The following is a 57,260-nucleotide window of genomic DNA, read 5'->3' as shown; positions in this document are numbered from 1 at the left end:
ACGGTCTCTATATGCATCCATTTGCGAGTAATGCGCTCCCTGTCCGCCTCACCCATGCGAGAAAATCCCTGTTCCAGCTCCTGCAACAGGGTCTGATTGCCCTTGGCGACGGCAAAACGCACCTCATCGCTGTAGAGATGGCGCACCGGAATGAAGCGGGTGGGATCTTTGGAGGTGTAGATATAAAAATTGGCCATCTGCAGATCGGCGATGAAGGCATCCAGCTTTCCGCTCAAGGCGGCACTCAGCATGGCATCGTTATCGTCAAAGGTTTGCAGACGCGTGGTGGGAAAGTGTTTGCGGGCGTAATACTCCTCGTAACCGCCCGCTACCACCCCCACACTCTCGTGCAACAGGTAGTAATTCACATCTGTGCCGCGCAGGGAGTTGGCAAAAAACAGCTGGGCGTCCAGCCGGGAGAGCGCCCGACCATAGTCATAGAGCGGATTGCGCTCCTGTGACCAGAGCAGGCCGCCATGGACATCGGCCTTGCCAGTGCGCACCAGCTCCAGCGAGGTCTGCCAGTCCACCAGCTTGAACTGGACCGGCCGCCCAGTGACCCGCTCGAACTCCCGCCAGTAGTCGATCAACAGGCCATCCGGCTGCCCCTTGTCATTGATGTAGGAGAAGGGCTGCCAGGCCTTGGAGTTGGCCACTATCAGGGGTTTGACCGCGGGGGTAGCCCAGACGGGCAGCAAGAGTGCAAGGAGCAGCAAACCTGCGCCCCAGCTGACCCACCAACCTGCCCCAGAAGAGACCGCCATTCCTGAACCCACCTTGTTATTGGACATCTATGCGGCCATTTATTATCACTAGCTTCATCATAGAAGAGCAAGCATGACCCAGTATGAAATTGGCGTTATTTCAGTCTGATAGCAGCAAAATAAACCAAGGAGGGCGCCACCTTGGCGCCCTCCTCATACAGCCTCGACAACAGTTAAAGGGGCAGGCTGATCCTGGCTTCCAGCCCTCCCTGCTCCCGGTTGTGCAGGGTGAGTTCGCCCCCATGCTGGTGTACCAGGGTGCGAGCGATGGAGAGCCCCAACCCAACGCTACCGGATTCGATATTGCGCGCCTCATCGAGCCGTACGAACGGCTTGAACACATCTTCCAGCCGTTCAGGATCTATGCCAGGCCCCTGATCGCAGACCCGGATCAACAGCTCACTCTCGGTGCGCTCCAGCGATACCTCGGCACTGCCGGCGTACTTGATGGCATTGCCGATGAGGTTTTGCAGCACCCGCCGTAAGGTATTGGCGCGGCAGGCATAGACCTGCTTTCCCTCCACGAGGCAAGTCACCGGCTGACCGGTATCGGCATAATCGTCACACAGACTCTCCAGCAGACTGACCAGATCCAGCTCCCTGGTCGCCTCCTGCTGCCCCTCTTCCCGGGCAAAGCTCAAGGTGGCCGCCAGCATCTGCTCCATCTGTTGCAGGGTCTGCTGAATGCGTTCCTTGTCCTCTCCCTCGGCCAGAAACTCGCTTCTTAGCCGCAAACTGGTGATGGGGGTACGCAAGTCATGGGAGATGGCCGCCAGCATCCGGGTTCTGTCCTGCACGAAGCGGTCGAGCCGGGTATGCATGCGGTTGAACGCCTGGATGGATTCACGGATCTCGGTCGGCCCCTCTTCGTGGAGCGGCTCTATATCCTCGCCACGCCCCAGCCGGTCGGCGTTGGCGGCCAACTGTTTGAGCGGCCGGGTCGCCCGGCGAAACAGCCAGATCATCAGGCCTATCACCATGCTAGCTACCAGCATCAGGTTGAAGGTGGTCTGCCAGGACCAGCTCGACGACTCCTTGTCCACCAGAGAGCTGAACTGCAGCCAGCCCCCGCGTGGCAACTGGATGGAGCCATACAGCCGCATGTCCTGCGGTGGCGGCATCCCCTTGCGGTCCTTGATCATGCGGGAGTGATGCTTCCAGGCGCGGCTGCGCTGGGCATCCTGCTTCAGCTCGGCGCTGATCTCCACCATCAGTGACGGCGGATAGCCCAGCCGTGAACGCACCTGCTGCTCGAAGCGGGGGCTGCGATTCTCCGGTTGCAGCGGCTCGTCAGAGAGGCGCAGCAGCAGGGTATCACTGCGGCTCGCCTTGAGAATTTCGTCGTAGAGCGAGGGGGGGGACAGGGCCAGCAGACGCGCCACAGAGACGATGCGCTGCATGGCATTACGACTGTTGATGTAGCCGAGCGCCTCCTCCCGATCCGAGCGGTAGATCTGGATGCTGAGCAGCTGGATCAACACCAACCCGGCCAGTGCCACCAGTATGATCTGGCCGGTGAGCCCCTTGGGCCAGAGGCGGGAGCACAATCGCTTGATCATGGCCACGAGGTCACACCTGGGTCACATCGGCGGCGAACAGGTAACCGCCACCCCAGATGGTCTTGATAAGTTCGGGGTTCTTGGGATCCCGCTCCAGCTTGCGGCGCAGCCGGCTCACCAGGGTATCGATGGCCCGGTCGAAGGCGACAGCCTCCCGGCCACGGGCCAGATCCAGCAGTTGATCCCGACTCAGCACCCGCTGGGGACGTTCCAGAAACACCCGTAACAGGTCGAATTCGGCGGTAGAGAGGCTTAGCCCCACGCCCTCTTCATCCACCAGCTCCCGCCGGTTGATGTCGAGCAGCCAGCGATCGAAGCGCAGATCCCGGGTCAGGGTCTCGGGGGCGGGCTGCGGCTCGACGTTGGTGCGGCGCATCACCGCCTTGATGCGAGCCAGCAACTCTCGCGGGTTGAACGGTTTGGCGAGATAGTCATCGGCTCCCATCTCCAGCCCTATGATGCGGTCCGTCTCCTCCCCCATGGCGGTGAGCATTATGATGGGCATGCAGGATTTCGCCCTCAGCTCCCGGCACAGGGTCAGGCCATCCTCCCCCGGCATCATCAGGTCCAGCACCAGCAGATCGAACTCCCGCTCTTCCAGCAACCGCTTCATCTCCTTGCCATCCCGGGCACAGCTGACCCGCAGGCCATGCTGCTCCAGGAAGCGTTTCAGCAGATCGCGGATCTCGCTGTGATCGTCGACGACCAGAATGTGGGTGCTGCTTTGGTTCATGAGAGCCTCTCCTGTTAGAGCTGGCACGAGTATACGAAAATCTGTCGGGCGGTTTGTGTCAAAGTGTGCCAGATCAGCAAGATGCCACACTCTGCTACAAAAAAGCGGTCACTCGGCAAAGTTGAGACACAAGGCGAAGGTTTACTGGGGGCACACCAACTCGTCCATATTCGCTCATTGCAGGAGACAGGCCATGCTCGCCCTCACCACGCCCTTCATGCTGGCTTATGCCGCCAGTGAGGCCCTTGCCAGAGCGGCGGCCAAATCGCACCAAGCTGCAAAGACAGACCGCCTGACCCGGGATCCCCCTTCGGATGGCGATGGCATCACGGCGGCCAGCCTCCCTGCGCCCGACGAGACACACTTCCCTTCCCCATGATGCAGACTGCGCCCGGTTCGGGCGGCGCCTGACACCATGACACACAACGCCGGCATCCTTCGGCGAGCCACACCAAGGAGACAATGATGATTAAAAAGACCCTGACCCTGTTTGCACTGGCCGGACTGGCCCACATCGGCATGGCACAAGCGGCCATTCCGGCCGACGTCAGCGCAGCCCCCGGCCTGCTGTTCGTCAACTGGCACGATAACGCCAGCAGCAGCAGCGCCAACCCGACCCTGATGATCCGCAACGCCTCGGGTGATCTGCTCAAGCAGGTGCCCGCCGAGCTGAAAGGGATGCAGCAGGTCCGTCTGCCGATGAGAGACCAGGGCAATCTCACCCTTAGCCTGGACGGTGAGAGCGACAGCTATCGCATGCCTTACAGCGTTGGCAGCGGCCGCCAGCGCTGAACCAACCTATTCACCCTGTGGTTTTCTCACGATAATGATGTTGCCTGACTGGTGACATAGAAATACCCCGCCAGAGACTGCATCCGGTGGGGTATTTTTATTGGTTCATACCGGCACTGAATATATTTCGGCCCGCCACTATCACTTATTCCCTTGATCCGATGAGCAGACAAATTTAACCGGGAGGCAGCCACTCTTCTATGGATGGCCCCCTGTTTTCGCTACCGTCTTCAGCAAGGCTGAAATACAAGATCCCGATGTCACACTCTGCTACAAAATACGCTTCAACTGGCAAAGTTCAGACACCGGTCTGGTGTTTACTTGAGGTCAAGGCGAGCAAGCCGAATCCGAACTCAATCCGCAAGGAGATATACCATGAAGACTCTGACCAAAACTCTGCTGACCGCCACCCTGATCCTTGGCCTGCCGCTCGGCGCCTATGCCGCCAGCGAAGCCGTTGCCACTACCCAGGCCGGCGCCATGACCAATTGCCCCATGGATGGCAGCGGCATGAAAGGTGGCAAGCACCACGGTGGCCGCCACGACAAGATGGCCCGCATGCAGAACATGACCCCGGAGCAGATCCAGGCCAACCTGCAACAGCGTTATGACAGGATCGAAGACCCGGCCAAGAAAGCCGAATTCGTGAAGAACCTGAACCTGCGCGCCGACGGCATGACCAAGCACGCCGACGCGATGAAACAGTTTGCCGAAGCACACCAGTAAGCGCATCGCAATCAGCACAAGGGTGGCCTCGGCCACCCTTTCTTTTTTCCACTTTCCCGCGCACTGGCTCATGGCAGGGGGATCACCCCGTCGAGCCGTCATTTCCCTTATCTTCTGCTCCGGGTTCTGTGAGCGATAACAAACGTTTTATGTTCGAAATGGCTAATAATGGCGACTCAAACAACAAGGTCACGCAAGACAGTGCCAACAACAGACAGGAGTCGTTATGGGGTGGAGTCTGGGAACAATCAAGGGACGATATACAGCCGTCTTCGTGGGATTCATGGTGCTGGTGTGCGCCCTGACGGTCATCGGCATCCAGATCTGGATCAAGCCGGCGCTGCAGAAGGCCGGTGAACAGAATGTGACGCTGCTGGTCAGCGAGATCGCCACCGACATCCTCGATGAGCTCAACGGCGTACAGAGCCAGTCCCGCAGCATCACCCAGCTGGTCGCCCAGCTGCCAAGCGAGCAAATTGATGCCCTGCTGCCTGCGCTGATCGATCAATATGGCAATGCCATGGTGTTTGGCGGCGGTATCTGGCCGCTGCCGGATCAACGGGAAGCGGGCCGCGCCAAGTTCAGCACCTTCTTTCACAGGGATGCGGCCAACAAGCTGATCCCCAACACCTACTGGAACTCGGCCGAGGCCCCCAACTACTTCGAACAGCCCTGGCACAAGGCGGGGCAACAGGCTCCCCAGGGCATGTGCGTCTGGGCGGCGGCCTACAAGGACGGTGCCAGCCAGCAGCCGAGAACCAACTGCGCCATGGGGATCTATCGCAACGGCACCCTGTTCGGGGTATCGACCATAGATGTGACCCTGGGTTTCTTCAACGATCTGGTGGCCAGGAAAGAGCAGGAGATCGGGGGCCAGGTGATGATCATCGAGGCTGACGGCAAGATCCTGAGCAAGAATGCCCGTCTGAACGGGGATGTTGTGCTGGGCAACCTCTCGGCTCACGCCGATTACCCCTTCGCTGGTGCCATCGCCAGCCTGCTCGGCCAGAGCCGTGGTACAGGGCTGTTGCGCACCACTTTCCAGGATCAGGGGCAGGAACAGACATTGCTGCTGCAGGCCATAGAGGGGACCCCCTGGTTGCTGGCCACCGCCCTGCCAACCAGCACCCTGACCCAGGACAGCCAGGACGTGCTCACCACGCTGGCCGCCATCCAGCTGCCCCTGGTCGGACTGCTGTTCGTGCTGATGCTGCTGGCCATCACTCAGCTCGGTAGCCGCTTGCAGACCCTCAAACAGAATATCGACGCCCTCTCTGCCGGCGATGCCGACCTGACCGCCCGCATCCAGGTGAAGGGGAATGACGAGTTGGATCACATCGCCCTGTCGGTGAACCGCTTCATCGCCTATTTGCAGCAGATGATGGTGCAGGTGACTGACGCCACCGACCTCATCACCCGCGAACTGGCACAGCTCGATCAGCAGACGGGTCAGGCAAGACGGATCCTGGGTGAACATGCCGCCGAGACGGATCAGGTGGTCACCGCTCTCACCGAGCTCAGCTCCACCGCCGACAGCGTGGCACAACACGCCAGCGACTCGGCCAGCTTCACCGAAGCCGCCAACGGCCAGGCCGCCAATTCACGCAAGGTAGTGGGATCGGCTTCCGCCAGCGTAGTGGCCCTGATCGACGAAGTGGATCTCGCCGCCGCCAAGGTGCTGGAGATGCAGGAAGATGCCAAGCAGATTGGCAGCGTACTCGGAGTGATAGGTGGCATCGCCGCCCAGACCAACCTGCTGGCGCTCAATGCCGCCATCGAAGCGGCCCGGGCCGGTGAACAGGGCCGCGGTTTCGCTGTGGTGGCTGACGAAGTGCGTGCCCTGGCGGCCCGTACCCAGAACAGCACCGCCGAGGTGGGCAGCATGCTGTCGCGCCTCACTCAGGGGGTGGCCGACGCCGTCGTCGCCATGGAGCAGACCAAACGCAGCTGTCAGGCCGCGGCAGATACCACTGGGCAGGTGACTGGGGGGCTCGACAGCATGGCCGACTCAGTGGTGCAGATCCACGATCTCAGCAGCCAGATCGCCACCGCTGCCGAGGAGCAGAGCCGGGTGACAGAGGAGATCAACCGCAACATGGTCAGCATCCGCGACATGCTCAACCTGCTGGTAGAAAATGGCCGCAACACTGAGCAGAGCGCCGAGTCGCTGCTCAGCTCCAACCGCCAGTTGCTGGCCCTGGTGCGTCGCTTCAAGGTGTGATCATGAACGTCAGCCAGCAAAAAGGGGCCATCAGGCCCCTTTTTCATGCACGTCACTCAGACTCAAGCCTTGGCTTTGTCGGCCAGGTTCAGGGTCTTGACGGTTTCGCCTTCGAACTTGATGACCACGTTCTTCTGGGCCACTTCGGACTCTTTCAGCAGAGTCTTGGTGGTTTCAGCCAGCAGCGGGGAGGCCTTGTTCAGGGCGCTCAGGTCATAAGTCCACACTTCCAGACCGGCTTCGGTCTTGGTGGTGATGGGCGCGCCCAGCTTGTCCTTGATGGCTTGCTTGTTGGAGCCGCCTTCCTTGATGTCCAGCGCTCTCTTGATCGCTTCGTTGGAAGCGCTGTCCATGGCGGTACCAGCCATCTCTTTGGCACTGCTGGTGACACTGCTGGTCACTGTATCGGTCAGGGAGTCCATCAGACCGGCGTGGGCAAACAGGGGCAGTGCAGTCAGGGCAACCAGGATGCTCTTTTTCATCGATTCATGTCTCATGGGGGATTAAAGAGCGCGCATCAAACCAGCGCCCTCAACAGGAGTCAAGGCAATCGCGCGGTCAATACGCATTCGGGGGGTAAATGAGAGAAATCCGACAACCGGTCGCGACCGGGCAACCGGTGAAAACAGGCCCTTGTCATCTATTCACCGATCTGGTTCTTGCCCGCCAGCTTGGCCTGATAAAGCGCCCGATCCACCCGTACCATCAGCTGGCTCAGGGGCTCATTCAGCCGGTATTCCGCCAGCCCGAAACTCAGGGTGATATCGCGCTGCTCGCAGACCCGTGACTGGGCGATCAGCGCCCTCAGCTTGTCGGCCACCCGCCTGGCATCAGCAAGAGCGGTATTGGGCAGCACCACCATGAACTCGTCCCCACCCCAGCGGGCCAGCAGGTCAATCTCGCGAATATGGCTTTGCACCCGCGCCACTACGTTGATCAGGGTTTGATCCCCGGCGGCGTGGCCATGGCTGTCATTGATCTGCTTGAAGTCATCCACGTCAATGGCGATCACCGAGAACGGCTGATGAAAGCGCTTGGCCCGTTCGCACTCCATCTGGATATCCCGCTCGAGCCGATAACGGCTGGCGGCGCCGGTCAGGGCATCGGTTTCTGCCAGCTGGCGGTTCTCTTCCGCTTTTTGCTGCAAGATCCCATTGAGCTGAACCAGCTCGGCCGTACGTTTGGCGATCAGCTGCTCCAGTGAATGGTTGCGTGACTCAAGCTGTTCATAGAGCAGCTTGCGCGCATGAATATTGCGGTGGGCACCTATCATACGCGCCACTGAACCATCCGGATTGCGCGCTATGATATGGCCGCAATCCTCGATCCAGATGTAGCTGCCATCCTGACAGCGGCAGCGGTACTCGACCCGATAGTCGGGTGCAGAACCCGTCAGATAGGCATCGAAGCAGGCCATCACCCGCGCAATGTCGTCGGGGTGGATCACCCCCTCCCAGGTGAAGACGTTGTTGCCCAGCGAATGGGGCTCATAGCCCAGCATCTGATACCAGCCCGGGTTGCGATAGACAAAACCGGTATTGACGTTCCAGTCCCAGATCCCGTCACTGACCACCTCCAGAATGCCGTGCACTACGGCCTCACTAAGGTCCGAGATCCTGATCGTGTCACTCTCTTGCAGCATAAAGACCATCCTTGTTCTTCTGCCCCGCACAGTGGCGGGGATGCTCAAGCCCGATTGTTGAATAAACAGCGGGGGGACTATCACCCGGCAGCTTGCCCGCCGCTCTTTGCCCGCCCAGACCTGCCCTGCTATTGGCCATATTATCGGCAGAAATCAGGTTCGTATGAACAACGGCTGCAACCAGTGTGGTTCAGGTTATTGCGTCTGTCCGGTTATAAATCCTGAATGACGCAGGCAAACCCATGAGCCGGGCACGCCCAGTCGACAAGGGATTCATCCAGCCGAGCCAGGGACGCCCCCCTGCGGCTGCGTGTCAGTAGATGGCGATAATTGCACCAATGAGGGGCACCGCTTTGGCGCGGCCCTGTCCAGATTGGGTAAACATCACACTACATAGGCCAGAGATAAACTTAACGCATTGAAAATAAACACTAATACTTTTGGCCCACTAATTGCTTTGATCAGGGTCAACCACCAAAGGATTGGGGAAGCTGCATGAAACTGATCACCGCCATTATCAAGCCATTCAAACTGGATGACGTTCGCGAAGCCATCGCCAGTCTCGGCGTCGAGGGGCTGACCGTCTCCGAGGTCAAGGGCTTCGGTCGCCAGAAGGGGCACACCGAACTCTATCGCGGAGCCGAATACCAGGTCGATTTCCTGCCCAAGGTAAAGCTGGAGATCGCCACCCTGGCCGACAACGTCGAGCACATTGTCGAAGCCATCTGCAAGGCCGCCTACACCGGCAAGATCGGTGACGGCAAAATTTTCGTCTATGACCTGCAGGCTGCCGTGCGGATCCGCACCGGCGAGACTGACGCAGAAGCCCTTTGATACAACAGGAACCGAGGAACACAACATGGAAGAGTTGATCAAGTCCGTTTCAGAGCTGCGCTATGCGCTCGATACCTTCTATCTGCTGATATCCGGCGTGCTGGTCATGTGGATGGCCGCCGGCTTCTCCATGCTCGAAGCCGGGCTGGTACGCGCCAAGAACACCACTGAGATCCTGACCAAGAATATCCTGCTCTACTCCATTGCCTGCATCATGTTTCTGCTGGTTGGCTACAACATCATGTACGTGGACAATGCCGCCGGTGGCTGGTTGCCCAGCTTCGGCAGCCTGATCGGCACCCAGGCTGACGATGCCGGTCACTCACTGCACTCCGACTTCTTCTTCCAGGTGGTGTTCGTGGCGACCGCTACCTCCATCGTATCGGGGGCCGTGGCCGAGCGGATGAAGCTCTGGTCCTTCCTGCTGTTCTGCGTGGTGATGACGGGCGTCATCTACCCGATGGAAGGGTACTGGACCTGGGGCGGCGGCTTCCTCAAAGAGGCCGGTTTCTCCGACTTCGCAGGCTCCGGCATAGTGCATATGGCCGGTGCCGCCGCCGCCCTCGCCGCCGTGCTGCTGCTCGGCGCCCGCCGCGGTAAATATGGCAAGCAGGGTGAGATCTACCCCATTCCGGGTTCCAACCTGCCGCTGGCAACCCTGGGTACCCTGATCCTCTGGATGGGCTGGTTCGGCTTCAACGGTGGCTCGCAACTGGTGCTCTCCACCGCTGCCGACGCCACCGCCATCGGTACTGTGTTCGTCAACACCAATGCCGCAGCGGCAGCCGGTGTGGTCGGCGCCCTGCTGGTCAGCAAGCTCACCTGGGGCAAGGCGGATCTCACCATGATCCTCAACGGCGCGCTCGGCGGCCTAGTTGCCATCACGGCCGATCCCGCCTCCCCCAGCCCGCTGTTCGCCAGCCTGATCGGTGCCCTGGCCGGCGCCCTGGTGGTCTACGCCATCGTCGCCTTCGATCGCCTGAAGATTGATGATCCGGTCGGCGCCATCTCGGTACACGGTGTCTGCGGTCTGTTCGGCCTGATGGTAGTGCCCCTCTCCAACGAGAGCGCCACCTTCTCGGCCCAGCTGCTGGGTGCGGCCGTCATCTTCGGCTGGGTGTTTGGTGCCTCCCTCATCGTCTGGGGCCTGCTCAAAGCCACCATGGGGCTGCGAGTCAGCGAAGAGGAAGAGATGATGGGAGTCGACGTGCACGAATGCGGCATCGATGCCTACCCCGAGTTCGTCACCGTCAAATCCAGCATCTGACCGACTGAACAAGCACAATGCAACAGGGCCGGAGGCAAAGCTCCAGCCCTGTTTTTTATCGCCAAAAACGGGTGCTGTGTGAATATCCTGGGTGCGCAGTGCCATGCACCCTCGTCATGCCCCAGTGAGGCCAATGGCAAAAATGTGTTCAACACAGGGCAACGGTGCGCTGTTTATCGGGCCTGATGCACTCTGTGGGATTGAACGAATAACCGCCATCATGCCCATGATGACCTCTGTTTACATTCGCACAATAAACAAACCAACGATCAAAGTGTCATTACCGACAGATGAAGAAAATATTCAATAAAATCAGATTTGTGCCATTCAAATTCGCCACTGCCATTATATTTTGCCAGCCCGCCTTGTTTTTATTTATATAAATAAAGCTAAAACTCTAAACGAGTCATTTATTGAGCATGATGCCCAGCCATTATTTTCCATAATATAAAAACCCATGACGACAATGGGTTGTTATTGCTGAATGCACTGACTATAATCCGCGGCCCTCCAGCAATGGCGGACAAAAGGAATATAAATAAACTTCATGGATAGAGGTATTTCAACCACGCAGAGTTCACGCATACAGGAATAATTTATCCATGAATACCTTCAATAAAGCGCTCGTTTTCTCCCTGCTCGGTCTGGGTATCAGCACTGCCGCCTGTGCAGAAGGCTGGTATGCAGGGCTGGATCTGATCACCTCCAAGGCAGATCTGGATGGCATGGCGCAGCAAGCGTATGACGCCAAATTGATGGACGATCGTCTCGATGGCGGTAGCCTGATCGTGGGTTACAGCTTCAACCCCTGGCTGGCCATCGAAGGCGGTCTGCATGCCCAGCAGATGAGCCAGCTGATGTGGATCACCAGTTCAGTGGCCACCGGCTTTGTTGACACCACCATAGACACCCGCAGCATCAGCCTGGCCGCCAAGTTCAGTCAGCCGCTGGCATATGGCTTCTCTGCCTACGCCAAACCCGGCCTCGCCTATACCCGCACCGAAGTCGAAGTGATTGGCAACGGCAGCATACCTGCGCTGGGAGTGAACGAGCAGGGTCGCATCGACGAAGCGAAAGGCCGGGTTCATCCCAACCTGGAAGTCGGTTTTGACTATGCCTTCAACAGCAGCATCTCTGCCGGTATCGGTTATGAGCGTCAATTCAGCGCCCTGACACTGGGTGACGACCACCACTCAATGGATACGTTCAAGCTGGGTCTTCGTTACCACTTCTAAGTTATCTTGTTCCTCAGGGGGAGATCTCCCCCTGCTTTTCCCGCCAATGGATCTTCTCTCCCTGTTTCCATCCGCCAGAATATAAGTTAAATCCGCCATTCAGGTTATTTGACGATCTATATCCCGAATCCGGCAATGGCTTTGTTACCTGATCCGAACAGATATTCGCCCTGCTTATTCCCCCCATGCTTCACCCATGTTTTGGCATCCCATTGGGGCGGGGCAATATAGCTCAGTTGCTGCGCCAAATGGTGCCAGGCAACGCCTGTTTCGCTATTTTTCGATCAGGTCTGTGCACCGCTTATTCTATCGACTCAGTGTCACCTCTCCGTGCAGATCCAGCTTTAAATGCGGGATGGTGCAGATTTCGATAATGGCTGGGGGCCAGACCTTGCTGGCGCTTGAAGGCGGTGGAAAAGTGATACTCGTTCTTGAAGCCGCACAACTGGGCCACCTGTTTCACCGAGTCGCCGCCGCTGGCCAGCAAGAGAGCGGCTCGTTGCAAGCGCAGCCGTTGCAGCCAGGCCATGGGGGCCAATGCAAAGTGCTGCTGACAGAGACGATAGAGCTGGCGCTCGGAGAGGTGCAGGGCGTCGGCCATCCGCCCTATGTCCCAGCACTCGGTCAGGGATTCTTTGAGCATCAACTCGAGACGCAGGGCCTGCCGCTCGCCGCGGCTCTGCCCCTCTCCCTTTTGCAGCAGGCGGCGCAGATAAAAACCGAGCTGTTCTACCAGCAGCGCGCTGAGCAACGGGTCCTGATGGCGCTCCTGCTCCGCATAGAGGTTCTCTATGGTGCGAAGCAGGGTCCCCTGCTGGGAGGTACACCCCAGCCTGGAGTGGCTGGCGAAGGCATCCCAGGGGGAATCCTTGTGCAGCAGCAGCCACACCAGATCCCAGTCGCCACTCGCCGCCGGTTGTGGCTCCGGCGCTGGCGACTCTGGCAACTGTCTTTCCGGTAATAGCTTCTCTGGTAGCTGATAGCAGAGCGGTTGGCCCGCCGGGATCAGGGCCCACTCCCCGACTTGCAGCCGCTCAAGACGATCGCCAATCAACACCTCCCCCTCTCCCCCCAGAGTGAGCAGAAAACAGTGCACATCCTCAAAGCAACGCTCGATCCTGTAGTGGGTGCGCAGGCGAGAATAGCCCGCCAGCCACACCTGCTCTTGTGCAAGGGCGGGCAACAGACTGTCACAGCAGATCTGCTCGCGGCAGTCGGGGGAGACGTCAATGACTTCAGGATTGGCAGTTTCAGACATCATCAGGACGGGCTCAGCCATGTCGAACATTCAAGGCCCAGCATAGCATGGAGGGCATTAACTCAAAGGAGACAGGCCATGTACATACATCACGTCGCCATCTGGGCACAGGATCTGGAAGCGCTCAAGGCATTCTACTGCACCCTGTTTGGCGGTCAGGCCAATGAGCGATACCACAATCCGGTCAAACAGTTTTCGTCCTACTTCGTGCGCTTCGAGGGGGGCGCCAGTCTGGAGCTGATGCACAGCCCCATCCTCTTTCCGGCAGATCTCAGCCTGCCGCACCCGCTGCAGGGGCTGGCCCATATCGCCTTCTCCCTCGGCAGTGTGGAGGAGGTGGACAAGATGACAGCCCGCCTCAAGCTGCTCAAGGGCGCCGAGGTCAAACACCTGGACGGCCCCCGCTGGACCGGTGACGGCTATTACGAAAGCACCTTCCTCGATCCCGAAGGAAACCGGCTGGAGCTGACTGTTTAGCCCCTTGATTGGCTCCTCACCCAGATCCTCTCCCTAGGTTCGATTAGCAAAGCGTAATCGGACGGCGGTAACGACATTGCTCCCTTCTCCCGCTTGTATCAAAAGGAGGAGAAGGGCTGGGGATGAAGGGCCGCGATATCATTGCCGTAATGGGCGGGCATCAAATCGCTGTGCAATACGCTTCGCTTATTGCCCACCACCACAGGGTGTACCCAATTCAAGTCGATAAAAATCCGTCTCTTGATGTTTTGGATTGTGGCGAATGAACTGCCAGCCAAAGCGCCGGTAATGGTTCAAGGCCCGCACATTGGTGCGGCTCACGGAGAGGATCGCCCATTTACAACCAGCCCCCAGCAACTGCTGGCGAATATAGGCCTGCAACTGCGCGGCCAGACCGCGGCCACGATAGTCGGGGAACAGATAAATCAGCTGCACATAGCCGGTCTCGGGTTCATCGGAAAAGCTGCGAAATTCCAGCTGGCCCACCAGTTGTTCACCTACCCAGACATGGAGGTAATGCCATTGCGCTTGCCCCAGCCTTTCGCGGATCCGCTCCCGATAACCACCGATAAAGTCGGCAAAACCGTCATGGGTATGAAAGCTGCAAAAATAGGCATCCCTGCGCGCCTGCACACAGAGCTCGTAATCGCGCTCCAGATCGATGGTGTTAAATTCAAGTCTCAAGCAATGACATCCTGTCGTGCGTGGGTTGGATGTAGGGTGTAATAAGCGCAGCGCATTACACCTTGTGGCAGATAAATAGCAGCGGTGCAATTCACTTCGTTCATTGCACCCTACCCGATTTTACCAAGTGGGCGAAGTGGACATTGTGCCAACTCGCTCCCCTCACCCTAGCCCTCTCCCAAAGGGAGAGGGGATAAAGCAGCATCGGGGATATGGCGTTGGCAATCGGGGGAACTTCGGGAGTAGCGGATTTAACGATATTTCTATGATGCGATATTGGATTGTCTGATTTTCGATTACCCGATTGACCAATTACGCGATCGTCCGATTACGCTTCGCTAATCGAACCTACAAATGCCGGATAATCCCGTGGTGCGAACCAGACCAAAGGGAGCTCAATCTCCCTTCTCCCGTTTATTAAAAAAGGAGGAGAAGGGCTGGGAATGAGGGGAAGGAAAAAGAGAGCACACGGTAAACGTTGGGCTTCGCTGCGCTCAGCCACAACCTATACAATCGGTAGGTTGGTGCTGAGCCTGCGAAGCCCAACATACGAGATAAAAATATGGAAAAGACTAATCATATTCATTGAGATATTTTATTAAACAGTTCCATTAGATTTTGGTTTTCAATATTTTTTACCGTTCCACCTTGAGCCTTGTTAAATGATGCCCTTTCTAATTCAGACAATTTGAAATACTCCCTAGTAAAAAAGCCTTTCTCGCTATTATTATTAACGAGATACTTCACAATTATATTGCGACCGCTTTGTCTCGCTTCTCTAACTAGATGACTAGTATAATTATCAAGATTTGGATGAATGATTTTATAGTACTTAGATCTAAATATCCTTTTAGGCAGAGATTCCAATGGGGAGGTGAGAAAACTCACGTCATCCTTTTTAATTTTCATATTACATCGCTTACACGCGACACTGAGATTTTTAGTTGTAAATAAATGCTTTTTTAATTTTGACTTAGGGATGATATGTTCAATATCCAAAGATAAATTGTACTCATTGTATATATTTTCTTGGCAATAACAACAAAAGTAGCCCTGCCTCCTTGCTTTCTCTGATTTTATTTTCCACTTTATTGTGGCGACTCTAATATTTGACCATTCTGCATGACCATGATTATAAACCCTAATCATTTCACTGATCTCATCTGCAGTAAAGTTTATTTTTGCCATTTTATATTCCTGCTGCGACAGCTAATATCTCAGAAACTTTTTCCAAGAAACTCTTTTGCTTGCTATCATAAGCGCCTAATTTATATTCCCGCAATATACTTACTGCTGCAGTATAACTGACACTCCCACGCTCAACATCATTAATGAGATCTATACATGTTTGAGAGAGCGCATTATTTTCTGGTGTTACAATGCCGAATTGTTCCATATATGCCTTTTCAACATTATTTATCTCTGCCTCCACAGGAATAAAGCCTTGACCATTGGACCTAAGAACCGTTACACCGACCTCACCAATCGAACCAGATATAATAAGAGGGGAATGAGTAGCAATAAACAAATCTATGTTAGAGTGTGGAAATATATTCAATAAATTTTTAATGTGCTGTTGTTGCCAGGTCGGGTGCAAACTGTTTTCAGGCTCATCGATAAATATAGTGGTCCCAGATTTTTTAATATTAGCTGCAATAAATAACGTTGTCGCAATGAGAGATAGCTCTCCCGTACTAGCATTTTGCAGTTTAAAGCTGCTATCTTTCTTGGATAGAAGAATCTCTAATTTAGTGATGAAACCAAAACTTCTTAACTTCTTCTCATTCAGTAGAATTTTAGAAATGATTTCTCCTGACAGGCCCTCACCATATCTAGTATTAGCATTAGCCCATAACATGTGACCTTGATCTTGTAGATGATGTCTTATCAAATACAACAGCGACATGAACTCTTCATCATAATAGTTGTCTTTTTCGTCAGCGTAATAATATTTATAGTCTTCAACATTCATGTTGAATGAAGACATATCAAATCCTATGAAAGGATCAAAACCTGCATACTCCAATATATTGGACAAAGTATAAGAAAAGAGATCAGCTTCTTTGGCTGCCGAGATAAAAGCCTGTTTAACCGCCTTTACATAAATATTCCCATTTAACTTTCGCCCCATATAACAATAGCTCCCTTGAGAATACCTACTTGGAAATCTATCAGTCAGTGACGTGGAAATTGCAATCACATGTTGTCTATTTTTTACCGCCCCTCTTGCCAACACTGATAGCTCTCTACTTTTTCCTGAACCATTATTTCCTGTATATATAGTAATCATGAAATCCTCTTAATTTATTCCATGTATATCAGACTTTATTCCCCAACCGCTCCGCCAACCCCGAATAACGCTCGGTCTTTTTCCGTACCGCCTGTGCCAGCAGGGCGCGATCGCCGTAGAGATCGAGGCGGGCCTTGGCGCGGGTGATGCCGGTATAGACCAGCTCGCGAGTCAGCAGCGGGCTGGGGCTGTCGGGCAGCACCAGCACTGTATGGGCAAACTCGGAGCCCTGGGATTTGTGGATGGTCATGGCGTAGACCGTCTCGTGGGGCGGCAGCCGGCTTGGCAGCAGGGCGCGCAGGGTGCCATTCGGCTGCTCAAACCATACCTTCAACCGCCCGGTTTCATCGGGCAGACAGAGCCCCATATCGCCGTTGTAGAGGCCAACGCCGTGGTCGTTGCGCACCACCATCACAGGGCGACCGGCATACCAGTCGCCATCGCGGGCGATGAGGCCAGCCCGTGACAGGGCCAGTTCGAGCCGCTCGTTAAGCCCCAGCACCCCGAACGGGCCATCGCGCAGGGCGCAGAGGATCTGGAAGCTGTTGAATGCCTTGAACACGGCGGCGGGCTCTTCCCCCGCACGGGCCGCCTTGAGATAAGCGCCGTAACCGGCCACCCCCTGGGCAATCAGGGCGTCGTAGGCTTCACCCGCCCAGGGGTGCAGGCTGATATCGGCGAATCCTGCGCCCCAGACAGCCTCCACCGCAGTGGCATCGCCGCTGTTGCAGGCGCGCGCCAGCTGACCGATGCCGGAGTGCTGATCGAAGCGCCAGCTCTTGGCCAGCAAACAGAGGCTGTCGCGCACCGGTGCTCCTGCGGGCGTGCCCTGCAAGCGGTAGCCGGTCTGGCGGGAGAGCCAATCCGCCTGCGCCGGGCTGATGCCCTGTTCGATAAAGCTGCAGATATCGCCGAGCACGGCCCCCGCCTCCACAGAGGCGAGCTGATCCTTGTCGCCGAGCAGGATAAGACGGGCGTGGCTTGGCAGCGCATCGAGCAGGCGCGCCATCATCGGCAAGTCGACCATGGAGGCCTCATCCACCACCAGCAGATCCAGGTGCAGCGGGTTGCCCGCGTGGTGGCGGAACTGGCTGCGCCCCGGGATCACACCGAGCAGCCGGTGCAGGGTGCCAGCTTCGGTGGGGATCGCCTCGACCCATTCGGGGGGCAGATCGAGAGCCTGCAGGGCAGAACCGATACTCTCGGTGAGACGCGCCGCCGCCTTGCCGGTGGGCGCCACCAGCCGGATCGCCGGCGCCTTGCCTGCTTGCAGGCCGGTTTCCACCAGAATGGCTAGGAGCTTGGCAACCGTAGTGGTCTTGCCGGTGCCGGGGCCGCCGGATATCACCGCAAAGGGGCGCGCCGCCGCCGTGGCCGCCGCCAGCTTCTGGCCGTTGCAGCAGAGCGCCTCGGGCACCAGCGCATCCAGCTTGCTCAAGTCGCTGGCAGCCTGAGCACTGGCCAGCAGCGCCTCGATGGCGGGCCAATCCACCTCGCTCGGGAACACCAGATCGAGATACTTCTCGATAAAGTGGCGGGTCGAGAAGTCGGGGGCGAGGCGTGCTTTCAGCAGCGCCGCGAACACCAACCCGTAGTCGCGGGCAAACAGCCGCGACAGAGCCGGGGCTATCTCCGGCCACTCGGCGCGCTCGCTCAGGGCGCGTAGATGACGGGCCACGCCCTGCTCGTGGTCGTGATAGCGGGTGAGGTAGAGGCGCCCGTGCCAGAGCCGCAACGGCCAGCGCGGGGCGACCTCGTCATCCTGTTCTGTGCCAACGAGCGGGCTGGCCGCAAACAGGGCGGGCCAGCGGGCCGGATCCGCCAGATCCACCAGCAGATCCCGGCTCTGCTGGGGATCCAGCCCGAACGGCCGCAGCGATCCAGCAGATAACATTTCAAGCGGCAGGCAGACATGGCCGCGCCCCAGCTCGAAGCAGGTGAGCGCAGCCCCCAGCACCAGCTCGGGGCTGCCGCCAAGATCGGCCACCAGCTTGGCAAATTGCAGATCCAGCTGGCGAATGCGCCCCGTCAGCGCCAGTGCTTTCAACCGTTCGATCATGATGATGCTGGTCGCCGTGCTGATCATGGTGTCGCTCATGCCTCTACCTCGTTCAATGAGTGGGATCCCGCTGCTGGCGGCTCACTGCCTTCGCTAAACAACCGATCCAGCCCCAGCACCAGTTCATGGCTCGGGCGGGTATGGAAAATGCCCCCTTGCGGCATACCGCGCAGGAACAGATAGAAGACACCGCCAAAATGCTGCTCGAAGTCGTAGCCCGGCAGGCGCAGGGTGAGCAGCCGGTGCAGCGCCAGCGAGTAGAGCTGGTATTGCAGGTCGTAGCGATGCTCGGCCATGGCCCGCTCCAGCGCCGGTCGGCTGTAATCGGCCGGGCTCATGCCGAGGTGGTTTGATTTGTAGTCGAGCAGATACCAGCGCCCCTGCCACTCGAACACCAGATCGATAAAGCCCTTGAGCATCCCCTGCACTGTGGCAAAGCTCAGCGGCTTGTTGCCCCGCGACAGCGGGTCATGCTGCTGGCAGAGCGCAGTCAGCGCCGGTGCCGTCACCCGCCCCATGGGCAGGAAGAACTCCAGCTCCACCTGTTTGCGCTCGGGCGCCAGATCCCGCAGTCGCACCGGCTCGCCAAAGCCGGTATCCAGCGGGGTATCGAGCACCGCCTCCACCTGCTGTTGCAGCACCGGGGCCCAGCTTTCATCGAAGCCATCCTGCGCCAGCAGGCTGGCGATATGGTGCGCCAGCGAGTCGCCACCGGCGCTCTGAAAATCGATGGTTTCGAACAAGCTGTGGAGCAGGGTGCCGGGGCGCGCCCCTTTCGGGAAGGTGAAGATGGAGGGCTCAGGCGCGGCCACCTCCCCCGACTCGGCCAGCAAGGCAGCCGCGCTCGCCGACTCTGTGGCTACCTCGTCATCGAAGCCGGGATTGGCGAGCACGCCCTTGCTGTGACCATTTCCTTGCGCCGCCAGACCCGAGTAGGAGCTGATCCACCAGTCCCGCTCAAGGGAGCCGGTAAAGTGGCGTACCTGCGGCTCGCCAAGCTGCTCCTGCTCCACTGGCAGCGGGGCGGGACGGGTGAGCGAGGGCTCACCGACAGCCACACCGGGCAGCGCCTGCGACAGTTCGGTCAAGGCGGTCGCCAGGGTTTCGGCATCTCCCTCTTCGCCCTTTTGCAGCAGGTAGCCGATGGCGGTGTGGTGCAGGTCTGTCTTCTCCGACTTGCCGTTACCGGCCCGCACCGGTGCCAGCCCCAGCCAGGTGGCGTAGACGCCCCGGGTCAGCGCCACGTAGAGCAGTCGCAAGTCTTCGGCGAGGCGCTCTTTGTCCGCTTCCGCCAAGGAACGCTCGGCGCCGGTCAGATCGAGAATGGTGCGATTGCCCACCTCGTCCGCCTCGTGATAGAGCGGGGTCTCGGCGGTTCTGTGGCTGCAGATAAAGGGCAGGAACACCAGCGGGTACTCCAGCCCCTTGGATTTGTGGATGGTGACTATCTGCACCAGTTTACGCTCGGATTCGAGCCGCAGTACCTGTTCCGCATCCTGGCCGCTCGGGCGGCTCACCGCCTCCCCCAGCCAGCGCAGCAGGGCATATTCCCCATCCAGCTCGCTGCTCACCTGTTGCAGCAGCTCAGCCAGATGGAGGAAGTTGGTCAACCGCCGCTCCCCATAGGGGCTCGCCAGCAGGGAGGAGGCGAGATTGCGCCGGTGCAGCAGGGCCCGCAACATGGCCAGCACGCCACGGCGGTGCCAGATCTTGCGGTACTCCATAAACTCCTGCACTGCGCTCTCCCACGCCCGTTCGTCCGAGGCCAGCGCATCGAGCGCCCTAGCATCCAGATCAAACAGGCCGGTGGCGAGCGCCGCCCGCAGGCTACGCTCTTCGCTCGGGTTCTGGCAGGCGTGCAAAATCAGCAGTATCTCCCGCGCCTCCACCTGCTCCAGCACGCTCTCGCGGTTCGACAGATAGACGGAGGCGATGGCGAGCCGCGCCAGCTCCTGCTGCACCAGCTTGCCCTCCGCGCCGGTACGCACCAGCACGGCGATATCTCCGGCCTTCACCGCCTGATCGCCTATCAATGCCTTGCCCTCGCGGGCCAGGGTCAGCAGGCGGTGGATCTCGGCGGCTGTGGCGCGAGCCATCTTGCTCTGGTAATCCCCCCGATTGAAGGTGGGCTGACCCGCCAGCTGCCAGCAGTGGAGCACGGGCGCGGTGGCGCCATCGAGAACAAGCGCCTTGCTCTTGCCCTGCGCCTCCACCGGCAGGAAGGGGATATCCGCTTCGTAGATAAAGGGATCCCTGGCCCGCTCGAACAGGCCGTTGACCGCCCCCACTAGCGCACTGCTGGAGCGCCAGTTGCGCCCCAGGGTGTAGTGGGCGCTCACATTTCGCCGCGCCTGAATGTAGGTAAAGATGTCGGCGCCGCGGAAACCGTAGATGGCCTGCTTGGGGTCACCGATCATCAAGAGCGCAGTGTCTTGGTGGCCGCCACTCTCTTGTGAACCATAGAGACGATGGAAGATGCGGTACTGCTGGGGGTCGGTATCCTGAAATTCATCGATCATCGCCACCCGATAGGTGGCGCGAATGCGCTCACACAGCCGTTCGCCCAGGCTGGAGCCGAGCGCCCCGTCGAGATCCTTGAGCAGGTCATCGAACGAGAGCTGATGGGCCTGCCGCTTGCTCGCCTGCATCCGGCTGCGCACCACCCTGGCCGCCCGTTGCAGGATAAGGTCACGAATACCGGGGCGGCTCGCCAGCAGCTCGTCGATCTCGCTGAACAGCGGCAGGGTTGGTAACGCCTTCCCCTTGCTCAGCTTGGCCTCCAATGTTTCCTGGCCGAAGCGCTCGAGATCCTTGGGCAGGGTATAACCGCTGGTCGGATCCTGTGCCCAGTCCCCGATCTTGGCGAGCCAGCCTTCGTAGTTCTTGCCGGTATAGAGCTTGATTTGCCCCTCTGTCTGGCGGCGGATCTCGTCCCCTTGTGCCAGCCAGCCATTTTTCACCGCCTCGATACGGGCCATGGCCGCCTGATGACGAGCGGCAAGGGTCTCATCCCCCAGCGCAGGCAGTATCTCCAGCTCGCTGTTGTCGAGCCAGCTGCTCATCTCCCGCAGCAGGGCGGCGGGGCTCGGCCAGAGCGCGCGCACCGAACTGGCCAGGGTTTTATCCACCGGATAGAACTCGGCGCGCCAGTAGTCACTCACCGCCTGCAGCCTGAGCTGGCTGTCATCGGTGAGAAATTCGGTTTCAAAGAGGGCGCCAGACTCGAAGGCATTCTGCGTGAGCATCCGCTGGCAGAAGCCGTGGATGGTAAAGACAGCCGCCTCGTCCATCTGCCGTTCGGCGGCCAGCAGGCGACGGGCCGCCAGTTCGTGATCCTCCACCTCTTCAAGCAGCTGGGCCAGCAGCACATCCTTGCTCTCACCACGCAAAAACGCGAGGCGCGCCTCGTGGATGCGGGCGCGGATCCGCCCGCGCAGCTCGGCGGTGGCCGCCTCGGTAAAGGTCACCACCAGGATCTCGGTCACAGAGAGCGGCCGTTCGTGGGCGCTGGGCTGACCGGTATCCGCCCCATCTTCGATAAGCGGGCCGTGACCCAGCAGCAGGCGCAGGTAGAGACCGGCTATGGTGTAGGTCTTGCCGGTACCGGCAGAGGCTTCGATCAGTCGTTCACCGTGGAGGGGAAAGCGCAGGGTATTGAGCGGGTTAGCCATTATTTCAGCTCCTCCAGGGTCTTGAATAGCGGGGTCAGGTGCTCGCGGGCCAGCGCCTGCAACTGGCTCAGCACGGCTTCATCCAGTTCGGGGAAACAGCGGGCAACGTAAACATCCTGCCCCTCACCGGTCACCATCCAGCCGCCGTTGAAACGGGTGAGGGCCGCCTTGTCGGCGGCATCCGGTTTGTCGGGCTCCTTCTCGATCGTCTTGAGCCAATCCCATGCGGTGTTGGGGAAAAACGGCAGCGGCCGCTTCATCCCCTGCGCCCAGCACGCCACCAGCGCCGCCAGCTTGGGGCGCGCCTCGTCGGCAGCAAGAGCAGGCAGCCGCAGACTCTGTTTGGCATCGAACAGCAGGGTGTCACTGGGGGCATAGCTCAGGCAGAGGCAGAGGTGCTGGATCCAGCCCAGCAGCAGATCCTTGCCGTTGAAGCTGCCGGGTTTCACCACCAGCAAGCGCCCCTTCTGGGTGTCGATCCACCCTTGCAGCTGGCCCTGGGCCAGTGATATATCGATCTCCACCGCCTGTTTTTCACTGACCCAGGGGCGCAGGCGCTCCGCCAGCTTGCCCATCTCGGCGTCCAGATCGTCCAGCAGCAGGCTGCCGAACCAGCCTTGGGGCAGCAAGCCGGTGAGCTGCAACCGCTCGCGCCGTATTGCGCTGTCACCCTCGGCCAGATGGGAATCGAGCAGCAGGGCCTTGAGCTGATAGTGCTGCAGACCGTCCAGCTCGAATGGCTCGCTGTCTTCGATATTGGCTTCGTTGAGTTCAAACCACACCTTGAGGCGGCGGTTGAGGAAATACTTGGCGGGCTGGCGATAGAAGCGCAGCAGCTCCGCCAGCTCCAGCCCCTGCTCTCTCCCCCATTCGGGCGGCAATGGCAGCTCGCCACTCTGGAAGTTGGCGGCACCACGCACCGGGTTAAGGGCGGGCAGCCAGTCGGCGGCATAGGTAAAGAGGCGGGACTCTGCTTCCGGATAGAAGTAGCTGCGGCTGTAGGGGGTGAGCGGGTGCTCGACCACCAGGTGCTTGAGCAGCCGCTCGCCGGAGGTCTCGTCGTCGAGCGCCTCATCCCCCGCCAGCACGAAGCCCTGGCGTACATAATCGATCAGCTCCGCCAGCAAGACGGACGGCACCTTGTCGCTGTTGTCCTGGGCGCTGAAGCCCTGATAGCTGATATAGAGCCCCTGCTGGGCGCTGAGCAGCGCCTCCAGGAACAGGTAGCGGTCATCATCGCGGCGGGAGCGATCCCCGCGCCGCGACGCCACCGCCATCAAATCGAACCCCATGGGGGCCAAGGTGCGCGGGTAGACGCCGTCGTTCATGCCGAGCAGGCAGACCTGCTTGAAGGGGATGGAGCGCATCGGCATCAGGGTACAGAAGTTGACCTGACCAGCGAGGAAGCGCTGGCTGGAGCGGGACTCCCCCAGCACCTTGCCGAGGTAATCTTGCAGCAGGTCGGCAGTGATGGGCTGATCGAAGCGGGCCTCGCCAAGCTGGGTCTGCCAGTCGGCCAGCTGGCTGCGGATCAGTTGCAGCAGGCGCTCTTCTTCCTCGTCGGCCAGATAGAAGCGATCCAGCAAATCAAGGAGGCAGGCTGACCACTCGGGCAGGCTCTGCTCACGCTGCAAACGGGGCAGAAACTCCGCCAGGGAGTCGACAAACCAGGCCAGCTTGCCAAGGGCCAGGCCCTGCTGACCTTCGATCTCGGCATAGGGCAATATGCTGGCCACAGCGCCCTGCTGCCCTGCACCATGATCGGCGCAGAACGACATGCCCGCCACCGGCTCCCCATCCCCCATGGCAAAGCCCAGCAACATGCGGCGCAGGCCGAACAACCAGCTGTTGCCGGACATGCGCGGCAGCTCAAAGCGCTCCGGGTAGGCATCATCCAGACCCCAGCGGATGCCGGTCTCCTGCACCCAGACCCGCAGCTGGTTGAACTCGTCGTCATCCAGCTCGAAGCGGCGCAGCACGGCGGGCACCTCGAGAATGGCGAGCAGCTCGCCGGCGCCGAGGCGGGCGCTAGGCAGGTGCAACAGGGCGAGGAAGCTTTGTAGCAGCGGGCTCTCCTGGCTGGCTGCCCGATCCGAGACCGCAAAGGGGATCTGGCCCCGGGCGCCAAAGACGGCCTGAATGTAGGGGCCGTAGCTGTTCACATCCGGCATCATCACCACAACGTCTTTCGGGGTGAGGGACGGGTCCCGCTCGAACAGCGCCAGCAGCCGGTCGTGCAGCACTTCGAGTTCCCGCATCGGGCCGTGGCAGGCGTGGATCTGCAAGGATCCATCCGCCGGATCGATCGGGCTCTTGTGGTGGCTGCTGTCGAGATCGAACTGGCCCTCGCCCCGCGACCCCAGCTCCAGCACATCCTTCTGGATGGCGCGCAGCAGCCTGACATTGCCACTGGCGTCCACCTCGTTGATATCGACGAAGGCCTCGATTTGTGGCACCTCCAGCTCCATCAGCTGGTGCAGATAGTCACGCCCCAGCTTGCCCATGGAGGCGAGCAGCGGGTTGGCAGGACCCTGCAGGGTGTCGAGGTCCGTGCCCGGTTTGAGCTTGTTCTCCAGCCGCGCCAGAGTTTTGCGATCGAGCAGATCCCCCCAGTAGTAGCGGCAGGGATTGGTGACGAACAGATGCACCTCCACCTCGGGTCGGCTGCCAAGGGCCAGCAGCGCCTCCACATAGCGCGGCGGCAGCGCCGAGATGCCGAACACGAAGACCCGCTGGGGCAGCTTGCCCGGCAGATCCCGGGTGCGTTGCAGCTCGTGGATGAACTCCTCGTAGAGGTTGGCTCTGTGGTAGCCGCTGGGGCTCAATGCCAGGGTGCGGGCCACCAGCTCGCGCCACAGTTCGGGCTGCCAATCCTGACCACTCACTCCGGCCAGATCCTGGCTCCCTGTTCCGACCAGCCCTTCCCCCTCTTCCCAGCGAGCGATCCAGTCAGGCCGGTAGACCAGATACTGGTCGAACAGATCCGCAATTTTCTGGCAGAGCTGCCACAGTCGCACCTGTTCTGGTTCCTGCAACGGCACTTCCTCATCCCCACCGCCCAGATAGGCGGCCAGGGGGGCAAAGGCGGGACGGCTAAGCAAAGCGGGCAGAATGGTCATCAGCTGCCAGCTCATGGATCCCTTGTTGTAGGGGCTCTGGCGGGGCACGTCCGCCAGCACCCGGGTGAACATCTCCCAGATAAAGCTGGCGGGAAGCGGAAATTCGATATTGGCGGCGATGCCGAATGCCTTGGCCAGTTCCAGCTTGAGCCACTGGGCCATGCCAGGACTCTGCACCAGGATCTGTTCCTGCTCGAAGGGGTGAGCGAGAGGTGCCTGCCGGATGTGGTTGACCAGCAGCTCCTTGAGCAGATCCAGCTGATTGGAGTGGTAAAGGGTAAACATGGACGACTCCCGCCAATTCAAACGAGGGGGTGAGCACGGAAAAAGATGAGCGATTCCCGTCACTTCACACGAAATGAGATTGTCAGGGATCGAGGGGGAAGATGCAAAAGGCGCTTGTTGCCCCTGATGGCGCCGGCGGCAGAATATGCGGGCGGTCGCACATTTGTCCCGGGCACAAAAAAGCCGGTGCAGTTGCACCGGCTAAAAGGCGTTGGAAAACTTGAACCTTCAGGGTATTACCAGTTCTTGCCGAGGCGGGCATCCAGACTGAACGCCCCTGCACCGGCCGCCGCCAGGGCCAGGAAACCACCGGCCACCGAGACGTTCTTCATAAACATCAACATCTGCATCTGATCCGCAGGCTGATAGTGGAAAATAAAGGCGGCCATCAGGGTAAAACCGGCCAGCAATACGGCGATGCTGCGGGTAAACAGGCCCAAGACCACCGCCAGGCCACCACCCAGCTCAAGCAAAATTACCAGCGGCAACATGAACCCGGGTACGCCCATGGCTTCCATATAACCCTGAGTACCGGCATAACCGCCGATCTTGCTCCAGCCTGCCATCACAAACATCAGCGCCAGCAGTACACGACCCACCAGCAGTGCCATATCTTTCATCTTGTCCATTTCAAATTCCTCGTTTTACGTCAAATCACCGCTGACTGCTTCAGGGTAGGTCAAATAACAGGGCTTGGCTGGCACTCGTTGCCACCAGATCCCATTTGGGTTCATCACGACTGAGTACCCCGTCGCCGGGTCGGGCAGCCAGACCGTTGGCGGTCAGCTCCCCTGAAATCATCTGCAGGTAACCGTGTCGGCCAGCCAGCGCCCAGGTGAGACTCTCACCGGGTTCGAGCTGCAACTGCCATACGCGGGCCTGCTGGCGGATCCTGAAGGATCCTGCTTCGCCATCCGGTGATGCGACCAGCGTCAATCCCGGGTTTGCTTCAATCTTCTTCTGCTGATAACCGGGGGCCGTGCCGTGTTCGTTCGGCTCGATCCAGATTTGCAACAGGGAGAGCGGCTCCGTCTGCGAGGGGTTGTACTCGCTGTGCCGGATGCCGGACCCTGCGCTCATCAGCTGGAAATCCCCTGCCGGTATCTGCTCGGCGTGGCCGAGGCTGTCCTTGTGCTCTATGGTGCCGCTCAGCACGCAGGTCAGAATTTCCATGTTGGCGTGAGGGTGAGTGGCGAAGCCGCCACCAGGTGACACCAGATCCTGGTTGATGACCCGCAGCACCGAGTGTCCCATCCAGTCCGGGTCATAGTAGTGCCCGAACGAAAAACTGTGGCGCGCATCCAGCCAGCCGAAGTTGGCCTTGCCGCGCGCTTCTGCGGCTCTCAATTGCATCATGGTGTGCTCCTCACGTACCAAATAGGTCGATTAACGTTGGCGGCCGTCACCCAGACCGAACGGGATGCGGTAGTCACTGCTCTGATCACCCAGGCTGACGGTCAGGTTGCCCTGAGTGCGGCTTGGTATCTTCACCTGCTGAGCGCCCATCAGATTGGCGTGGACAGAGGCAACCAGATCACCGGACTCATCGCGCACTTCCAGCGTGGGGTTGGCCTTGCCATCCATCGCAGCGGTTGCATGCCAGTTTACAAACAGCACGCCCGGTGCGGCATTGAGGTCGGCAGGAACAGAAGCCTGTGCAAAACCTGCGGTCATCAGGCCTGCAACGGCCAACATCTTGATTACGTTTTTCATGTTCATTTACTCTCTTGGTATTTGTGTCATTGCCTGGACCGGTTTGGCCAGAATCAATGCATCCGTGCAAGAGGTTATTCAAATAGTGTGTTGTTCTTTCACCGAAGTCAGACATCCTGATTTACGATGTCACAGCCCGGAACTACCTTTTATTTGGCCGCTCGGCCTTCCTGCCTAAGCGTTGATTGAATATTAAAGTGACTTGGCCTAAGTTGTTAGCGAGATAAACTGGCAAACATGTTCAAAAAAATTGAAGGTATGAAATGGCCAAGGAATCGAACAAGGAACGGGCGCTGACCCTGGAGGCGATCCGGGTGCTGGACGCCATCGATCGCCGCGGCAGCTTCGCGGCGGCCGCAGACGAGCTGGGCAAGGTCCCCTCGGCGCTGAGCTACACGGTACAGAAGCTGGAAGACGAGCTGGACGCCATGCTGTTTGATCGCAGCGGCCACAGAACCAAGTTCACCCCGGCCGGCCGCATGCTGCTGGAGCGAGGCCGGGTGCTGCTGGAGGCGGCCGAACATCTGGTGGGCGAAACCCGGGCGCTGGCCCGGGGCTGGGAAACCGACATCACCATAGCCGTTGATGCCCTGGTGCCGGTACAGGCGCTCTATCCCCTGGTTGAAAGACTGGCCGAGCTGACGGATACCCGATTGAGGTTTCGCGCCGAAGTGCTGGCGGGCAGCTGGGAGTGTCTGGAAGATGGCCGCGCAGACCTGCTCATCTCCTCTCTCAACCCTGACATCATGATGACCGGCATCAAGCATCAGGCGCTGCAGGAAGAGGTGATGCTCTATGTCGCCCACCCGGATCATCCGCTGCATCGGGAGCCCGAGCCCCTGGCGGACGAGACGCTGCGCCGCTACCGCGCCATAGCGGTCGCCGACTCTGCACTGCGCAAACCCGTGCTCACCTATCGCCTGCTGGACAAGCAGCCACGCCTCACCGTCAGCACAATGACAGAGAAGCGTGATGCCCTGCTGGCGGGGATCGGCGTCGGCACCATGCCACTGAGCTGGATAGAAGAGGACATCAAGGCCGGTCGACTCAAGGTGATCAGCCCCGAATATCGTCACCAGATCCAGGTCGTGCTGGCCTGGCGCCGCGATACCATGGGCAAGGCCAAGAGCTGGCTGGTGCGGGAGATCCCCAAACTGTTTCCCTGCAAGGGAGAGTAAGAGGGGGAACACTCAGCATGACAAACGGAGGCGGCGCTCGCCTCTGCTTGACGGCGGGCTCAAATTCGGGGAAAAGAAAAAAAGCGGACCTCTTGCGAGTTCCGCTCAATGCCAGGAAAGAATAAAAACCTTGCGGTTTAAAAAACCCTTAAATTGGAAGCAAACAATCGTTTTCTCAACCAGGAAGGTCTTGAATCCGATTCGTTTTGAATTATGCGCGATGTTTTATGCATCACCAGTAAAATGTTGAACGGTTGAAGGATATGCACCGCTGAGTATCACTATCTGCAACCTTCATCGCTAACTGGTCTGGCCATTTCAATCGTTTTCAACGGGTTTATTTCCTCTGGTTTTTTTAAGTGTCAATATCTGAGCCCATAACCAGAAAAGAACTCAGTTTCTGACACAACATAAAGATGCAGATAAAGGAATAGTTGCATGACCTATAGCCAGACCCTGGCCAACCACATTCTCGACACCCTGAAGAAGACCCTGACCGACAAGGGGATCCGCTATCAGACCCTGGCAGAAGCCATGGGCGTCTCCATCGCCACCGTCAAACGCATGATGAACAAGCCCTCCCTGCCGTTCGATACTCTGCTGGAAATCTGCCACCTGGTGGGACTCTCGTTCGAGGAGCTGCTGGATCGCACCCAGGATGCCCAGAGCCGCCGGGCCGTCTTCACCCAGGAGCAGGACGAGGCGTTTCACAAGGAGCCGGGGCTTTACGCCTTTCTCGCCAACATCTTCTGGCGCGACAAGACCCTGATCGATCTCAAGCGGGAGTACAGCCTGACCGATGCCTCCTGCTACCTCTACCTGCGCAAACTGGAGAAGCTCGGCATCTTGCAGCTCGGCATAGACAACAGCTACCACTTCCTCATCAGCGAGCGCATCAGCTTCGAGCAGCACAGCCGCTTCGCCCGCCAGCAGGCGCGCCAGGCAATGTCGGTGCTGGGTGACTATCTGGTGGAGAACATGCACAAGTCCAACAACTACATGGCGCTGTGCCAGCTTCATCTGGACGAGAGCGAGGCCATGGCACTGATAGAGCGGATGAAGGAGTACTGGCATCAGGAACTCAAGCTCAACCGCCCCGCCATCGGCCAGCGGGAGGGCAGCAAGACCTACACAATGTCGCTGCAGCTGGCGGACTGCGGTTATCAGAGCTTCGACGATCTGATCCCCAATATCGATAACTGATCCCGGCGGATCCTGCGGGATCCATCTGATTTGGTCAGCTCGATAGCGGCAATTCAGACCCTCTTGCTGCCATCGGATGCAGCGCCCGGGTGTCCAGATGAATGCGTATGGCCACTGTGCCCGTCCGTGCTCTGGCGCCCCTTTAGTCTGTGAGTTGAACTGTCTGCGATCTGCCTGCGACCGGCTGCAACACCCGCGTATCCAGACAGATGCGGATCGCATCTGGCCGCCAGTGCTCGATATCGCAATCCACCAGCCCCCCTCTCTCGTCATAGTTGACCCGCACCAGCCGCAGCACAGGGCTCCCTTCCGCCAGAGTGAGGGAGCGGGCTATGGTGCCCCGCGCCGCCGAGGGGGTGATCTCGAGGCTGGCCCCGCCCTGGCCTATGCCATAGCGCTGCTGGTAAAGCTCGGTGAGGGAGCTGGCCAGCGGCGCGCTGGCGATATCGGGAAAACGACTGGCCAGCAGATGGTGGCTGACGTGGAGCACGGGACGATCGTCGATCAGGCGCAAGCGGCGGATCTCGTAAAGCGGCGTGAAGGGATCCAGCCCCATCCAGTGACACAACTCGCTGCTGGCCAGGGCGCTGCCGTGGGCCAGCACCCGGGTCTCGGCGATACGCTGCTGCTCGCCGATCCACTGGTGGAAATGGGTATGGATGGCGGGATCATAGGTGAGTCTGGGCGGTGCCACGAACCAGCCACGCCGCTCGGCCCGGTAGATAAGGCCATCCGCTTCGAGGCTGGAGAGCGCCTCCTTGATGGTGATGCGGGTGGTAGCGAAGCGCTCGCTCAAGGCCCGTTCGGCGGGCAGCTGCTGCCCCGCCGCCAGCTGACCGCTGCCGATATAGCGGCGCAGGGTCTGGCAAATCTGTTCACACTTGGAGGGGCTCCGGCCAGCGGCCAACCCCTGCTCGCTCAATCGCAACTCAGTCACTGTCACATCCCTTGGTCATTCAGGTTTGTTCACCGCTGGAGTAGACCAGCGTCTATTGGCCCTGAGTTGTAACCCGTCTGGATGACAGTGCCGTGACAGCCCAATTGTCATCAAACTGCCATCAAAACGCCCCGCCACCGTCATATTCCCCCTCTAGCATCCCTCTCGAACCTTAACTGACCTAGTCCAGAGGGATGGGATGATGAAAAGCGTGATCGCAAGTGCACTGGCTCTGGTAGCCATCAGCCAACCACTGTTTGCCGCCGACAATATCGCGGATCTTGAGAAGGCCGCCCGCGGCGAAGGCCAGCTCCACAGCATCGGCATGCCCGACAGCTGGGCCAACTGGAAGGACACCTGGCAGCAACTGGGCAGCATCTACGGCATCAAGCATCAAGATACCGACATGAGCTCGGCCCAGGAGATCGCCAAGTTTGCCGCCGAGAAGGTCAATGCCACCGCCGACATCGGTGACGTGGGCGGTGCTTTCGGTCCGGTCGCGGTCAAGCAGGGGGTTACCCAGCCTTACAAACCCTCCACCTGGGCAGACATTCCAAACTGGGCCAAGGATGCGGACGGTCACTGGATGCTGGCCTATACCGGCACCATCGCCTTCCTGATCAACAAGGACCTGGTCAAGGCCGCCCCCACCAGCTGGCAATCCCTGCTCGGCGGTGACTACAAGGTGACCCTGGGTGATGTGGGCGTCGCTTCCCAAGCCAACAACGGCGTGCTGGCGGCGGCCTATGCCACTGGCGGCAGCGAGAAAAACCTGAAACCTGCGCTCGAGCTGTTCGGTCAGCTGGCCAAACAGGGACGCCTCTCCCTGAACGACCCTTCCATCGCCAATATCGAGAAGGGCGAAGTGGAAGTCGGCGTGCTGTGGGACTTCAACGCGCTCAACTACCGCGACAAGATAGACCCCAAGAAGTTTGATGTGGTTATTCCGAGCGACGGCTCCGTCATCGCCGGCTACACCACCATCATCAACAAGTGGGCCAAGAACCCCAATGCCGCCAAGCTGGCGCGGGAATACATCCTCTCGGACGCAGGTCAAATCAACCTGGCCCGTGGCTACGCCCGTCCCATCCGCAGCAATGTGGTATTGCCGGATGACGTGAAAGCCAAGCTGTTGCCTGCCGAGCAGTATGCCAATGCCAAGCCGGTCAGCGATCATGCCGCCTGGGAACAGAGCTCCAAGGCCCTGCCGCGCCAGTGGCAGGAAACCGTCATGATCAACATGCAGTAAGGGGATCCCGTGCAACACAAGGTGATAGTGGTACTTGTGGATGGCCTGTCTGCCGAGGTAGCCCACACAATGGGCTACCTCACAGGCATGGTGGAGGCGGAGCGCGGCTTGTATACGACCCTGAGCTGTGCCCTGCCCTCCCTCTCCCGGCCGCTCTACGAGTGCATCCTGACCGGCGTACCGCCAGCGGCCAGCGGCATCACCCACAACGGTGTCAGTCGCTTGAGCCAGCATGAATCCATCTTCCATCTCGCCCGAGCCGGCGGCAAACGCACGGCAGCCGCGGCCTATTACTGGGTGAGCGAGCTCTATAACTGCACTCCCTGGCTGGCGCTGCGGGATCGCTATACCCATGACGAACAGCTGCCGATCCAGCACGGCTGTTTCTACTGGGATGACAGCTACCCCGACAGCCATCTGCTGATGGATGGCGAGTGGCTGCGAACCCAACATGACCCCGATTTTCTACTGATCCACCCCATGGGAGTGGACGATGCTGGCCACCAGTTTGGCCTGGATTCGCGCCAGTACCGCAACCAGGCACGCCGCATGGACAGTCTGCTGGCCGATCTGCTGCCCCAGTGGCTGGGGGAAGGCTACCAGGTACTGGTGACCTCGGATCACGGCATGAACAACGACTTGAGCCACGGCGGCACCTTGCCCGAGGAGCGCACTGTACCGCTCTGGCTGTTTGGCGATGCCTTTGTGGCCCAGTGGCCTGCCGGACCGGCCTTGCAACAAACCCAGCTCTGCGGCCTGATGGCCGACTTGCTTGGCGTTGCCCATGACAAGCCTAGCGGCCTGCCGCTGCTCAAGGCTGCCTGCCTGCGCGAGGTGCACTGATGATCTCTGCCGCCACAAGGATCCTGCCGGATCAAGTAGTGATCCCGCGTCAAGCCCGTCGCCACTGGCTGCCTGCGCTGGTACTGCTGCCGTTTTTCCTCTTGATGATACTGTTCCAGCTCGCCCCCATGGTGTGGGTACTGGTGGGCAGCTTTCAAACCCCGGATGGCTGGGGCCTGGATCATTACCGGGAGATCCTGAGCTCCCCCTTCTACCTGCAATCCTTCACCAATTCGCTGCGCATCGCCGGTATCGCCAGCCTGGCAGGGCTTGCCATCGGCACCCTGGGGGCAGCGGCACTGCGCCAGAGCGGTGAGCGGGTCAAGCGAGCCCTGCTGGCGTTTGTCACCATGACCAGCAACTTCAGCGGTGTGCCGCTGGCGTTCGCCTTCATCATCATTCTCGGCATCAACGGCGCCATCACACTGCTGCTCAAATCCTGGGGCTGGATCGACGGTTTCAACCTCTACTCAGGGGCTGGTCTCATCCTCATCTACACCTATTTCCAGATCCCCCTCGCCCTGCTGCTGCTCTACCCGGCGTTCGATGCACTGCAGGATGACTGGCCCCAGGCCGCCGCCCTGCTGGGGGCCAGCAAGAGGCAGTATGTGTGGCACGTGGCACTGCCGGTGCTGACGCCAGCACTGCTCGGTACTCTCATCATACTGTTTGCCAATGCGGTAGGAGCCTATGCCTCGGCCTATGCCCTCACCACGGGCAACTTCAACCTGGTGACCATACGGGTGGCCAGTCTGGTCTCCGGCGACATCTTCCTCGAACCCAATCTGGCGGCGGCGCTGGCGGTGATCCTGATGGTGCTGCTGGGGGTGGTGACGGCGGCAAATCAATGGCTGCTCAAGCGCAGCTACCATGCGAAGGGAAATTCCCATGAGTGAACTCCAACCAAGCTGGCCGCGCTGGGTGCTGAGCATCCTGGTGGCAACCCTGCTGCTGCCACTGCTGGCGACCCTCCTCTACTCCCTCTCCACCCGCTGGGGGGCGACCCTGCTGCCGGATGGCTTCACGCTGGAGTGGTATCTGCAACTGTGGGGGGACCCGCGCTTCCTGGCTGCCTTCGGCCGCAGCCTGTTTGTCTGTTTCGCCACTCTGCTGCTGGGCACCCTGGTGCTGGTCCCGACCGTGCTGGTGGTGGCCTACTACTTCCCCAAGCTGGATCCCTGGATGAACCTGCTGATCCTGCTCCCCTTTGCGGTGCCGCCCGTGGTCTCCTCGGTGGGGTTGCTGCAGATCTACGCCGACGGCCCGCTGCCGATTATCGGTACGCCCTGGATCCTGGTAGGCACCTGGTTCACAGTGGTGCTCCCCTTCATGTATCGGGCGCTGGCCAACAGCTTGCAGGGCGTGCCGCTCCGGGATCTGATGGATGCCGCCCACCTGCTGGGGGCAAGCAGCACACGCGCCTTCGCCCTGGTGGTACTGCCAAATCTGCGCAAGGGGCTGCTGGCAGCGCTGTTTCTCTCCCTCTCCTTCCTGCTGGGTGAGTTCGTATTTGCCAACATGCTGGTGGGCACCCGTTACGAAACCCTGCAGGTCTATCTCTACAACATGCGCGCCACCTCGGGCCACTTCACCAGCGCGCTGGTGATGAGCTACTTCCTGCTGACCCTGCTGCTCACCTGGGCGGCGAACAGATTCCATCGGTGATCCCATATGTTCCATCTAGAAGTAAGCCAACTGCACAAATCCTACGGCGAGACCAAGGTCTTCGAAGGGATCGAATTCGGTATCCGCAAGGGGGAGCTGGTGACCCTGCTCGGCCCCTCCGGCTGCGGCAAATCCACCCTGCTGCGGGCGCTGGCCGGGCTCACTCCGGTCGATGGCGGTCAGGTTCGGGTGGCAGGTGAGGACATCACCTGGCAGGCGCCCCAGAAGCGTGGCATCGGCATGGTGTTCCAGAGCTATGCCCTGTTCCCCAACATGACGGTGTGGGACAACGTGGCCTTCGGCCTCAAAATGAAGCCCCAGCCGGGACGGGAGCTGGCCGCCAGCGTGCAGGAGGCTCTCAGCCTGGTTGAGCTGGATGGCTTCGAGCGCCGCTATCCGGGCGAGCTCTCCGGCGGCCAGCGCCAGCGGGTCGCCCTCGCCCGCGCCCTGGTGGTACGGCCGCGGATCCTGCTGTTGGATGAACCCCTCTCTGCGCTGGATGCCCGCATCCGCCGCAGCCTGCGATTGCAGATCCGCGAGATCCAGCAGCGGCTCGAGCTCACCACCATCTTCGTTACCCACGATCAGGAAGAGGCGCTGACCATGTCGGATCGGGTGTTCCTGATGAACAAGGGGGAGATAGTGCAAAGCGGCAGCCCGGAGCAGATCTACACCCAGCCTGCCAGCGAGTTCGTGGCGAGCTTCATTGGCCACTACAACCTGCTGGCCCCAGAGCAGGCCAAGTCACTGTTCGGCCCCCGTTTTCGCGGCACCCTGGCGCTGCGACCCGAGTCCATCAACCTGCTGCCAGCGGGGGTGCAGAGCCTTGATCCCTGCCTGCCCGGCGTCATTCGCCAGCAGCAGTTGCTCGGCAACATCATCCGCTATCAGGTGGAGTGCGAAGCGGGGCTCTTGACGGTGGATACCCTCAATCGCTCGGCCCGTGACCTGTTGCCGGTGGGCACGGCCGTTACCCTGGCGGTGGCCCGGGATCAGCTGTGTGAGGTAGCATAAGCGATGGATCACACCCCCTTTAAATCGGCGAGCGGCCAACATGCCGCCCGTCAATCATCACAGTTATGGATAGCTAGGAGCAGGCATGGCGCTGGCACTGTTTGATTTGGACGAGACCCTGATTGCCGGGGATTCCGCCAGCCTCTGGCTGGAGTACATGGTGGCTCAGGAGCTGGCCCCTGCGGGCATGATCGCCGAGGAGCAGGCCATGATGTCCCTCTACCATCAGGGCAAGATGGATATGCAGGAGTACATGGCGTTCACCCTGCAACCCCTGGTGGGCAAATCACGCCAGTGGCTCGGCCAGCAGTGCCACCACTTCGCCGAGCAGGTGTTGCGGGAGCGGATCTACCCCCAAGGGCTGGCACGCATCGAATGGCATCGTCAGCGTGGCGACACGCTAGTGCTGATCTCGGCCTCCGGCGAGCATCTGGTGGCACCCATGGCGCAGATGCTGGGGATGGATCACTGCGTCGCCATACTGCTGGATGAAGAGGAGGGTCGGCTGACCGGCCAGACCCGCGGCACCCTGAGTTTTCAGGAGGGCAAGGTAGTACGCATCAACCAGCTGTTTGCCACAGACGCAGCCCCCTGGCAGGAGAGCTTTGGTTACAGCGATTCCCACAACGATCTGCCGCTGCTGAAGGCCGTGGCCCACCCCCATGCGGTCAATCCGGCCCCCGGCCTGCGGCAAGTCGCCGCCGAACACGATTGGCCCACCCTCGACTGGCAACTGGCCTGCTAAATCATTGGCAGCTGGCCAGCTGAATGAAGAAGAGGCCCTCAGGCCTCTTCGTTGCTCAACACGCTGTCGTTGGGCGGGCTCCCCTTCTCGGCGACCGTTTCGTGCAGGCTGCCCAGATAGATGCGGTTCTTGCCATCGCGCTTGGCGTGATAGACCTCGGCGTCAGCCACCGCCAGCAGGGTCTTGCCATGCGCTATCTCGCCACTGGCCACCAGCCCGCCACTGAAGGTGATTTTGAGGCCGGGTTCACGCCAATCCAGTGACTCCACCCCCTTGCGAAACTGTTCCAGCAGCATCTGACAGAAGTGGATGTCCGGATTCGCCATCAGCACCACCAGCTCTTCCCCGCCGTAACGGCAGACCCAACCGTGATCCCCCAGCAGTTGCATACCCAGCTGTGATACTCGCTTGAGCACTACATCTCCGGTCTGGTGGCCATAGGTGTCGTTGACCAGCTTGAAGTTATCGAGATCGAGCATGGCCAGACAGAAGGGCTGGCGCTCAATCAGCAGGCGATTCAAACGCTCGTCGAAGAAACGACGGTTGTAGAGACCGGTCAGCTTGTCCAGATTGGCCTGCTGGCGAGCCTCGTGATAATCCTTGCCCGCCTCGGCCAGCTCGGCATAGACATGCTTGAGCTCCTGCATTCCCCCCTGGGGCACATCGTCGGGTTGGGTCCGGCTGGCCCGGATCATGGAGGAAATCTCATTGAGCATGCGGCGAAAATAGCGGGACCACACCAGCGCCAGCATCACATAGAGCACGCAGGCCAGCACCACCATCAGCAATACGTTGAGGGAGACCCTGTCGACCACCGCCTGAACACTGGCCGCGGGTTGCACGCTGATGAGCACCCAGTTCCGCGCGGGCAACTTGCTGTAAGCCACAAACAGCTGTGCATCCTTGTCCAGAAAGATGCCGTCCTCCCGATTGAAACGGGAAAGCCATTGAGGATGGTCCATGGGCTTGAGCAACTGGTCGGGATCCGGGTGTACCAGCACCTTGCCGGACTGGTTGACGATCATCTGGTAACCATTGTCCGCCTGCCGGTTCAGCTGGGCCGAGAAAGGCGCCAGAATGGCATCGACCGCAAAGACCCCTCGCACCTTGCCACTCTGGTCAGTCAGGGCCCGCGCCAGCGCTATGACCAGATTGCCATTGGTGTAGTCGTAGTAGGGCTCGGTCCAGACCATTTCGCCCACATGCTGGCTGGCCAGCTGATACCAGGGCCGAACCCTGGGATCAAACTGGGCATCTGCCTGCCATTCGGGATAGATCAGCATCTGGCGCTCGGCCGTGCCGACATAGATGTAGATCAGGTCAGCCATGACTCCCTTGTAAAGCTGCCAGGCCTTCAGGTAGGACTCTGTGTTGTGCAGGCGAGGGCCGCTGATGTCTTCGACCTTCACCTGGTCATAGATCAGCGTAAACTGTCGTTCCATCTCGTGGAGATAGGGCTCGATAAAGACGTGGCGCAGCTGGTGATTGGTGGCGAGCAGACGCTGCTGCAACTCGTTTTGCAGGCTGCGTTCCATGTGCAGATAGTAGATGCCGCCCAGCATCAAAACGGGAATGAACAGCAGCAGCAAACCCAGCCGCATTCTGGCAACCAGAGACCAGGTTTTCTTGGAGACGACTCGCTTGCCCAAACAGGACTCCTGCTACCACCAGACATGATGTAATGTCAGAATATCAGCCCGACCGGATGGCGTCCAAAAGGAAGCGCACTATGTTATTAATCAGAAAGGTCTGCAACGGATGCTGAACACAAACCTGCTGATGGCGCTGCACTATTGCGCCGTGATCACCCTGACAGGGGCGATCACTTCCGAGTATTTCCTGTTCCGGCGCGGCATGTCCATCGAGCAGGTACGCAAGCTGTTGCTGGCCGATGGTCTGGCAGCGCTGGCCCTGCTTCTCATCTTCATCACGGGTGTCTTGCAAGTGCTCGCTCACCCGGACCAACCCGCAATACTGCTCGCCAACCCAGGCTATCGCACCAAACTGCTGCTGTTTTTCCTGATGGCCATCAGTTTCGGCTACCCCAGCCGCCTCTTCTATCGCTGGCGCCGCTCCCTGCGCCATGGCCGGGCCCCCATGGTCTCCATCCAGCAGCAGTTCTGGGTGATCTGGATCCTGCGCGGCAATCTGTTGCTGCTCGCCCTGATCCCTCTGCTGGCCAGCCTCGCCAATAGCTGATGTGATACGGCTCCTGCGTAGTCGTTCTCTCTTCACATAAGCCAGCCCTGGCGAGCCAAACTCGCGAGCCGCTAAAGACAAATCCCCCCGCAGACGGTTATCTTGGTGGCTGGCGCCGTGAGGATGGGCGCCCGCCACTTTCTCAGGGATGAAATCCGTATGCGTTCGAACATGATGTTATTGATGGCCGCCGCCATCTGGGGGCTGGGCTTCGTCGCCCAGCGCCTGGGGATGGATCACATGGGGCCTTACACCTTCAATGGCCTGCGCTTCCTGCTCGGCGCCGCCTCCCTGCTGCCACTGCTGTGGTGGCTCAAGTCTCGCCAGCCCGCGGGCCAGTCCGACGATCGTCGCCTGCTGCTGACCGGGGGCCTGCTCGCCGGAGCCGTGCTGTTCAGTGCCGCCTCCCTGCAACAGGTGGGGCTGCTCTATACCACGGCAGCCAAAGCGGGTTTCATAACAGGTCTCTACATCATACTGGTGCCGGTGATCGGGTTGGCCCTGCGTCACAAGACAGGGACCAATACCTGGGTCGGCGCCCTCATCGCCATGGCGGGGCTCTATTACCTCAGCGTGACCGAGGACTTCACCATAGGCTATGGCGACCTGCTGCAAGTCGCTGGCGCCCTGTTCTGGGCCATTCACCTGCTGGTGCTGGATCACTACTCGAGTCGGGTCGCGCCGATCCGGTTGGCGGGGGTGCAGTTCCTGGTGTGCGGCCTGCTCAGCCTGGCCGTCGCCTTCACCATAGAGATGCCGACTATCAGCGGCGCCGTGGCCGGGTGGCAGGCGCTGCTTTACGCCGGTCTGGTGTCGGTCGGGGTCGGCTACACATTGCAGGTGGTGGGTCAGCGCGGTGCCCATCCTGCTCACGCAGCCATCATCCTCAGTCTGGAAACGGTATTCGCCGCCATCGGCGGTGTGCTGCTGCTTGGCGAAATCCTCGATGAGCGGGCTATCGTCGGCTGCTCCCTGATGCTGGCAGGCATGCTTATCTCTCAGGTACGCCTGCGCTGGTGGTGGAAATCGCGCAAGGATCGCCTGCCGAAGCAGGGCTAACAGCGCGGCGCGAGCGGCATTGCACAGAACGAAGTCAAAAAGAGGAGCCATATCGGCTCCTCTTTTTGCTGCACTCGTTGTTGCACCCACAATGTTGCGTTTTGCTGTACTCGACCCCGGCCCCCTCAGCGTTGAACGCTGGAGCAGAAGCTGACGTCGTCACGCAAGGGGTCATTGCTCACGCTGTGGTATAGCTCGAAACAGGGCCCGTCACCGAACGCCAACCCGGCTGCGACGATATCGCCGACATGCTCCTGCCAACGCGACCCATACTGACTGCGGTCCGTGATGAGATAGCGGGACTGGGCGTAGCGACCGGCGGGAATAAGCTGGATCTCGACCTCCCCTGCGCCGACCGTGCCCGTCGGCACTGTCACACCTATGTCGGTGCGGCACTGGGCCGGCGGCGTGACTTCCGGGTTGTCGTGGTAGATGAAAATCCACTCCCCCTGCGCCAGACCCCGCGCACTCGCCCACTGGTGCAGTTGATCACAGACAGGGTCATACCCTTCGCCATAGGGGCCGGTGACGCGAATATAGGCCAGGGTGCGGGCATCCATCTCGATGGTTTTCATGGTGTTGCTCCTTGCTGATGAGTGGTCTTCAGCATAAGGGAGCAGCCGGTCGCTGGCGTGTCCATCCTTGCTCAACAGGTGTCCATTCTTGCTCTTGTCCCGGCGAAACGCCCCCGGCGTGCAGCCGTAGTGACGCCGAAATGCCTTGGCAAACGCCTGGGAGCTGGCCAACCCCGCACCCAGCGCTATGGTAGTGACACTGGCGTCCGTGTAACACAGCTGCCAGGCAGCCCGCTGCATGCGCAAGCGCCGACACATCTCCCCCGGCGCCTCGCCCGCCACTGCGGTGAACACCCGGTGAAAATGGTAGAGGGAGAGGCAGGCCCGATCCGCCAGCGCCTCGATGGAGAGATCCGGATCCTGCTCCAGCGCCCGCAGCACAGGGATGAGTCTGCGACGGTAGTCGATCACGGGCGGATCCTGGCCATGTAGAGCGCATCCACATACTCGCCCTGGCGAAACGCATAACCGCGAGCCAGCCCCTCCTGTTCGAACCCGAACTTGCGATAGAGCGCCAGCGCAGCGGCGTTGTCGCGGTAGACGGTGAGCTCGATGCGCCGCAGATTGAGCCAGTTGTCGGCCATTTCCAGCACGGCGCCCAGCAGGGCCGAACCTATGCCCTTCCCTGCCCAGTCATCTCGCACGCCCATACCGATACAGGCCACATGCTTGCGCCTGGGATTGGGCTCCATATGCAATGAGATCTGGCCCACCAGCAGACCATCCACCTCCGCTACCAGCGCCACTACACCGCTGTTTTCCAGCCGCTGCTGCCAGACCCCCAACGCTGGATAAGGCAGTTGCAGCGTACCGGCCTGAGCATGAGACATGGCATAGAGATCCCGCAAGGCGGGGGCATCGGTGGGTTCGGCATGACGGATAGTAATCTGCATATAGGGCTCCTTTGGCTGACTTTCATCATGCCCCATCACCAGTGCCGGGTCATCCCCCCACAATACCCATTTGCGATACCTATCAAAGGGCTAGGAAAGGCCCATTGGCCCATGAGGAGCGGGATCCGTAGGCTGACCCCCTATCAACAAGGAGAGACATTCATGACTGACAAGACACTGCACAGTGCCAACGGCGCCCCCGTCGTCGACAACAACAACAGCCTTACCGCCGGTCCCCGCGGCCCCGTGCTGATGCAAGATATCTGGTTGATGGAGAAACTCGCCCACTTCGACCGCGAGCGCATTCCCGAGCGGGTGGTTCACGCCAAGGGCTCGGGCGCCTACGGCACCTTTACCGTGACCCACGACATCAGCGCGTTCAGCAAGGCCGACCTGTTCAACGCCATCGGCAAGCAGACCCCGGTCTTCCTGCGCTTCTCCACCGTAGCCGGTGAGAAGGGGGCTGCCGATGCCGAGCGAGACGTACGCGGCTTCGCCCTCAAGTTCTACACCGAGCAGGGCAACTGGGATCTGGTGGGCAACAACACCCCGGTCTTTTTCATCCGCGATCCGCTGAAATTCCCCGACTTCATCCACACCCAGAAGCGGGATCCGCGCACCAACCTGCGCAGTGCCACCGCCGCCTGGGACTTCTGGTCACGCCACCCCGAATCCCTGCATCAGGTCACCATATTGTTCAGCGATCGCGGCATTCCCAAGAGTCTGCGGGAGATGAACGGCTACGGCAGCCACACCTTCAGCTTTATCAACGACGCCAACGAACGCTTCTGGGTCAAATTCCACTTCAAGACCGAGCAGGGCCACAGCTTCTACACAGATGAAGAGGCGACCAATGTCGTCGGTCAGGATAGAGAGACCAGCCAGGCCGATCTGTTCAATGCCATCGAGCGGGGCGACTTTCCGCGCTGGAAGGTCTATGTGCAGGTGATGCCGGAGGCCGACGCTCAGAGCTACCAGATCCACCCGTTCGACCTCACCAAGGTGTGGCCGCACAGCGACTATCCGCTGATCCCGGTGGGCGTGCTGGAGCTCAACCAGAACCCGGACAACTACTTCGCCCACGTGGAGCAGGCGGCGTTCACCCCGGCCAACGTGGTGCCCGGCATCGGCTTCTCGCCGGATCGCATGCTGCAGGGACGGCTCTTCTCCTACGGCGACACCCAGCGCTATCGCCTCGGGGTCAACCACGGTCTGCTACCGGTCAACGCTCCGCGCTGCCCGTTCCACCACGGCGCCCATCGTGATGGCGCCATGCGCAGCGACAGCAATGGCGGCGCCAGTCCCAACTATCAGCCGAACCGTTTCGGTACCCTGCAGCCGAGCGAGCAGCACGAACCGGCCTTGAGTCTGGAAGGGGCTGCCCTGCACTACGATTTTCGTGACTACGACAGCGATTACTACAGCCAGCCGGGCAAGCTGTTCCGCATCATGGATGAGGAGCAGCGCTCGCGCCTCGCCGCCAATATGGCACGCTCCCTCATCAACGTGGAGGATGACGCCATCGTCGTCGCCCAGCTCCGGCATCTTGAGCAGGCCGACCCCGAGTACGCCAAGCGGGTGGAGCTGGCACTGGCTGCGCTGCAACGCTAAGCGACTAGGATGCAATAAAAGAACGGGGGCCGGCGGGCTCCCTTCTTTCAACCCCAGTACACGGGATAAATTCTGAGCCCACGGCATGTCGAGTTTTGCAGCAGAAACGGCAATAAAAAAACGGAGCCCCAGGCTTAATGCCAGTCAGTTAAGCACTTTTATGACTAAATATTCGAGATGTTGAATATCAAGAACGGTTCCATGGTTAAAGAGTCAATTTGGCTCTAACCCTTGCCCTGACCGGCATGCAATAAAAAGAGGGAGGCATCATGCCTCCCTCACTCTTTAGCCCTTATACCCCGCGGGTTGGGACTCAAATTCTCTTAACTGACTGGCATTAGAGCCCCAGGCTCCGTTTTCAATACGGTATCAATCCCGAACACAGCGCCCTCGCGCTCCGCCCGTTCCCGTACCAACAGGCGTTTATACCACCAGTGACTGCGACGACGTTGGATATGGCAAAGGGAGGAAGAGCGACCCGCCCACGACTGAATCCATCGCACGTCGAGTCTTGCAGCGGAAAGGGTAAATAAAAAAACGGAGCCCCGGGCTCCGTTTTCAATGCTGTATCAATCCCGAACGGAACGCGCTTCGCGCTCTGCCCGTTCCCGTACCAACAGGCGTTTATACCACCAGTTACTGCGACGACGTTGAGTATTGGAAGAGCGACGAGCCATTTCTTAGGTCCCAGCCAAGAGAAGGAAAGAGCCGCATTATGCGATAGAGATCACGTCCATGTCTTTAGCTGGATCAAGAAAAGCCTCACTGGCCCAGGCTAATTGTCTCGCTATCCGACTGTGCCCTGGTCACAGGCGTCACCTGAGGTGGCAAGCGCCAGGCCAGTGGGCCATTGGTCTACTGCTCGTTTTGCGGGCCACACTCCAGCCAGCGGTTCCCCCTGTTGAATTCGGGCACCCAGCGAATATTTCTGATCCTGATACCAGCAAATCCGTTCCAGCAGCGCTCCCAATGGCAACACCCACTCGGTCCCGACCTCTGCCCGCGTCACCTTGACCGGTTCGGCCGCCAGGCTGCTCGTCCCCAACATGGCCAGCAACAGGCAAGCCGTCCCACCCTTGATTCGATTCATGACATCACTCCTTGCGCGATACCAGTATCGGGCGACCATAACAGGCGCAAACTTGATTAATAAGCCCAGCGCTGGCTGGCATTCCCAACCCAGTATGATAGCCTGCCAGCGCCTGCCCACGCCCGTCAAAACCGGCGCAGGAAAACCCCGGTAGATTTGTCAGCCATCGACAAATATAACCTTATTTATCAAATCGTTATTTGGATATTGTCCCAATGCGTATCATGCCGTTGCTCCAGGCGGCCTGCCTGAGCCTGATGTTGTCCGCCTGCGTTGCCCCCCTGTTGATGATGAGCCCGACCAGCCAGCTGATGTGGGCGCTGCTCAAACCCCTGGTGGGCTTCGATCCCAACGAAGCCAATCTGTTCGAACAGCCCATCATCAAGGATCGGATGACCAGTATTCTGGGCCCCAACTACGACAGCACCATGCAACTGCTCAAGACCGCCAACGAGCTGCAGCAGGAAGGCCCGCTGTTCTACGTGGTCTCCCGCTATGCCCCCATGCCGGATGTAGCCAAGCAGGCCGGCATGGTCTGGAACTCACAGACCAACCAGATGTCCGTCATGCTGCTCAAGGGGGATGGAACTCCTCAGGTATTTGGCGAAAATCTGGCGACAGCGACACCGAGCTGGCCAACCGAGATGCAGGGCTGGCAGGCTCAAGCCAAACCGGCGGCGACCGCGCTATCCAGTGCCAACAATGCTCTGACCGATACCAACAAGGTACTGACAGGGGCCGCAGCGACCACCTCTGTACTCGGCAATGTGCTGGGTTCAATACAGCAAGGCGCCAGCAAGACCATGGCAGATACCACCGAGCAAGTCGTCAGCAGTGCCGCCGCCTCGGCGCAGCAGCAAGCCAACAAGGCCGTCGCCGATACCACCAAACAAGTTGTCAGCAACACCACAGCCTCGGCGCAGCAGCAAGCCAACAAGGCCGTCGCCGAACCAGCCAAGCAGGCGGTCAGCAGCACTACCACCACAGTACAGCAGCAGTCCAACAAGGCCATCGCCGAACCCGCCAAGCAGGCGGTCAGCAGCGCTACCACCACGGTGCAACAGCAGGCCAACAAGGCAGTCGCCGAACCCACCAAGCAAGTCGTCAGCAGCGCCACCGCCAAGGCGCAGCAGCAGGTCAACAAGGCCGTGGCCGAATCTACCAAGCAGGCTGTGAGCAGCAGCAAGGCCACCCTTGATGCGGCAGCTCAGGCCGACGCGGCACGCCGACAGAGCGAACAGGCCCGCGCAGCCGCCGAAGCAGAGATGGAAGCGCTGCTCAAATAATCCGGACAGGCCATCATGCGATGGTCTGGTTTCCCACCCGCTCTCCGTAATTGTGCTGCGAATCACCCCCGGATAGCAGAAACTATGAACTTCTCGATATAGCCCCCTAAACTGGAAAAGATAATTTTTCGCAAGGAGTGCCGTCATGTCACGTCTACTCAGCCTAATCATCTGCTGCTGTCTCGGAGCGCCCCTGCCCGTCTCGGCCTTCACCTACTATTCCGAACAGAATATGCCCCTCAATGGCCTTGATGAGCAGGGCAAAAGCACAGGGCTGGCAGTCGAACTGTTGAAGCTGATGTGGCAGGAGATGGGGGAACCGGAACAACCTATCCACTTCATGCCCTGGGCCAAGGCCTGGTATCTGCTGACCCAACAACCGGATGCCGTGCTCTTCTCAACAGCACACACCAAAGCACGAGCCCCCCACTTTCTCTGGGTCTGCCCCATCAGCCACTCCCGGGTTTCCTTGGTAGGCCGCAAGCAAGATGCCCCCAAGATCAATAGCAAAGCCGATCTGGCCAAGTTGAAGATTGGTGTCATGCAGGCCGATGTAGGGGAACAACTGCTGCTGAACAAGGGGGTAAGCACTGCCAACATGATGTCAGTGGAGCGGATGGAGCAGGTGGTTCGCCAGCTCATCATGGCCCGCACCGATCTGGTGGCGGGCAACGAAATGATGCTGTTCCATCAAGCCAAGGCTCTCGGCTTCCCATCCGACACCTTTGTCACCGTCGCCACCCTGGCGGAGCAGGACAACTGCTTTGCCTTCAACCCTGCGGCCGACAAGCGGCAGGTCGCCCGCCTGCAGCTGGCGCTGGACAAGGTCAGAAAAGGAGAGGCCTTCAAACGGCTGATCGCCAGCTATCAGGATTCACTGCAATTGCCAACGAAAGAGCCCATGCCCATTATTGAGTGATTGCAATGAAACAGGCCACCCGAAGGTGGCCTGTTTCATTGCAGCGCACTGTTACTGGAAGTGGCTGTCGTGTTCGGACTTCTTGGCCTGGGTGCTTTCGCTGTGCTCGATGGCGGTGCGGATGAGATCCACCCCGGCGCGGATGATCAGCACCCCCATGTTGACCAGCTTGACGCAGACCCACATGAATGTGATGAGCAGGATCAGCTTGAGCACAGTCTGGAATGCTTCCAGGAAGTTCTGCTCGAGCTGGCCGGTCAGGCCGCTGGCACTGGTCATCAGCCAGGTGTAGACCTCACGCACGAACGGGATTCGGCTCGGCATCTCCAGCACATCCAGTGCGGCAGGCAAGGCCTGAAAGATAACGATGCTGCCAAACAGTATCAGGATGACACCGATGGCAATGCCCAGAAAAAAACCAAACTGTTTCATGGAAGGTCCCAAGGTTTGCTGCATGAAAATAACATAGCTGCCAATACTAGGGACTGCCTCACCCCACGGCAATCCTTCCTCGCCTTGCTGCCGGGTGCCAAACCCGCCATTAGCTGGCATCCAGACAGGAAATCATTGCCCAACTATCTGATTTCTGTGACCCTTGCGCTCATCCACACCCACAGTTCAGGCGCCATGTTTCGCTACTGTTTTTTACTGCTTTGTGCCCTGCTGCTGACAACGCCAGCCTCAGCCGGTCCCACCGCCGCCGTCTGCGTGGTCAAGCATCAGCAACAACTGCTGCTGGTGCAGGACAGAGTATCCTCCCGCTACAGCCTGGCCGGGGGCTACATAGATGCAGGCGAGACCCCGCAACAAGCCGCGCAGCGCGAGCTGTTTGAAGAGACAGGGTTGCGAAGCCGGATCAGTGGTGAATTGGGACAATGGCAGGGAGCTGTCCTGTTCGCCTGCCAGGCCCTGCAACCCATCAGGGTACAAACAGGCTCGGGTTTCGTCTCACTGTTGCAGGCCCCCAACCTCGGCGGGGAAATACTCAATGCCAGGCTGATCGATCCGTCACAGTTGCCACATGCACAACGCCGCTTCCCGGCGCAGCTCGACTGGTTGGCGCCCAGATTGGCCGACATTCCCGACAGCCCTGTGTTGTGGCAGCACGACTTCAGTACCGACGGCAACGAGTTGCACCGGGCAGAGCTCCCGCTGATCCGGCAGTTGCAGAGCTGGCTCGGTGCTGACGTGCTCTGGCTTGATGCCAGCAATCTGTTTGGTTCAGGCGCGTTTCAGCTTGCCCTGTTACCTTTGCTGCTGCCGCTGCTGGGCTGGCCTCGCCTGCGTCAGCTGTTGCTGGCCATGCTGACCCTTGCCCTGATGGTGCTCGTGGTCAAGGAGGGTATCGGCTGGCCCAGGCCCTTCCACCTCGATCCTGCACTGGCACAACAGAGTGCACAGGGCTTTGGCATGCCAAGCGGCCATGCTGCCTCGGCGCTGCTGTTCTGGGGCGTGCTGCTCAGGCTGTGCTGGCCCGCCAATCCCTGGCGCAGCGCAGCGTTGGCACTCTTGCTGGCTGCCACGACAGGGTTGGCCCGGGTCTGGCTCGGCGTTCATTTCTTCTCGGACGTGGCGGCAGGACTGCTGCTGGGCGCGCTGATGCTGGCAATTCACGCCGGATTATCCGGTATTTCAGCAAAGCTACCGAGCTGGAGCTGTCTGACCTTTGCCTGCGCACTGGCCGCCTGGTGGATCCAATCCTCTGCCCTGGCTGGTCTTGCCATGTTCAGCCTGGGTCTGATGCTCGGCATGCTGCTACCCTTGGCGCGCGCACCGACACAATACTTGCGAATGCTGACGGTTACCCTGCTCGGTGGCCTGCCCCTCGGGGTGCTGCTGTGGTCACTGCCAGTCTGGCTGACCAGCTCAGGACTCACTCTTCTGGGCCAGTGGCTACTCTATTGTTGCCTGGGGCTCTGGTTGAGCGCCGGCCTCTGGTGGATACTCTCACTCATGAACTCTGACCCGTTACCCAGGGGCTCCGGCTCCGACAAGGGATTGTTATGAATATGAAAAAAGTGGATTTAGCCAAGATCACGCTGGGGGTGCTGTTTCTCAGCATTCTCATCATCTCGTGCTTCATGGTGCTGCGCCCCTTCCTGCCTGCGCTGGTGTGGGCCACCATGATCACCATAGCCACCTGGCCACTGATGCGGATGGTACAGCGCCTGCTGTGGGGCAAGCGCATGCTGGCAGCCCTCTTCATGACGCTGGTACTGCTGCTGATGTTTGTTATTCCGCTGTTCATGGCACTGGCCAATGTGGCGGAGCAAGCTCCCATGCTGATCGATCTGGGCACCACCATCAGCCATTCACCGCCCCCCGAGCTGCTCTGGCTGCAACAGGTCCCTCTGGTGGGCACCAAGCTGTATGAGTTCTGGCAGCAGATCCTGGCGAGCGGCGGTCAGGTACTGTTTACCAAGCTGGCCCCCTACTTCGGTCAGACAGCCCGCTGGCTCGCCTCCCAGGCAGGCAATCTGGGATTGCTGTTCGTGCACTTCCTGCTGACAGTCGGGATCTGCGGCGTGCTCTATCACTCGGGTGAGATGGTGGCGACCGGCATTCGCCGCTTCGCCCACCGCCTTGCTGGCGAGCGCGGTGACAATGCCACAGTGCTCGCCTCCCAGGCGATCCGCGCCGTGGCCATGGGCGTCGTGGTGACCGCTCTGGTGCAATCATCCGTGGCCGGTATCGGCCTGCTGATTGCAGGCATCCCCTACACCATGGTGCTGGTGGTGGTGATGTTCCTGCTGATCGTGGCCCAGATCGGCCCCTTCCCTGTATTGCTGGCCTGTATCGGTTATCTCTACTGGAGCGGTGACACCACCTGGGGCACCTTCCTGCTGGTATGGTCACTGTTTGCAGGCACCATGGACAACATACTGCGTCCCTTCCTCATCAAACGAGGGGCGGATTTGCCGCTCATCCTGATACTGGTGGGGGTTATCGGCGGCTTGTTGACCATGGGAATTATCGGCCTATTCATCGGCCCGGTCGTGCTGGCGGTGGGTTACACCCTGCTGGATGCCTGGGTGAGAGAAGATGAACAAGCCGCAGCAGAGCCGCTGCTTGCCCCGCCAAAGGCGGAGTGACGTCCCTGATACCAGGAGCCGCCCTATGGGCGGCTCTTCTGTTTCCAATGACCTGAATGGCATTACCTACCCTCTGAGGCAGGTCACTGAATCGGGGGCACTGGCGTGGTTAAATGGCGGCTTATCTTTTTTGCCGGACATTGCTGTGACCATGCCATCTGACCTTCAGCCACTGCAGCCCTGGCCTGACTATCTGCAGGCCTCCTGGCTGCGCTGCGCCCACCAGACCAGTGCCACCCTCTGGCATCCGCCCCACAGCGCCAAGGGACAGACCCTGCAGAGCCTGCGCCAGCGCAAACGGGATCTGCTCACCACCGGCGAGATGGCCCTCGAAGATCTCTACGAATTTATGGAGGGGCGCCCCTGCGCCCTGCTGCTCACCGACGAGAGCGGTTGCCTGCTGGCCCAGACCGGCCACCCCGACACCCTGCGCGAGCTGGCGGCTTTGGGGTTTGGCCCCGGCGCCTTTTTCAGCGAGGGGCGCATCGGCACCAATGCCATCAATCTGGCGGCGCTGGAGGGGGTGCCGCTCTGCGTCAGCGGCCCCCAGCACTTCAACCAGACCCTCCACCCGTGGCACTGCTGTGCCAGCCCGGTCTACAACAGCAACGGCCGTCAGGTCGCCATCATGGCCCTGATCTGCAAGGTGGAGGCGGCGAGTGCCGGGGATCTGGCGCTCACCGTCAGTGCGGGGCGCGAGCTGGCCCATCTGCTGCAGATGGAAACCCTGATGCAGGAGTCCCAGCACCACCTGAGCGAGCTCTACGCCCTGCTCGATGGCATGGATGACGGCGTGCTGGCCTGGGATCCGCAGGGCCGACTGCGCTACCTCAATGGGCTGGCGGCCAACCGGCTGCGGCTCGATCCGGCGCTCTGTCTCGGCCAGCCGCTGGAGCAGCACCTGCTGTTGCCCCAGCGCTTGCAGCTGGCCATCAGGGGGCAGACGCCACTGAGTCATGTGGAGGTAACGCTGGAGCGGCTCGGCGCTCAGGAGGGGGAGTTTATCAATGCGCTGGTGAGCCTAAAGCCGTTGCCGGGGCCGGAGGGGGTCAGCTTTATCGCCCTGCTTCACCCGGTCGACCGCCTGCGGGCCATTCACCAGCTGCGCCAGACGGTGCCTGAACTCTCCGCCTTGGTGGGCGAATCGAGCGCCATGCGCAAGCTGCTGCGCTACGCCCGGCAGGCGGCCCAGAGCCAGGGGCCGATCCTGCTGCGCGGCGAGGAGGAGGTGGGCAAGGCCCAGTTGGCGGAGGCGATCCACTTTGGCAGCGAGCGGGCTGCCGGGCCGCTCATTACCCTCAACTGTCAGGCGCTGCCGAGCGAGCGGATGGCGCTGGAGCTGATGGGCTCCGACGAGGCGGGGCAGGAGCGGGCGGGCAAGTTCGAACTGGCCCACGGCGGCACGCTCGTGCTGGAGCAGGTGGAGTGCCTCTCTGCCCCCATGCAGGCGGCGCTGCTGCAACTGCTCAAGACCGGTCGCATCCAGCGCTTCGATTCGGCCCGCATACTGCCGCTCAAGGTGCGGATCATAGCGACCAGCAGCGCCCCGCTGGAGCAGAGGGTGCAGGAGGGACAGTTCGGTCGTCAGCTGCTTTACGCCCTGCAGGCGTGCGAGCTGTGGCTGCCGGGGCTGCGGGAGCGCGCGGCGGATCTGCCGGGCCTGATCAGCCAGCAGTTGGCGGCGCAGGGGCGCGAGCCGGTGCGCCAGTTCAGTCCGGCGGCACTCGATTGTCTGCTCGCCTATCCCTGGCCCGGCAATCTGGGGGAGCTGCGCAGCGCGGTCGAGCATGCGCTGCTTCATTCCGGTCAGGGGCTGATCCCGCCGGAGGCACTGCCAGCCGCAATCCGTCACGGCTATCAACTGGTAGCGGATGAGGTGGTGGGGCAACCGCTGCTCACACTGGCGGAGCTAGAGCGGCAAGCCATCTTGCGCTGCGCCCACGCCTGCAAGGGGCAGGTGAGCCAGATGGCCCAGCACCTGGGCATCAGCCGCACCACCCTCTGGCGGCGACTGAAGTTGCTCGAGATCGACCCCGCCGACTATCACGGCTGACGGCGACCCGAGCCGTTACCAACCGGCCCGCAGAATATAAAACGGCCCCGCAGTTGCGGGGCCGTTTTATATGGCAAGGTCAGCCGTGGCGCGGTTACAGCCCCAGCTGGTGGGCGGTGACGATGGCCGCCAGCACATCCTCGGCAGTGACCTTGAACGGCATGTTATGGATGGTCTCACCTTCGGCGGTAGAGGCTTTGGCCACTTCCATCAGGCGCGCCATATCCAGCTCCTTGACCCCCATCATATGCAGGTTGGTCGGCAGACCGATCGAGCGGCAGAAACCCAGTACTGTCTCGATCTCCGCCATCGGCGCGTTCTCCAGCACCAGCTGCACTAGCGTACCGAACGCCACTTTTTCACCATGGTAGAGGTGGTGACACTCGGCGAGCTGGGTCAGGCCATTGTGGATGGCGTGGGCGGCGGCCAGGCCGCTGCTCTCGAAGCCGATACCACTCAGATAGGTGTTGGCCTCTATGATGTTCTCCACCGCCTTGGTGCAGAGCCCCTGCTCCACCGCCAGCTTGGCCTTGTAGCCATCGGCCAGCAGTGTCTTGTAACAGAGCTCGGCGATGGCCAGGGCCGCCAGGGTAGAGGCGCCACCGGCCATGGTCTGGCAACCGGAGACCTTGTTGGCCCGCGCCTCGAAATAGGTGGAGAGCGCATCCCCCATGCCGGAGACCAGCAGCCGCACAGGGGCACGGGAGACGACGCCGGTATCCATGATGACCATATTGGGGTTGGTCGGGATCATCAGGTATTCGCTGAACTGCCCTTTTGGGGTGTAGATGACCGCCAGCGCGCTGGTGGGCGCATCGGTGGAGGCGATGGTGGGCACTATGACCACTGGCACCTTCTGGTAGAAGGCGACCGACTTGGCGGTATCCAGCGTCTTGCCGCCACCGATGCCGATGATGACATCGAACGGCGTCTGGTTGCAGCGGGCCAGCAGGCGGTCGATCTCGGGGCGGGAGCATTCGCCGTTGAAGCAGTCGAACTCGGGCTTGATGCCCACGCTGTGGAAGCTGGTGGCAACCGTGTCGCCAACCAGCTTGGCGACGAAGGCATCGGCCAGAATGAGCGGCTTGGCACCGAGTGCCTTGACGTAGTTGCCAATATTGGCGAGGGCCCCGTTGCCTTGCACGTATTTGCTGGGGCTGATGATGATGCGGTCCATATTCTATCCCTCTCTCTAGTTCATAAGACTTCTTTTGAAACTAACAGGGGCGAAGGGGCGGCTGTGCCGGGGAGTCCTTCGTCTTTAAGTGGCGCGGCAGCTGGCCCATTCGGTCGGTGCCGCGCGTTGAAACAGGCTGGTAAGCGGCGATCAGTCGCCGAAGCGCTCGTCGGCCAGTTGCTGGAAGCAGGTCAGTGCGGCGTTGGCATCCTCCCCGCGCGCCAGCAGGGCGAGGGTGTCGCCCTGACGCACGTTGAGCATGGTTAGCCGGGTCAGGCTGCGGGGGTTGGCCTCTTTGTCCCCCTTTTGCAGCTTGAGTTCAGCGGCAAAGGGTTTGAGGGCGGCCACCAGTCGGGCGGCGGGGCGCACATGCAGGCCGTGGGGGTTATCCACCACCACCTCGCAGCGCAGCCAGTCGTCGTCGGTAGCGGGGGCTGTCTCAGTGGCGGCCTGCGCCGCACTAGCAGGCAGCATCGCCTGTTTTGGGCCAAGGGCGCCGAGCGCCTCGGCGGCCACCTCATCCAGCGTCAGGCCGGAACCGGCCGCCACCACGGCGGCCAGCGTGCCCTCGACCAGCGGGGCCGGGCAGAGCCGCACCCGGGCGCTTAACTCGGGGGGCAGCAGTTCGAGGGCGGTTTCGGCGCTGAGCAGCGCGCTGCCCAAGTCCATCAGTACCAGCACGCCGCTACCGTCGTCCGCTTCTTCAATCGCACTCATCACGGCGATGGCATCGGTGCCGATGGGGTGGTCGGGGTCATCGACCCCGGCCGCCAGCAGCAATCGGGCCGGGCTGCCGAGCTGGTCGGCCAGCGCTTTCAATCCGGCCGCAAGCTGGGTGCTGTGAGAGACAACTACGATTCCGATCATGTCACAACCTCGCTCTGTCACGCAGGGCGGTCAGCAGCAGCAGGGTCGAGGTAGCCCCAGCATCCTGATGGCCTATGCTGCGCTCGCCGAGATAGCTGGCGCGCCCCTTGCGGGCCTGCATCTGGATGGTGGCCTCGGTACCGGCCGCGGCAGCTGCCACCGCCTTGTCCAACGCATCGTTGAGCGGTAGCTCTTGCTGCTGCGCCTGTTGCAGGGCCGCCAGTGCCGGCCACCAGGCGTCGCACATTGTCTTGTCGCCCGGCTCGGCGCGGCCGCGGGAGACGATCCCCTCGACGCCATCGCTCAGCATTTTGCACAGCTGGTTGAGGCTGAGGCTCTGGCAGGCGTCGGTGCTGGCCGCGGCCCGTATAAAGAAGGTGCCGTAGAGCGGGCCACTGGCGCCGCCCACCGAGGAGAGCAGGGTCATGCCGGTGGTTTTCAGCACCTGGCCTATATCCTTGTCTGCCACCGCAGGCAACTTCTCGGCCACCTTGGTAAAGCCGCGCTGCATGTTGAGACCGTGGTCGCCGTCGCCGATGTCGGTATCCAGCGCCGTGAGGTAGTCACGCTGCTCGGTGAAGATATGTTCGCAATCCAGCAGCCAGTTGACGATGTGATATTTGCTTAGCATGAGAGTAAGGGCTCCTTAGCAGCCGCGACGCAGGGCGGGGGTGTGAACGGGGGCATCCCACAGGGTCATCAGCTCGTCGTCCACCTTGAGCAGAGTGATGGAGATACCTGTCATGTCGAGGGCGGTGCAGTAGGGGCCTATCAGGTTGCGCACCAGATGGATGCCTGCCTCTTCGCACAGGGTGGCGAGGCGACCATAGACGCCATACAGCTCTGAAATCGGGGTGCCGCCCAGGCTGTTGACCAGGGCTATGACACGATCGCCCCGGTTGAGCGGTTCGATAAAGGTGTGCTCTTCCTGCCAGCTGCCGGAGGCTCTGTCCCAGTGGCGCAGAGTGCGGCTATAGGGGGTGTTGTCAGCAAGCTCGCTGAACATGTCATCCACCAGGGTATTGAGGTCGGTGAAGGGGCGGCGCGCTATGCCAGGCTCGCCGTGGATGCCCACGCCGAACTCCATCTCGTTGTCGGCCAGGGTGAAGGAGGGCTTGCCAGCGGCAGGCACGGTACAGGCGTGCATGGCGACGCCTATGGTGCGGCTCTGATTGTTGATACGACGGGCCAGTGCCTCGCAACGGGTCAGGTCATAGCCGGCTTCGGCTGCGGCGCCAACCAGCTTCTCGCACAGCACAGTGGTGGCGACGCCGCGGCGACCGGCGGTGTAGAGGCTGTCTTTCACCGCCACGTCGTCATCGATCAGCGAGAAGCCGACCTTGACCCCATCGCCGTGCAGCAGCTCGACCGCGGTCTCGAAGTTGAGCACGTCGCCGGTGTAGTTCTTCACCAAAAACAGCACGCCCGCGCCGCCATCGACTGCCTGACCGCACTCGTACATCTGATCCGGAGTCGGCGAGGTAAAAATCTCGCCGGGGCAGGCGCCATCCAGCATTCCCTTGCCCACCAGACCGCCGTGCATCGGCTCGTGGCCGCTGCCACCGCCGGAGACCAGCGCTACCTTGCCCATCACAGGGGAGTCGGCGCGGGTGATGTAGTGGGGTTCGATACGTACCTTGAGCTCGGGGTGGGCGGCGGCCATCCCCATCAGTTGTTCACGGACCACGGCATCGACGGCATTGATCAGTTTCTTCATGGCTCACTCCTTGGCTTGCCACCGCTCGGGTGGGCAAATGGTTGATGAAGCCAGTCTAACGGGATAAATCGGGATAAAAATGACGGCCGGTTCGGTTCGGATTTGAAACAGGAGAAAGGTCATTGGCGTTTCAATCTGAAACAGCGAGAGGCAAACGGGCGAGAAACTGTAAGCGGCCTCACAGCCATGAAAAAGGGCCCCGCAGGGCCCTTCGCTACAACCGGAATAAGTGGACGGGTTAGATGGCCCAGCCACCGGCATAGAAGATCACCAGTGCCGCGGCAATGATGACGGTACCGACGTTGAGTTTCTTCCACTCGGCGGCAAACAGACGACCCACGACCAGCGCCACGAAGCCCAGCATGATGCCGGTCACTATGTTGCAGGTGAGCACGATGAAGACGGCGCACAGCATGCCGGCGAGGGCATCGACCGAGTCGTTGAAGTCCAGCTTGGTCACGTTGCCCAGCATCAGCAGACCGACGTACATCAGCGCCGGTGCGGTGGCGTAGGCTGGCACCAGATAGCTCAGCGGGGAGAGGAAGATCATCAGCAGGAACAGCACGCCGACCAGCGCAGCGGTCAGACCTGTCTTGCCACCGGCAGCAGTACCGGCGGCAGACTCGATGTAGACGGCAGCCGGAGCTCCACCCACCACGCCAGCGACCATGCTGCTGACGGAGTCGGCAGTCAGGGCCTTGCCGCCGCTGATGATGTGCCCACGCTCGTTGATAAGGCCCGCCTGACCGGCCACGGCACGGATGGTGCCGGTCGCGTCAAATACGGCGGTCATCACCAGCGCTAGTACGGTCGGAATGACCACCGGATTGAGGGCGCCCAGCAGATCCATGCTGCCAACCAGAGAGCCTTTCTCGCCGGTCAGGCTCGGCATGGCGAAGAAACCCTGCCAGGTCACCTTGGGATCGAAAATCAGTCCCAAGATAGAGATGGCGACGATCACCATCAGGATGCCGCCTGGCACCTTGCGACGCTCCAGACCGAAGATGGCGGCCAGACCCAGTACCGTCATGATTACCGGGAAGGAGGTCACTTCACCCAGCTGAACCGGCAGACCGGCCCCTTCGTTCTTGATCACCATGCCGACGCCGTTGGTAGCGATCAGCAGCAGAAACAGACCGATACCTATGCCGGTGCCGTGGGCGATACCGGAGGGGAGGTTATCCAGGATCCACTGGCGCACGCCTGTGACGCTGATCAGGGTAAACAGCACACCCATCAGGAAGATGGCGCCGAGGGCAACCGGAATGCTCAGTCCCTGACCCAGTACCAGACTGAACGCGGTAAAGGCGGTAAGGGAGATGGCGCAACCGATAGCCATGGGCAGCTTGGCCCACAGTCCCATCAGCAGGGAGCCGAAGGCGGCGATCAAACAGGTTGCCACGAAGACGGGGCCCTGCTCAAAACCGGCAGCACCCAGCATGTTCGGTACCACTATGATGCTGTAGACCATGGCAAGGAAGGTAGTCAGCCCTGCCAACAGCTCCTGGCGCACACTGCTACCGCGCGCGGAAATGGAAAAATAAGAGTCCAAAAAGCCGCCGTTCCCTGATTGGGCGGCCATATCTTGCTTTGCCATGACATGTCCTGAAAGTGTGAAGGAAATCGTTTGCGTTTGTGGCGCGCAAAATAGCAAGAATTTGTCGAAATTGCAGCGAATTCCCTGACTTTTTCATCAAAATGGCGGAAAGCGTTCTCGTTCGGACACAAGTTTGCATACCAGCTTGTTACTGCTATCACCTTCACTCAGGGGACACACTTCTATACTGCAGAGAACCCATTCGCACAGCCAGACGGGAGATAACCCATGCACACACGCAATCTGCTGAACGATATTCCCTCGCCACTGCCTACCGAACTCTTTCAGGATCTGGTCAGTACCAACCACCTGCGGATAGAGCGCATTCTCTCTCACGGACATCAGACGGCACCGGGAGAGTGGTACGATCAAGATGAACATGAGTGGATTCTGGTCGTGCAAGGAGAGGCCAATCTGCTGTTCGTCGATCCCCAGACCCAGGCACAACAGTCGGTACAACTGGGCCCGGGCGATCACATCAATATTCCCGCCCGCCAGAAACACAGAGTGGAATGGACTCACCCCGACATGACCACAGTCTGGCTCTGCGTGTTTTACTGAGGTGTATGAAGGGGACGAAAAAGGCAGGCCTTAGACCTTGAATGGGATTGAATTGATACAGCCAAGGAAATATTGAGAAGGTTGAAGCGGATAAACTTAAGGGATCGCAAAAGCAAAAAGGCCTTCCCGATTGGGAAGGCCTTCAAATTAATGGCGGAGCGGACGGGACTCGAACCCGCGACCCCCGGCGTGACAGGCCGGTATTCTAACCAACTGAACTACCGCTCCGCTATTTGGCTAGCTTTTCGCTAAATCTTTTGCCGATTATCAGAGGTGTCATCCTCTCGGCCAACGTCGTGATGTGCACGTCGCTGTTTAATTGGGTGCCTGGCAGTGTCCTACTCTCGCATGGCGAATGCCACACTACCATCGGCGCTACCGCGTTTCACTTCTGAGTTCGG

At 60.1% G+C, this 57,260-nt stretch carries 50 protein-coding genes, 1 tRNA gene and 1 pseudogene (1 of these 52 running past the window's edge); 25 read left to right on the top strand and 27 right to left on the bottom strand.

Annotation, left to right across the window (positions count from 1 at the left end):
* From GWQ31_RS18130 to GWQ31_RS18120, 3 genes are all read right to left on the bottom strand, one after another.
* A protein-coding gene (locus GWQ31_RS18130; protein WP_275909964.1) for a sensor domain-containing diguanylate cyclase crosses the window boundary here: on the bottom strand, positions 1-764 show its 5' portion. 652 nt of this gene lie to the left of the window's left edge; the window shows 764 of its 1,416 coding nt (coding positions 1-764); the start codon lies at positions 762-764; the stop codon falls past the left edge of the window.
* A 173-nt stretch (positions 765-937) separates the two neighbouring features.
* Complete coding sequence (locus tag GWQ31_RS18125) at positions 938-2,323, bottom strand: ATP-binding protein (protein WP_275909963.1); 1,386 nt, start codon at positions 2,321-2,323, stop codon at positions 938-940.
* Between the two features lie 10 nt (positions 2,324-2,333).
* Positions 2,334-3,056, bottom strand: coding sequence for a response regulator (locus GWQ31_RS18120; protein WP_005316557.1), 723 nt, complete (start codon positions 3,054-3,056; stop codon positions 2,334-2,336).
* A gap of 193 nt (positions 3,057-3,249) precedes the next feature.
* Between GWQ31_RS18120 and GWQ31_RS18115 the strand changes: the two genes are divergently transcribed.
* The 4 genes from GWQ31_RS18115 (at position 3,250) to GWQ31_RS18100 (ending at position 6,795) form a co-directional block, all read left to right on the top strand.
* A complete protein-coding gene (locus tag GWQ31_RS18115) occupies positions 3,250-3,435 on the top strand; it encodes a hypothetical protein (protein ID WP_275909962.1) in 186 nt (61 codons plus the stop codon).
* 83 nt (positions 3,436-3,518) lie between these two features.
* On the top strand, positions 3,519-3,848 hold the full coding sequence (locus tag GWQ31_RS18110; protein WP_275909961.1) for a hypothetical protein: 330 nt from the start codon (positions 3,519-3,521) through the stop codon (positions 3,846-3,848).
* Positions 3,849-4,223: 375 nt separating this feature from the next.
* A complete protein-coding gene (locus tag GWQ31_RS18105; RefSeq protein ID WP_005316566.1) occupies positions 4,224-4,574 on the top strand; it encodes a hypothetical protein in 351 nt (116 codons plus the stop codon).
* A 226-nt stretch (positions 4,575-4,800) separates the two neighbouring features.
* A complete protein-coding gene (locus GWQ31_RS18100) occupies positions 4,801-6,795 on the top strand; it encodes a methyl-accepting chemotaxis protein (RefSeq protein WP_275909960.1) in 1,995 nt (664 codons plus the stop codon).
* A gap of 62 nt (positions 6,796-6,857) precedes the next feature.
* On the opposite strand, the gene GWQ31_RS18095 is transcribed toward GWQ31_RS18100, so the two are convergent.
* Together GWQ31_RS18095 and GWQ31_RS18090 are read right to left on the bottom strand one after the other, a co-directional pair.
* The gene (locus GWQ31_RS18095) at positions 6,858-7,277 is read right to left on the bottom strand and encodes a hypothetical protein (protein ID WP_169046939.1); all 420 of its coding nucleotides are present in this window, start codon (positions 7,275-7,277) and stop codon (positions 6,858-6,860) included.
* Positions 7,278-7,435: 158 nt separating this feature from the next.
* Entirely contained in the window at positions 7,436-8,437 is a 1,002-nt protein-coding gene (locus tag GWQ31_RS18090; RefSeq protein ID WP_219598208.1) for a sensor domain-containing diguanylate cyclase, read from the bottom strand.
* Between the two features lie 495 nt (positions 8,438-8,932).
* On the opposite strand from GWQ31_RS18090, the gene glnK reads away from it, so the two are divergent.
* From glnK to GWQ31_RS18075, 3 genes are all read left to right on the top strand, one after another.
* Complete coding sequence (gene glnK, locus GWQ31_RS18085) at positions 8,933-9,271, top strand: P-II family nitrogen regulator (protein WP_021141050.1); 339 nt, start codon at positions 8,933-8,935, stop codon at positions 9,269-9,271.
* Between the two features lie 25 nt (positions 9,272-9,296).
* Positions 9,297-10,538: an ammonium transporter gene (locus tag GWQ31_RS18080; RefSeq protein WP_169046941.1), complete on the top strand. Its 1,242-nt coding sequence runs from the start codon at positions 9,297-9,299 to the stop codon at positions 10,536-10,538.
* Between the two features lie 602 nt (positions 10,539-11,140).
* The gene (locus GWQ31_RS18075; protein WP_275909959.1) at positions 11,141-11,773 is read left to right on the top strand and encodes a porin family protein; all 633 of its coding nucleotides are present in this window, start codon (positions 11,141-11,143) and stop codon (positions 11,771-11,773) included.
* Between the two features lie 301 nt (positions 11,774-12,074).
* Here the strand turns inward: GWQ31_RS18075 and GWQ31_RS18070 are convergent, their stop codons facing one another.
* Positions 12,075-13,052 (bottom strand): AraC family transcriptional regulator, encoded by a 978-nt coding sequence (locus GWQ31_RS18070; protein ID WP_257982326.1) that lies wholly within the window; start codon positions 13,050-13,052, stop codon positions 12,075-12,077.
* A 57-nt stretch (positions 13,053-13,109) separates the two neighbouring features.
* On the opposite strand from GWQ31_RS18070, the gene GWQ31_RS18065 reads away from it, so the two are divergent.
* On the top strand, positions 13,110-13,508 hold the full coding sequence (locus tag GWQ31_RS18065; protein WP_275909958.1) for a VOC family protein: 399 nt from the start codon (positions 13,110-13,112) through the stop codon (positions 13,506-13,508).
* Between the two features lie 186 nt (positions 13,509-13,694).
* On the opposite strand, the gene GWQ31_RS18060 is transcribed toward GWQ31_RS18065, so the two are convergent.
* From GWQ31_RS18060 to GWQ31_RS18020, 9 genes are all read right to left on the bottom strand, one after another.
* Positions 13,695-14,192, bottom strand: coding sequence for a GNAT family N-acetyltransferase (locus tag GWQ31_RS18060; RefSeq protein WP_275909957.1), 498 nt, complete (start codon positions 14,190-14,192; stop codon positions 13,695-13,697).
* 582 nt (positions 14,193-14,774) lie between these two features.
* Complete coding sequence (locus GWQ31_RS18055) at positions 14,775-15,380, bottom strand: HNH endonuclease (protein WP_275909956.1); 606 nt, start codon at positions 15,378-15,380, stop codon at positions 14,775-14,777.
* Between the two features lies 1 nt (position 15,381).
* Positions 15,382-16,482, bottom strand: a complete 1,101-nt coding sequence (locus GWQ31_RS18050; protein WP_275909955.1) for an AAA family ATPase — start codon at positions 16,480-16,482, stop codon at positions 15,382-15,384.
* A gap of 28 nt (positions 16,483-16,510) precedes the next feature.
* Positions 16,511-18,580, bottom strand: coding sequence for an exodeoxyribonuclease V subunit alpha (recD, locus tag GWQ31_RS18045; protein WP_275909954.1), 2,070 nt, complete (start codon positions 18,578-18,580; stop codon positions 16,511-16,513).
* The gene (gene recB / locus GWQ31_RS18040) at positions 18,577-22,212 is read right to left on the bottom strand and encodes an exodeoxyribonuclease V subunit beta (protein WP_275909953.1); all 3,636 of its coding nucleotides are present in this window, start codon (positions 22,210-22,212) and stop codon (positions 18,577-18,579) included. The genes recD and recB overlap by 4 nt, the downstream gene beginning before the upstream one ends.
* On the bottom strand, positions 22,212-25,616 hold the full coding sequence (gene recC / locus GWQ31_RS18035) for an exodeoxyribonuclease V subunit gamma (protein ID WP_275909952.1): 3,405 nt from the start codon (positions 25,614-25,616) through the stop codon (positions 22,212-22,214). Before recC ends, recB begins: the two co-directional genes overlap by 1 nt.
* Positions 25,617-25,852: 236 nt before the next feature.
* Positions 25,853-26,245 carry a DoxX family protein gene (locus GWQ31_RS18030; protein ID WP_005316605.1) on the bottom strand — a complete coding sequence of 131 codons (393 nt, stop codon included), beginning with the start codon at positions 26,243-26,245 and terminating at the stop codon, positions 25,853-25,855.
* A gap of 40 nt (positions 26,246-26,285) precedes the next feature.
* On the bottom strand, positions 26,286-26,972 hold the full coding sequence (locus GWQ31_RS18025; RefSeq protein WP_021139925.1) for a pirin family protein: 687 nt from the start codon (positions 26,970-26,972) through the stop codon (positions 26,286-26,288).
* 30 nt (positions 26,973-27,002) lie between these two features.
* Positions 27,003-27,335: a hypothetical protein gene (locus GWQ31_RS18020; RefSeq protein WP_125609170.1), complete on the bottom strand. Its 333-nt coding sequence runs from the start codon at positions 27,333-27,335 to the stop codon at positions 27,003-27,005.
* A 257-nt stretch (positions 27,336-27,592) separates the two neighbouring features.
* On the opposite strand from GWQ31_RS18020, the gene GWQ31_RS18015 reads away from it, so the two are divergent.
* Positions 27,593-28,507: a LysR family transcriptional regulator gene (locus tag GWQ31_RS18015; protein WP_017411874.1), complete on the top strand. Its 915-nt coding sequence runs from the start codon at positions 27,593-27,595 to the stop codon at positions 28,505-28,507.
* 438 nt (positions 28,508-28,945) lie between these two features.
* Positions 28,946-29,710 (top strand): helix-turn-helix transcriptional regulator, encoded by a 765-nt coding sequence (locus GWQ31_RS18010; RefSeq protein ID WP_005316617.1) that lies wholly within the window; start codon positions 28,946-28,948, stop codon positions 29,708-29,710.
* 142 nt (positions 29,711-29,852) lie between these two features.
* On the opposite strand, the gene GWQ31_RS18005 is transcribed toward GWQ31_RS18010, so the two are convergent.
* A complete protein-coding gene (locus GWQ31_RS18005) occupies positions 29,853-30,653 on the bottom strand; it encodes a UTRA domain-containing protein (RefSeq protein WP_275909951.1) in 801 nt (266 codons plus the stop codon).
* Between the two features lie 196 nt (positions 30,654-30,849).
* Between GWQ31_RS18005 and GWQ31_RS18000 the strand changes: the two genes are divergently transcribed.
* The 6 genes from GWQ31_RS18000 to GWQ31_RS17975 all read left to right on the top strand — a co-directional run bounded on the left by GWQ31_RS18000 (position 30,850) and on the right by GWQ31_RS17975 (position 36,163).
* Entirely contained in the window at positions 30,850-31,896 is a 1,047-nt protein-coding gene (locus GWQ31_RS18000) for an extracellular solute-binding protein (protein WP_275909950.1), read from the top strand.
* Positions 31,897-31,905: 9 nt separating this feature from the next.
* A complete protein-coding gene (locus GWQ31_RS17995; RefSeq protein WP_275909949.1) occupies positions 31,906-32,739 on the top strand; it encodes an alkaline phosphatase family protein in 834 nt (277 codons plus the stop codon).
* The gene (locus GWQ31_RS17990; protein ID WP_005316629.1) at positions 32,739-33,635 is read left to right on the top strand and encodes an ABC transporter permease subunit; all 897 of its coding nucleotides are present in this window, start codon (positions 32,739-32,741) and stop codon (positions 33,633-33,635) included. Before GWQ31_RS17995 ends, GWQ31_RS17990 begins: the two co-directional genes overlap by 1 nt.
* Positions 33,628-34,404 carry an ABC transporter permease subunit gene (locus GWQ31_RS17985; RefSeq protein WP_021139918.1) on the top strand — a complete coding sequence of 259 codons (777 nt, stop codon included), beginning with the start codon at positions 33,628-33,630 and terminating at the stop codon, positions 34,402-34,404. Before GWQ31_RS17990 ends, GWQ31_RS17985 begins: the two co-directional genes overlap by 8 nt.
* Before the next feature lie 6 nt (positions 34,405-34,410).
* Positions 34,411-35,418, top strand: coding sequence for an ABC transporter ATP-binding protein (locus tag GWQ31_RS17980; protein WP_275909948.1), 1,008 nt, complete (start codon positions 34,411-34,413; stop codon positions 35,416-35,418).
* Positions 35,419-35,503: 85 nt separating this feature from the next.
* Positions 35,504-36,163 carry an HAD family hydrolase gene (locus tag GWQ31_RS17975; protein ID WP_005316638.1) on the top strand — a complete coding sequence of 220 codons (660 nt, stop codon included), beginning with the start codon at positions 35,504-35,506 and terminating at the stop codon, positions 36,161-36,163.
* A 38-nt stretch (positions 36,164-36,201) separates the two neighbouring features.
* On the opposite strand, the gene GWQ31_RS17970 is transcribed toward GWQ31_RS17975, so the two are convergent.
* On the bottom strand, positions 36,202-37,812 hold the full coding sequence (locus GWQ31_RS17970; protein ID WP_275909947.1) for a sensor domain-containing diguanylate cyclase: 1,611 nt from the start codon (positions 37,810-37,812) through the stop codon (positions 36,202-36,204).
* 109 nt (positions 37,813-37,921) lie between these two features.
* Here GWQ31_RS17970 and GWQ31_RS17965 point away from each other — a divergent pair, with 109 nt between their 5' ends.
* Together GWQ31_RS17965 and GWQ31_RS17960 are read left to right on the top strand one after the other, a co-directional pair.
* Positions 37,922-38,362, top strand: coding sequence for a DUF2214 family protein (locus GWQ31_RS17965; protein ID WP_169046955.1), 441 nt, complete (start codon positions 37,922-37,924; stop codon positions 38,360-38,362).
* 159 nt (positions 38,363-38,521) lie between these two features.
* On the top strand, positions 38,522-39,421 hold the full coding sequence (locus GWQ31_RS17960; protein WP_275909946.1) for a DMT family transporter: 900 nt from the start codon (positions 38,522-38,524) through the stop codon (positions 39,419-39,421).
* A gap of 125 nt (positions 39,422-39,546) precedes the next feature.
* Here GWQ31_RS17960 and GWQ31_RS17955 read toward each other — a convergent pair whose 3' ends face one another.
* Together GWQ31_RS17955 and GWQ31_RS17950 are read right to left on the bottom strand one after the other, a co-directional pair.
* Entirely contained in the window at positions 39,547-40,407 is an 861-nt protein-coding gene (locus GWQ31_RS17955) for an AraC family transcriptional regulator (RefSeq protein ID WP_265434484.1), read from the bottom strand.
* Positions 40,404-40,889, bottom strand: coding sequence for a GNAT family N-acetyltransferase (locus tag GWQ31_RS17950; RefSeq protein WP_265434483.1), 486 nt, complete (start codon positions 40,887-40,889; stop codon positions 40,404-40,406). Before GWQ31_RS17950 ends, GWQ31_RS17955 begins: the two co-directional genes overlap by 4 nt.
* 162 nt (positions 40,890-41,051) lie before the next feature.
* Between GWQ31_RS17950 and GWQ31_RS17945 the strand changes: the two genes are divergently transcribed.
* Positions 41,052-42,500 (top strand): catalase, encoded by a 1,449-nt coding sequence (locus GWQ31_RS17945; RefSeq protein ID WP_099991446.1) that lies wholly within the window; start codon positions 41,052-41,054, stop codon positions 42,498-42,500.
* Positions 42,501-43,262: 762 nt separating this feature from the next.
* On the opposite strand, the pseudogene GWQ31_RS17940 reads toward GWQ31_RS17945, so the two are convergent.
* A pseudogene (locus GWQ31_RS17940) lies at positions 43,263-43,590 on the bottom strand (DUF1496 domain-containing protein).
* Between the two features lie 215 nt (positions 43,591-43,805).
* Between GWQ31_RS17940 and GWQ31_RS17935 the strand changes: the two are divergent.
* Both GWQ31_RS17935 and GWQ31_RS17930 read left to right on the top strand, forming a co-directional pair.
* Positions 43,806-44,876, top strand: coding sequence for a hypothetical protein (locus tag GWQ31_RS17935; protein ID WP_275909945.1), 1,071 nt, complete (start codon positions 43,806-43,808; stop codon positions 44,874-44,876).
* 145 nt (positions 44,877-45,021) lie between these two features.
* Complete coding sequence (locus GWQ31_RS17930; protein ID WP_099991444.1) at positions 45,022-45,795, top strand: transporter substrate-binding domain-containing protein; 774 nt, start codon at positions 45,022-45,024, stop codon at positions 45,793-45,795.
* A gap of 51 nt (positions 45,796-45,846) precedes the next feature.
* On the opposite strand, the gene GWQ31_RS17925 is transcribed toward GWQ31_RS17930, so the two are convergent.
* A complete protein-coding gene (locus tag GWQ31_RS17925; RefSeq protein WP_005316659.1) occupies positions 45,847-46,227 on the bottom strand; it encodes a hypothetical protein in 381 nt (126 codons plus the stop codon).
* 195 nt (positions 46,228-46,422) lie between these two features.
* Here GWQ31_RS17925 and GWQ31_RS17920 point away from each other — a divergent pair, with 195 nt between their 5' ends.
* The 3 genes from GWQ31_RS17920 to dhaR all read left to right on the top strand — a co-directional run bounded on the left by GWQ31_RS17920 (position 46,423) and on the right by dhaR (position 50,940).
* Positions 46,423-47,802 carry a phosphatase PAP2 family protein gene (locus tag GWQ31_RS17920; protein ID WP_275909969.1) on the top strand — a complete coding sequence of 460 codons (1,380 nt, stop codon included), beginning with the start codon at positions 46,423-46,425 and terminating at the stop codon, positions 47,800-47,802.
* Entirely contained in the window at positions 47,799-48,887 is a 1,089-nt protein-coding gene (gene ydiK / locus GWQ31_RS17915; protein ID WP_275909944.1) for an AI-2E family transporter YdiK, read from the top strand. The genes GWQ31_RS17920 and ydiK overlap by 4 nt, the downstream gene beginning before the upstream one ends.
* 151 nt (positions 48,888-49,038) lie before the next feature.
* Complete coding sequence (gene dhaR / locus GWQ31_RS17910; protein ID WP_275909943.1) at positions 49,039-50,940, top strand: dihydroxyacetone kinase operon transcriptional regulator DhaR; 1,902 nt, start codon at positions 49,039-49,041, stop codon at positions 50,938-50,940.
* 94 nt (positions 50,941-51,034) lie between these two features.
* Here the strand turns inward: dhaR and GWQ31_RS17905 are convergent, their stop codons facing one another.
* The 5 genes from GWQ31_RS17905 to GWQ31_RS17885 form a co-directional block, all read right to left on the bottom strand.
* Positions 51,035-52,117, bottom strand: a complete 1,083-nt coding sequence (locus tag GWQ31_RS17905) for a glycerol dehydrogenase (protein ID WP_275909942.1) — start codon at positions 52,115-52,117, stop codon at positions 51,035-51,037.
* A 150-nt stretch (positions 52,118-52,267) separates the two neighbouring features.
* Complete coding sequence (gene dhaM, locus GWQ31_RS17900) at positions 52,268-52,984, bottom strand: dihydroxyacetone kinase phosphoryl donor subunit DhaM (protein WP_275909941.1); 717 nt, start codon at positions 52,982-52,984, stop codon at positions 52,268-52,270.
* A 1-nt stretch (position 52,985) separates the two neighbouring features.
* Positions 52,986-53,615 (bottom strand): dihydroxyacetone kinase subunit DhaL, encoded by a 630-nt coding sequence (dhaL, locus tag GWQ31_RS17895; protein WP_265422324.1) that lies wholly within the window; start codon positions 53,613-53,615, stop codon positions 52,986-52,988.
* 15 nt (positions 53,616-53,630) lie between these two features.
* A complete protein-coding gene (gene dhaK / locus GWQ31_RS17890) occupies positions 53,631-54,701 on the bottom strand; it encodes a dihydroxyacetone kinase subunit DhaK (protein WP_265463333.1) in 1,071 nt (356 codons plus the stop codon).
* 238 nt (positions 54,702-54,939) lie between these two features.
* Positions 54,940-56,298: an NCS2 family permease gene (locus GWQ31_RS17885; protein ID WP_265453364.1), complete on the bottom strand. Its 1,359-nt coding sequence runs from the start codon at positions 56,296-56,298 to the stop codon at positions 54,940-54,942.
* A 228-nt stretch (positions 56,299-56,526) separates the two neighbouring features.
* Here GWQ31_RS17885 and GWQ31_RS17880 point away from each other — a divergent pair, with 228 nt between their 5' ends.
* Positions 56,527-56,859, top strand: a complete 333-nt coding sequence (locus GWQ31_RS17880) for a cupin domain-containing protein (protein WP_021139898.1) — start codon at positions 56,527-56,529, stop codon at positions 56,857-56,859.
* A 151-nt stretch (positions 56,860-57,010) separates the two neighbouring features.
* On the opposite strand, the gene GWQ31_RS17875 is transcribed toward GWQ31_RS17880, so the two are convergent.
* Positions 57,011-57,087, bottom strand: a tRNA-Asp gene (locus tag GWQ31_RS17875).
* Positions 57,088-57,260 lie beyond the last annotated feature (173 nt).

The sequence above is a fragment of the Aeromonas sp. 2MA4 genome, from assembly GCF_029237305.1.
GTDB classification, from domain to species: domain Bacteria; phylum Pseudomonadota; class Gammaproteobacteria; order Enterobacterales; family Aeromonadaceae; genus Aeromonas; species Aeromonas salmonicida.
Note: the sequence above shows the minus strand (reverse complement) of the source record. Positions and strands in the feature narration are given on the sequence as shown.

What these genes read in the sequence shown, in the direction of transcription:
- glnK (WP_021141050.1), top strand. Translation starts at nt 8,933, where the DNA reads ATGAAACTGATCACCGCCATTATCAAGCCATTCAAACTGGATGACGTT.
- GWQ31_RS17935 (WP_275909945.1), top strand. Translation starts at nt 43,806, where the DNA reads ATGCGTATCATGCCGTTGCTCCAGGCGGCCTGCCTGAGCCTGATGTTG.
- GWQ31_RS18100 (WP_275909960.1), top strand. Translation starts at nt 4,801, where the DNA reads ATGGGGTGGAGTCTGGGAACAATCAAGGGACGATATACAGCCGTCTTC.
- GWQ31_RS18050 (WP_275909955.1), bottom strand. Translation starts at nt 16,482, where the DNA reads ATGATTACTATATATACAGGAAATAATGGTTCAGGAAAAAGTAGAGAG.
- GWQ31_RS18000 (WP_275909950.1), top strand. Translation starts at nt 30,850, where the DNA reads ATGAAAAGCGTGATCGCAAGTGCACTGGCTCTGGTAGCCATCAGCCAA.
- GWQ31_RS17945 (WP_099991446.1), top strand. Translation starts at nt 41,052, where the DNA reads ATGACTGACAAGACACTGCACAGTGCCAACGGCGCCCCCGTCGTCGAC.
- GWQ31_RS18125 (WP_275909963.1), bottom strand. Translation starts at nt 2,323, where the DNA reads ATGATCAAGCGATTGTGCTCCCGCCTCTGGCCCAAGGGGCTCACCGGC.
- GWQ31_RS18065 (WP_275909958.1), top strand. Translation starts at nt 13,110, where the DNA reads ATGTACATACATCACGTCGCCATCTGGGCACAGGATCTGGAAGCGCTC.
- GWQ31_RS17980 (WP_275909948.1), top strand. Translation starts at nt 34,411, where the DNA reads ATGTTCCATCTAGAAGTAAGCCAACTGCACAAATCCTACGGCGAGACC.
- GWQ31_RS17990 (WP_005316629.1), top strand. Translation starts at nt 32,739, where the DNA reads ATGATCTCTGCCGCCACAAGGATCCTGCCGGATCAAGTAGTGATCCCG.
- GWQ31_RS18110 (WP_275909961.1), top strand. Translation starts at nt 3,519, where the DNA reads ATGATGATTAAAAAGACCCTGACCCTGTTTGCACTGGCCGGACTGGCC.
- GWQ31_RS18025 (WP_021139925.1), bottom strand. Translation starts at nt 26,972, where the DNA reads ATGATGCAATTGAGAGCCGCAGAAGCGCGCGGCAAGGCCAACTTCGGC.
- recB (WP_275909953.1), bottom strand. Translation starts at nt 22,212, where the DNA reads ATGGCTAACCCGCTCAATACCCTGCGCTTTCCCCTCCACGGTGAACGA.
- GWQ31_RS17925 (WP_005316659.1), bottom strand. Translation starts at nt 46,227, where the DNA reads ATGAAACAGTTTGGTTTTTTTCTGGGCATTGCCATCGGTGTCATCCTG.
- GWQ31_RS18075 (WP_275909959.1), top strand. Translation starts at nt 11,141, where the DNA reads ATGAATACCTTCAATAAAGCGCTCGTTTTCTCCCTGCTCGGTCTGGGT.
- GWQ31_RS17920 (WP_275909969.1), top strand. Translation starts at nt 46,423, where the DNA reads ATGTTTCGCTACTGTTTTTTACTGCTTTGTGCCCTGCTGCTGACAACG.
- GWQ31_RS17885 (WP_265453364.1), bottom strand. Translation starts at nt 56,298, where the DNA reads ATGGCAAAGCAAGATATGGCCGCCCAATCAGGGAACGGCGGCTTTTTG.
- dhaL (WP_265422324.1), bottom strand. Translation starts at nt 53,615, where the DNA reads ATGCTAAGCAAATATCACATCGTCAACTGGCTGCTGGATTGCGAACAT.
- GWQ31_RS17965 (WP_169046955.1), top strand. Translation starts at nt 37,922, where the DNA reads ATGCTGAACACAAACCTGCTGATGGCGCTGCACTATTGCGCCGTGATC.
- ydiK (WP_275909944.1), top strand. Translation starts at nt 47,799, where the DNA reads ATGAATATGAAAAAAGTGGATTTAGCCAAGATCACGCTGGGGGTGCTG.
- dhaK (WP_265463333.1), bottom strand. Translation starts at nt 54,701, where the DNA reads ATGAAGAAACTGATCAATGCCGTCGATGCCGTGGTCCGTGAACAACTG.
- GWQ31_RS18010 (WP_005316617.1), top strand. Translation starts at nt 28,946, where the DNA reads ATGACCTATAGCCAGACCCTGGCCAACCACATTCTCGACACCCTGAAG.
- GWQ31_RS17960 (WP_275909946.1), top strand. Translation starts at nt 38,522, where the DNA reads ATGCGTTCGAACATGATGTTATTGATGGCCGCCGCCATCTGGGGGCTG.
- GWQ31_RS18095 (WP_169046939.1), bottom strand. Translation starts at nt 7,277, where the DNA reads ATGAAAAAGAGCATCCTGGTTGCCCTGACTGCACTGCCCCTGTTTGCC.
- GWQ31_RS18070 (WP_257982326.1), bottom strand. Translation starts at nt 13,052, where the DNA reads ATGGCTGAGCCCGTCCTGATGATGTCTGAAACTGCCAATCCTGAAGTC.
- GWQ31_RS17930 (WP_099991444.1), top strand. Translation starts at nt 45,022, where the DNA reads ATGTCACGTCTACTCAGCCTAATCATCTGCTGCTGTCTCGGAGCGCCC.
- GWQ31_RS18115 (WP_275909962.1), top strand. Translation starts at nt 3,250, where the DNA reads ATGCTCGCCCTCACCACGCCCTTCATGCTGGCTTATGCCGCCAGTGAG.
- GWQ31_RS18080 (WP_169046941.1), top strand. Translation starts at nt 9,297, where the DNA reads ATGGAAGAGTTGATCAAGTCCGTTTCAGAGCTGCGCTATGCGCTCGAT.
- GWQ31_RS18055 (WP_275909956.1), bottom strand. Translation starts at nt 15,380, where the DNA reads ATGGCAAAAATAAACTTTACTGCAGATGAGATCAGTGAAATGATTAGG.
- GWQ31_RS17880 (WP_021139898.1), top strand. Translation starts at nt 56,527, where the DNA reads ATGCACACACGCAATCTGCTGAACGATATTCCCTCGCCACTGCCTACC.
- GWQ31_RS17905 (WP_275909942.1), bottom strand. Translation starts at nt 52,117, where the DNA reads ATGGACCGCATCATCATCAGCCCCAGCAAATACGTGCAAGGCAACGGG.
- GWQ31_RS18120 (WP_005316557.1), bottom strand. Translation starts at nt 3,056, where the DNA reads ATGAACCAAAGCAGCACCCACATTCTGGTCGTCGACGATCACAGCGAG.
- recC (WP_275909952.1), bottom strand. Translation starts at nt 25,616, where the DNA reads ATGTTTACCCTTTACCACTCCAATCAGCTGGATCTGCTCAAGGAGCTG.
- GWQ31_RS18090 (WP_219598208.1), bottom strand. Translation starts at nt 8,437, where the DNA reads ATGCTGCAAGAGAGTGACACGATCAGGATCTCGGACCTTAGTGAGGCC.
- dhaR (WP_275909943.1), top strand. Translation starts at nt 49,039, where the DNA reads ATGCCATCTGACCTTCAGCCACTGCAGCCCTGGCCTGACTATCTGCAG.
- dhaM (WP_275909941.1), bottom strand. Translation starts at nt 52,984, where the DNA reads ATGATCGGAATCGTAGTTGTCTCTCACAGCACCCAGCTTGCGGCCGGA.
- GWQ31_RS18020 (WP_125609170.1), bottom strand. Translation starts at nt 27,335, where the DNA reads ATGAACATGAAAAACGTAATCAAGATGTTGGCCGTTGCAGGCCTGATG.
- GWQ31_RS18015 (WP_017411874.1), top strand. Translation starts at nt 27,593, where the DNA reads ATGGCCAAGGAATCGAACAAGGAACGGGCGCTGACCCTGGAGGCGATC.
- GWQ31_RS17950 (WP_265434483.1), bottom strand. Translation starts at nt 40,889, where the DNA reads ATGCAGATTACTATCCGTCATGCCGAACCCACCGATGCCCCCGCCTTG.
- recD (WP_275909954.1), bottom strand. Translation starts at nt 18,580, where the DNA reads ATGAGCGACACCATGATCAGCACGGCGACCAGCATCATCATGATCGAA.
- GWQ31_RS17975 (WP_005316638.1), top strand. Translation starts at nt 35,504, where the DNA reads ATGGCGCTGGCACTGTTTGATTTGGACGAGACCCTGATTGCCGGGGAT.
- GWQ31_RS17985 (WP_021139918.1), top strand. Translation starts at nt 33,628, where the DNA reads ATGAGTGAACTCCAACCAAGCTGGCCGCGCTGGGTGCTGAGCATCCTG.
- GWQ31_RS18030 (WP_005316605.1), bottom strand. Translation starts at nt 26,245, where the DNA reads ATGGACAAGATGAAAGATATGGCACTGCTGGTGGGTCGTGTACTGCTG.
- GWQ31_RS18105 (WP_005316566.1), top strand. Translation starts at nt 4,224, where the DNA reads ATGAAGACTCTGACCAAAACTCTGCTGACCGCCACCCTGATCCTTGGC.